The organism is Acidimicrobiia bacterium (assembly GCA_041676705.1).
Classification (GTDB): domain Bacteria; phylum Actinomycetota; class Acidimicrobiia; order Acidimicrobiales; family SKKL01; genus Actinomarinicola.
The window spans coordinates 576,353-633,383 of sequence record JBAYRL010000001.1 but is presented as its reverse complement, the minus strand read 5'-3'; the positions used below and the strand labels follow the sequence as shown (position 1 = coordinate 633,383).

Here is a 57,031-nt window from a genome sequence, read left to right as displayed (position 1 = left end):
TGCGCGACATTCGGATGCAAAAGCGTTGGTCGCTTCAAGATGTGGAAGCCCGCTCGAGCGACGAGTTCAAAGCCTCGGTGCTAGGTGCTTACGAGCGTGGTGAGCGCTCCATTTCGGTGAGTCGACTCTGCCGATTGGCCCAGCTTTACGACGTCCCCGTTTCACAGTTATTGCCTAATGAGGCAGCCAAGGGCGCTTCGGTTGAGAGCGATGTCATCGATCTTCGTGATCGTATAAGGCGTCCTGCATTTTCAATCGATTTAGCAAAAGTCGCCGCCGTCAGTCACAGCAGCAAAGACGCACTGAGCCGTTTCGTCGCGATGATTCAAGTGGAACGCCAAGATTTCAACGGACGCGTGCTCACTGTGCGGCGTGACGACCTGCGGGCAATTGCATGCATCCTGGGCCTGTCGCCCGAAGAGACCGAGGCCAAGCTGTCAACTAGCCCAACCTTAGGTACCTCTCGTTAATTCTGCGGCAGCATCAACGCCAACCCAGCATAGATAAGATCGGGATTTCCTGGGTCGGGTAAACGATCGAGGTTGTTTTCAATTAGGCGACGCCAATAGTTGTGGATCTGGTTGATCTGAGGTCGATGGCCGAATTCGAGTTTCAGATGTTGCTCGGCGATTGACCAGAGGGAATCACCGCGTTCGACGATGTATTCGCTCGGAACGTGATTGCTGATGTTTGGTGCCTCGCCATCAATTAGCTGAAACTCAGGCTCAGCGGCCTCGGCCGTCGCGGTGGCTAATTCCGGTTCTTCAAGCTCGATGGCCAAGGTTGGTTGCTCTACGTACGTCATTACCAAGGCTGGCGCTTCCAAGCTGGATGAGATGGCGGCTGGTGGGGTAGCCACCCAGGTCATGGTGAGGGCTGGCTCGTCAATGTTTTGTGCACCTGCGATGCCTACCAAGGGACCAAAAACACTAGGGACGGTAATCGCTCCGACCGCTACCGGGCGCAATACCAGGTTGCGCCAAAGCACCGGCGTGAGATTTCGCAACAATCTAGCGGCGCGGGACAGACCTGCGAGTGAGGCCAGTGTCTGTATCAGCGTGATGAGAAATAAGTAGCCCGCCATAATGCTCGCCATTGGTACCAGCACTCCGGCTAACGCCATCGCCGGGTCGGTGGTTGTCATAAACGACAGCCAACCCGCTGGATCTAGCGGAGGGGTGGGCACTCGGTGTCGTACCATCGCCATAGCGCCAATGCTGACGGCCAAAGCGGCGAGAGCCGCAACACGATGCTTAGAAATTTTGCGCATTCTTCACGCCCCTTCGGGTTTAGCAGGGTCACCGGGGTTTGGTGGGTTAGTAGTCGTTGCCAGATCACCTGGAAGACTAAGAGTGTGGCGAATTCCCCAATTATCTAGCGCAATAAGTTGGTTACATCCGCCGGGGCCAGGTTCGGCCAGTAGCTGGCGAAGGCCATCCACCTGGCCCACGACCAAGGCAGAAACTTCGGTGTTTGGGGTTGCCCACGAGTCGAATAAATATACATAGCCACTGCCGCGGTTGGCTACAGCCGGACGCACGTGGTTGTTGCAGGCGAAATCACCAATCGCGACGGCCAAGTCGTCTTCACCGAAGTCGAACGCCTCATCGTTAATGGCCAAGATCGTGCCGGTGAAACGTAGGTCGACGGCGCAATCGGTGCCATTTGGGCCAACCGCCGAACTGTCAGGGCTGACCGAGCACCCTTTAGCCAAATCTATAAGGAGGTTTGATGTGGCAGGTTCTTCCCCCGCTTCCTCGGCTTCGGCGGTGGAAGCGCTATCGGTGGGAACAGTGGGAACGGTGGGAACAGTGGCGGTTGACGAACCTGCGGGAGAATATTCTGGGATTGTTTGATTAGGCGCGGTCAGAGTGGCTTCGTCAGCTGGACTGAGTGCCCCGTTGTCGAGTGCTTGGTAGGCCAGTTCGGGGTCGGAGCCCGAATCCGAACGCAGGAACCACGCTCCGCCAGCGATAAAGAGGCAAAGTGCACCCGCCAATATTGCGACTATGGCCCCACCTGATGCCCCATCACCTACAAAACCTCGGGAGACCCTGGTGAGACCAGACCACGGTTGGGGTTCGGTTAAGTTATGTGCGGTGAGACCACCATGGCTGCTGCTCGAATCTCCCACTAAGGAAGCATCAGGCACCGTGTCTTGGATGAGGTCGCTAAATTGACGGGCGCTAGGCCGTCGTCGTGGATCGCTTTCCATGGCTTGTTCGGCCAAGTTCAACAGAGGTGCCCGCAAGGTGGCCCGTGATGATGCTTTGCGACTTGGCCGTTCGGGAAACTCAAAGGTGGCTTCATTGGTCGACACCAAGTCGTACAACAATCTACCTAGGGCCGCTACATCGCTGGCACCCTCTACCACGCTAGAAATGAAGTAAGCCTCACCGAACCCGCACAGCACTGGACGGCCATCAGCAGCCACGATCACATGATCTGCGCTCAAGCGTGAATGGGCAATTCCCAATTCATGTAGATCGGCAACGGTCGCAGCCACCGCTGCCACTAGGGCTGCGGCCCTCTTTGGTTCCACCCTGCCCAAACCGGCCAAGGTTCGAGAACCGACAAAGTACATTTGGAGTTGGCAGTCATCATCATTCTCACTGTCGACCAATGAGACCACTCCGGGGTGGCGGGCAGCACGAAGCATGGCGGCCTCGTGAACAAGTCGAGCACAATTGTCGCCCTGCGCACGCTTAGTGATGATGGGCCGAACACCTTCTTGATCGATCTCAAGGTTAAAGAGTTCATCATCCATCACTAGATGTTGTCAGGTATCCACAGACATATCAACAGTTGTTGAAAACTAATGAAATATCACTATAGCTATTATTGTGACGGGCAAGTTCAGCTGTGTGGTGGCACTAAAACAGCGATAGTGTGAGACCTCTCATGTCTCGCTCGTTGCGTCTGCGTCGATGGCAGAAAGAAGCTCTTGATCTACTGGAACTACATCCCGATCCTGATTTCTTAGCGGTTGCAACCCCGGGAGCAGGCAAAACGACCTTTGCCCTGACCGCTGTGCTGCGCCATCTCGCCCGAAACCCACGAAATCAAGTGGTGGTGGTCGCTCCGACTAGCCACCTAAAGACCCAGTGGTCCCACGCCGCTAGCCAGGTTGGTCTACAACTAGAGCCTAACTGGGTATCGAATCGCGGTATGCCAACCGACATGCACGGCGTGGCCGTGACCTATCAACAGGTAGCCGCCAATCCGGCGGCGCTCCGCCGAGTTAGTGCCCGCTGTGTGGTGGTTCTAGACGAGTTGCATCATGCCGGCGACGAACGAGCTTGGGGTCTTGCTATTAGGGAAGCCTTTGAAGGTTCGCCACGGCGAATCGCACTCTCAGGCACACCGTTTCGAAGTGATACCCACGCAATTCCCTTTGTGCAGTATGTGAACGATGAAGCGGAACCAAATTTTAACTATGGCTATGAGGCCGCGCTAGATGACCGCCGGGTGGTGCGTCCGGTTTACTTCCCTACGATCGATGGTTTCATGGAGTGGACCTCACCCGACGGAGCAGAATTAGCAGCTGGCTTTGATGACGCCTTGAACAGCACCCTTTCAGCACAGCGATTGCGAACGGCGTTGAGTTTAGAGAGTGAGTGGCTACCAGCGGTGCTTCATCAAGCCAACGATCGTCTTATGGCGCTTCGACAAGATCAAGGCAATGCGGCAGGATTAGTGGTAGCTACCGATCAAGATCACGCCCGGGGCATAGCCGACCTGCTGCGAATAAGATTTCGCGCCCCGGCAATCGCCGTAACCTCGGACGATCCACAAGCATCAGCACGAATCGCGGCTTTTGCCGATGGCGATGCCCCATGGCTAGTGGCGGTGCGAATGGTTTCCGAAGGTGTTGACATTCCTCGCCTTCGGCTGGGTGTGTTTGCGACCACCACTACGACCGAGCTGTTTTTCCGTCAGGTAGTAGGCAGGTTCGTGCGCCACACCGGTGGGAAAGCCCGTGAAGAAAAAGCCTGGCTTTTTATTCCCAATGACCCCAGGCTCCGTCGTTTCGCCAGCACGATAGCTGAATCTCGACGACACAGTTTGCGTCGTAATTGGGAAGATGGCGAGCGAGACGAAACTGAGAGCGACCCAGCAGCATTTGATGAACTACCAGTTGAAGGCGAGCAACAGTCGCTCTTCCAGGTGCTCTCAGCCCAAGTGATAGACACCGCTCCGACGGTCTCGACATTCGACGATGATCCTGATCTAGACCAAAACGACAGCTATCCCGATACTACGGTCGCCATTGACCTGCCAGTACCTCCTCCGCCGGGCAGAAGTCGCTCGCTGGTACCCTCCGATGGGCGTCCATTGGCTGAAGTTAAGAAAGAACTTCGTGACATCAACGCTGATTTGGTGCGGCAACTGGTGCGAATCACTGGCTTAGGCCACAAAGAAATCAACTCGAGGCTCAATCGGGGTGTTGGAATTCTACGGATCGCAGAAGCCGATGCTGAGCAGCTCAAGCAACGGGTTCTTGCGGCAGAAGAGTGGCTACGGAAACCGATCAGCCGTCATCTACAACCAAACGGGCGGTAGCTGAAACACGTACCAAGGTACCGTCTTTGTTGCCTGGGAGTGCTGGGGAAATAATGTATGAAGCCCAGCTGGCCAGATCGACTCGTACCTGATCAGGCGGCTCAAAGATAATTAGCGGTGGTTCCACAAGATTTGGCAACACTCCCCGTCGCGCCAAAGAATCGTGAATTTCAGCTTCCAGTTTGGCCGGGTTGACAATGACCCTACCCTCAGCTCGGGTGGCCTCAACATCGACGGCCAGGGCAATGGCATCGTTGGCAGCGGCACTGGCGGCGCTATTTAATTCACGTTGGTGCAAGAACACCATTGCTGAATCGATAGCCAAAGCTCCTAATACCAAAACGATTAGAAAAGCGGCCGGAAACAGCATTAGTACTGAAGCACGGTCAAGTTTGTCTGCTCTAGCCACAGCGAGCCTCGCCCACAAAACCGGACCGATATGGATCGATGATTTCACGATGTTGTGCGCCCACGGTGAAGCTCCGACCAAAGCCCCCGATAAAGGGCAAACCTATAGCGCGGATATCGGTTTGAACAGTGATCTCGACCGGCGCGCAACGCGCCCAACCGAAAGGAAGCTGGATGTCGCTGATGAGAGCCGCTTCGTCGTGGCCCTGACCGGTCATAGTGGCATTAAGCCGAGTTGACGCGGCCGCAGCGGCCGTTTCGGCATCGGGAGCTTCAGCATAGGCACGTGCTGCCTCACGGGCCGCGGCTGTGACTGCCATTTTGGTATCTACCACGGCCCATGCATTGGCCAGCAGCAACGCGCCAATGACCAACATAAGAAAGCCAAAGGGCAAGACTTCGATACCCGCTACCTGGCCTGAATCATCGAAACGATATTTCATTTTGGACGCTCGATGTGAACCTCAACACTTCGTTCCACCTGGTTCAGGCCAAATGCACCCATCACATTCTCGAAAGCGATTTTAGGATGTTCTACCCGGAGTGTTAGGCGTACCCGCTCCTCGTCGATATCCCAAGCGAAATCGGCTCGTTCGCCGTATTGGCCGAGCAGTGAACGACCTTGGGCTTCGGCAGTCGAAACTATGCTGTGGGTAACTTCAAACGAGTCACTCTCGGTAGGGCTCGTTGCCACCAAGGCGGCACTATCGTAAGCGACGCTGGTGACTACCGAGGTGGCGTAGAGATTGAAAAGTAGCTGTACAGAAAAGGTTAATAAGGTTAGGAAAACGGTTACGCCACCGATGGTTCCAATCAGCCCCGCCCCACGGTCGTCTTGGTGACCACACGAGCCGGGTACTGCTAAAACGGTCATGCTCAGCGGCCGATTTGGTCGACCTGATTGCCGATGTTGGCTTCGGTGCTTCCCCAGATGCTGTTGAATCCAACCCACATGGCGGCACCCAAGAAAGCCATAATTAGCACGGCTATAGCGGCCGAAATTACACCTTCACCGCGGTCGGAGTTTAATGCCTCAATTCGAGTGGCGGCGAAGCAGCTCAGATAGCTGCGAACGAATACGAATGTGGTGATCATGATGCTCCTTACCGTTTGGTACGTTGATTAGGGGTTCATGGCGAGGTAAAAAACCGCATTGCCTCGATGAAAGGAACCACTAGAAACAGGGTGCCTGGCACTAAGGCCGCCACTGTGACTGGGATCCACACCATCTGCGCTTTGCGCTCAATGGCCTCAATTGTTTGACGCTGTGAATCACGGCGGATGGACCGAGCTTCCTCGGAAATCATTTTGCCCAGATCACCTGCTTCACGGTTGAGCGACAAAACGCCCACCAAGCGTTCAAGTGCTGGTACCTGGGCCGTTTGACTCCAGTTGCGCAAGGCTTCGACATCGCTTTGTCCGTAACGAATCAGAGCCGTGACCCGGCGCAGATCTTGGCCCGAACAGCCTTGGCCGCGCTCCGCGAGGCGCCGCAATGCCGAACCCAACGAAAAACCAGCTGAGAGCAGCATTCCAAGTTGTTCGGCCACCACGGGCAGTTCCAAGAAGATTTGATTCTGCCAGCGTGCCCCAGCCGATGAGAGCTGTTGTTCGGGTATGAGAAAGGCGAGAACCGGCGAACCAAACACCATGATGAAGGCCAGTGGCGCTGGGGGAGTGAGCACCAGAATCAAGAGGCCGCTAACGCCTAGAGCAACGATGGCATAAGCCAATTGCCGCAATCGAAAGGTGGCCGGTTCGAGTGGTGAATGAATGCGCGATAGGCGCAGCGACAGATCTTCGTGAATTCCGAGTACCGCCGACACCGTTGATCCGACTGAATTGGCCAGCGGTGCTAACACCTCTCGAAATGAATTGAAGCTGAGCGGGCGTCTTGTGGAATTGGCGCCGCTTGGCGAATACGGAGCTAAACGTGTTGTAAGTCGAACTGGTCGAAACCATCGCAGTTCGCTCAGAACCAGCGCCGCTCCAAGCGCCGCTGTGGCCATTAGCAATACGGCCATCCGGCTGCTCACGGCAACACCCGCTCGGCTTCAGGCAACTTCATAATTGCCCCGGCCCAAATCCAACAGACGGCCACCATGCCTATTGCCACTAGCGCCACAACTTGACCCATTGGGGAGGCAAAGGCAGCTCGACCAGCCCCAATCTGCATGCCTGCCAGCGCCATCCCAAATGGGACCACCAACACAAAACGGCGAGCAAGACGTGCTCCGGCCTGTTTTGCTACAGCGTCTTTGCGGCCTTGCAGATCTTGAATGCGGTCTTCGGCTAAGGCGCTGAGTCGTTGGCTCAATTCAGCACCACCCAGCTCGTGTGCCACCAGCAGAGTTTCACAAACCACATCGGCCGCCGGATCGGCTAACCGAGCTTTGAGCACGGCCGTGGTTCGTTCAAAATCGGTGGTTAATAACCATTGGCGGTGAGCGTCGGCGAAAGCTGGCCTCATCGATTCTGGAGCTCGCTGACCGACTTCGAACAGCGCCTGAGGTATTGATCTCCCTAGTGAAGCGGTGCGAAGACGAATCTCCTCGATCATTCTTGGCCACGCTTCACGCGCCTCATCGATGCGATGTTCCCGCCGTAGCCGGTAGGAACCGATGGGAATAAGGCCACCGAAAAGGCCAATTGCCAACCCGGGGGCCACACCCCCAAAGAGAAGGAAACCCAAAGTGGCCGCCAAGACCGTGACAGCACTTACTACGCCTATAAATTCCATGGTGGCGACATCGGAAAGCCCGGCCTGATTCATCCATTGTCGTAGTCGGTCGCGCTCGATGGCTCGGCCAGTCAGCGCCGGGCTCAGATGAATTTCGCGCCAGCCAAAGACCAAGGCGGTATAGAGAAAATAGGTTCCGGCTGCTGCCACGGCACCAATTAATAGTCTCATCGGAATCGGACCTGATCGTTAGCGAAGAATTGTGCTAAGTCAATACCAATTTCGTCGAAGGCTTCCGCTAGGCGCACTGGCATTTCGCCCGTCCAGCGTAAGTGATCGTTGTCATTTCTACGGGAGAAAACTTCAGTGGTGGTGAACTGACCGCCCGTGGCAGCGCCAGTTAGCTCTTCCACCGCGATGATGGAGGTGACGACGGGACCATTGCTTCTCCGGGCGGAATGCACCACTATGTCGACGGCTTCGGTGACCAGGGTGGTTAGGCTGCCCACATTGAGATCGTGGCCTTCAGCTAACTGGGCGATGAAACGCAAACGAGACAGAGCCTGTCGGGCGGAACCGGCGTGGATAGTGGTGAATCCCTTCACGCCCGATGACAGCGTTAGCAGCAAAGGCAGAGCTTCACGATCACGTACCTCGCCCACAATGGCCACGTCGGGGGCCATGCGAAGAAAACCCGCTACTAAACGCCGTAGGTCAACCGCTGGACGTTCCGGCAATGCCGGTCGCGTTTGGAGAGCCGCAACATTATCGAGAGGAATATCGGCCTCGAACACCTCTTCGGCGATCACCACACGCAACGATGGGTCTAATTCTGCGGCGCAACATGAAAGCAAGGTGGTCTTGCCAGCACCAGGTGCTCCGGCAAAAACGATTGATTGACGAGCCTTAACGCATGCCGATAAGAATCTTGCGGCATGATCGGTGAGGGTATTGCGTTCTACCAGCTCATCGAGCTGGGTGAATGGTACACCGGTGAATTTACGGATATTTACCATCGTGTGCCCACCCCGAGCGATATCGCGATGCACAATGTGAAGCCGCGCGCCGTCATCTAGCTGGGCGTCTTGCAAGCCTTGGGTGGGGTCGAGCTTGCGGTGAGCACCACTTGAAGCATCTAGCAGTTTGGTGAGGGTGCGAATGACATGGTCGTCATCATGAAAAACTTCGTCGTGATACCCCGAAAAGCCCCGGTGCCGTTTCACAAAAATTGAACTCGGCGAGTTGACCATGATTTCCCAGACGTCATCGTCGGCCAGCAAAGGGCCCAGTGGTCCGAGGCCAGTGACGTTTCGTAGCGCTCGTTCGGCCACCCCCGCCGGGTCAGACAATGCGAACGGTCTCCGTCCGCGCGCGAAATCGTCGGCCCAGCGCTCAATTTCCTCGTTAATTAGGGCCGCTAGGGCCGCCTCGGCTCCAGACTGATCAAGATCAATGGCCAAATCCTTAGCTCGGCGAGAAACTCGCTCTTCAATTTCGCTCAGCGGAGAACTATTGGATGCTGTTTGTTGATAGCTCACACCACGTCACTTTCTTCGTCAAAGAACGTTCCTAACGAGCCCGGCACGATTCGTTCGGGTACCTCGGTCACCCTCCTTGGCGCCGGTTCAGCGAGTTTTTTGTTGACCTCTTTAGTGAGCGGGTTAACGACCGCCGATGGCCAAGGAGCGGCAGTACGTATGATTTCATCGAAGTTACGACGCTCGCTGATAAACACAAGGTCGAACTTTTGGGTCCGATCGCTGGCAGTTAGCGTCACCAAGGCAGCTTCTATTTCGTGGCGTCGTCGGGGTGAACGTGGAGCGAAGTTGATTGTCACCAAGATTCGGTTTCCCTCCACCCCAAAAGCGGTGATTTCACGCAATAGGCGTGCTAAAGCGTGAATGCCAACGGTGTCGCCCCGGCCTACAACGAGCACCAAATCAGCATTAGCCATAGTGGTACGAGCCAGAAGATTGCGGTCTTCGAGATCGAGAGAACCAGTTTCGGCCTCACCTTCGAGGTCAGCGTCAATGTCAGCCACCACAACGCGATATGCGGAGCGCAACCCGGCCAAGGCTGATTCCACCGACCGTGAACGCAGCGCCGTCCAATCACGATGGCGACGCAGCCCCAACAACAGATCGTAAGGACGCTCTTGTCCACCGTTGAAGGTGAGGGCCTGCACTTCTTGTGGCGAGGGTCGTCCCAAACGGTGAGCATCAATCAACTCAGGCAAACCAGGCATGATGTCGCCAGCGTCGTGAATCGCGGCCTGGTCTGCATGCAGCGCCAAATCGGCCAGTACCACCAAACCACCGTGGCGCACATCGCTCCCAGCACCATGTGCAACACAAGCTGCTATCACCGAAGAACCACTGCCTCCTGTACCGCATACTGCCACTAACCGGCCTTGCCAAGGTGGTGGAGTAGCGCCCGAGGCTTCTTGAAACTGCGGTTCTACTCGCGCAATTGGTGAAGCATGCTCAACTAAGGTCGCGATCAGGCTGAGCTGGTCGAATTCCAGTGGGAGTATGGCCTTAGCGCCAATTTCGAGCCAGTCGCGTGAAACTCTGGGGTCGGCCAAAACGATTGGCGTGGCCCCCACTTCTCGGGCTTCGGCCAAAAGATCACGATCAAGGCCATGCGCGGTGCCTTCCACAATGAACGCTGACCAACGGCGACCACTGGCTAGGCGGGCCCGAGCTTCCTCAACTGTTAAGCACTTCACGAATTCCACTGGGATGGCCGCGCTAGTGGCCCAACGAGAAATTTCGCTAAACCAAGCAGCTCTAGGGCGAGCTAAACCGAGTACCACGAAACGTTCATCGTTCATGGCGTAACCTCATGGCCAGATTGCGGCCGATATGGTTCTAAAACCTCGACATCTCGTTCCGCGGTGGTTGTGCGTACCACCGTTACATTGGCCACGTCGCTGGCGTGGGCCAATGCCACCGTATCGGCACGAGATTCTAAAGCTAGGGTGAGAACCACCGAGCGTGAAGCCCCTAGTGAACTGTCTAAGTTTCGTACCGCTAACACGGCGGCGTCGGTGAGAACCACTACCGTGTAGGCCCCCGAACCGGTGCCATAAGTCGCCAAAACATCGATACGGTCACCGTTTTCCAGGTTTCCATCGACCACCCGATCGGCATCAAGTCTTAACGACACTTCACGGGTAGGGGCGGCCAATCGTTGAGCTGCCGTTGCAGCAATAGTGCCACCACGTTGCAAAATGTCACCTGGCTCTAGGTGGGAGCGGGCTACGGTGCCTTTAAGTGAATCCACCTGGCCGAAGGTGTTGTGTACCAATTCTTCGGGCAGAACCATGTGGACTACTTCAAGTACCTCAGCATTAAGAGGGGTGCCCGCTTCGATGGTCTTGGCGGCTACGACCACCGAAATTGCCGCGTCCTCGCTAGATCCCGATAGAACAATGGCCCCAATGGTGGCCAAGGCCACTAGCAGACCGCCCACCAAGGCACGTCCACTTGGTAGGCGTGACCCTCGTCGAAGTTGAGGTCCGTCATTGTGGCGAGTTGCGTTGAGTTCAGCTCCAGAAGCGGTTTCCACATCCACCATCATTTGCTTAGCTTTGCATACATATCATGCTATGTCAGTTACAACTTAGGGAATTAGTGTCAATTCGGGTGGTTTGCGCCCTACAATGGTCGGCATGAGTAAAGAGATTAAGTGGCTCTCAACGGGCGAAGCGGCCAGACAACTCGGTGTCACCACGCGCACGCTTTACCGTTTCATCGATGAAGGCCAGTTGCCCGCTTACCGTTTTGGGCGAGTAATCAGGTTGCAAGAGGCCGAGGTGCAAAGTTTTATTGAATCGTGTCGTATTCCTGCTGGTTCGCTCGAACATCTCTATCCCGATCTTGTCGATAGCGGCAGTAGCACTTCCGAAACTGACTGAAGCCTTACGTAGCTTGATGCTCCAGTGTCGCGACGTAGCAGAACGACGTCGCGACCCACGGCGCGTAGCATTCCCTCAGCGGCTTGCCCTTGCCAGGAACGCAACACAATTTGTGGTCCCTCAGCGCTAACTTGACGCAAGACATCACCCAGATGCGTGTCGGTTAGGCTCATGCGATGACCCACTGGTAGGTCGGTGGTGTGACGGTCGCTCACCAAATTCACAGTGAAAATGCCTTCAAGGTTTATCACTACGTGGTGGGCGCTGGTTCGTACTGCTACCAGCTCACTACCAGCGCCGTCGATAAAACCTATGTACTCCGAACCGGCCAAAGTCTCGATGCTTAAAATGGACTTGCGTTCGGCGTAATCGAGTAGCACCCCGGCCAATGAGGCATCTTCAGAAGCCGCTCGGCGCAACCAGTGTTCTCGCCTGCGCGCAGCGGTGCTAGCGGCAAAACGAAGCTCGTCGCTCCAGCCCTCTAATTCAGCAGCTACTTGGGCGCTTGAGGCTTCTAAATCGTATGAATCGTCCCCATCCCGCATGCGGGGACTATAGGCGAGTTCTCCTGACCAAGACTTGCTTTTTCGAACTTGGGGCCGCTATGGCGCAATAATTTGTGTAGGGCGGCTACGCTTATGCATCCAATAATGAAGGTGCTATGTCAGATTCGCAGATTCAAATAAATGTCCCCGGAAACCACCTACTGGCTGGTTTATTTGGTGAGCATGATCAGCTGTTGCGTCTGATTGAAGAAAGCTTTTCGGGCACCAACATTCATGTGAGGGGTAACGAAATAACGCTGAGTGGCGAGGGTGCGGGCCAGGTCAGCAAGGTATTCGAAGAGCTGGTGTTACTGCTGCAACAAGGTCAACCTCTCGACGCCCCTAAAGTTAGCCAAGCCATTGCCATGGTCAAGGCCGATGAAATGCCCTCTAAGGTTTTTGGTACCGAAGTCTTACGCACTGCCAAGGGCAAAATTGTGCGACCCAAATCGAGTGGCCAAAAACGTTATGTCGACGCCATCGTGAATAATATTGTGACCTTTGGTGTGGGGCCCGCCGGTACCGGCAAGAGCTGGCTGGCCGTGGCCTGCGCTGTTCGAGCGTTGCAAGACAAAGAAGTTGAGCGCATTATTTTAACGCGGCCCGCGGTGGAAGCCGGGGAACGACTGGGCTTCCTGCCCGGTGACCTCATGGCAAAGATCGACCCGTACCTGCGGCCTCTCTACGATGCGCTCTACGACATGGTTGATGCAGAAGGTGCCCAAAAACTGCTGGATCGGAACACGGTTGAAGTCGCACCGCTCGCATTTATGCGGGGTCGTACCTTGAACAATAGTTTTGTGATTCTGGACGAGGCGCAAAACACGACACCTGAACAAATGAAGATGTTTTTAACCCGTATCGGTCATGGTTCTAAGGCCGTGGTGACCGGTGACCGTACTCAAATTGATGTTGCTGGTGGGCGTAGCGGACTTGACGGTCTGGAGCGCGTTCTCAGTGGCATCGATGGCTTAGCTTGGGTGAAACTTGGCAGTAGCGACGTGGTGCGCCACCGGATCGTGCAAGACATTGTCGATGCTTACGAACGCGCCGATAATCGTAGAAAACGTAAATCGTGATAGTTGTAGCCGCAAGGCGAAGTTGGCCAAGGAGCTAACGAAATGAGTAGTCCTTCACCGGACGACCCTTCGAGTACCAAGCGTTCCACAGCGATCGGTCCGCAGGTCTTCGTGGAAAATCTTCAAGAAGACATTGTGATCAATGAAATTCGTTGGGAACGCTTAGCACTACAAACATTGGCGGCCGCTGGGGTTAACCAGGGCGAGATGTCGATCTCGTTTGTTGACGTCGAAACGATTACTGAGCTGAATGAGGCGCATATGGGTGCCAGTGGCCCCACCGATGTGCTCGCATTTCCCATGGATGCGGCAGATTTCGTTCTCCTAGACACTAGTGATCGAACCGAAGAAGCGCCCCTGATGCTTGGGGATGTAATCATTGCGCCCGCCGTGGCCAAAGACAACGCTTCGCAACATGGCTCAGGCCGTGCGAGCAATCATCCAGGTTTCCCTAGCCACCGCGGCACCTTGGACGACGAATTGGCCCTCTTGGTGGTGCATGGAACGCTGCATCTATTGGGTCACGACCACTACGAAGCCAACGAAACCAAGCGTATGCACGATGCTGAGCGGGTGGTGCTCGAAGCATATGTGGCCAGTGCTGAACCTAACGGCACCGTAGATGGTGCCACCGATGGCCTTACAAACGAGTCCACGGGTGAGTCGTCATGAACATGGCTCTCGCACTCGCCATGAGCGAAGCTAAGATTTTGGCGTTGGTGGTGGCAGTACTATTAGTGCTGGCGGCTTCGGTGTTGGCCATGGCCGAAACCTCGCTGACACATCTAAGTCGCGCTCGAGCTCGTGCCATTGAAGAAGCCGGTGAAAAGGGCGCCCGGCCATTGTCCCAGCTGTTGGATCGGCGTGAAACGTATCTGAATCCGGTGCTTTTGGCGGTGCTAACTTTCCATTTGAGCGCCGCCACTATTGTGGCCGTGGTGGCCCATGCCGAATGGGGTATTAGGGGCGTCGCCATCGCCTTTGTGCTCGAGGTGGTGGTCATGTTCGTAGTTGCGGAAGCTGCGCCAAAAACGTGGGCCCTGCAATCACCGGCTAAGGCGGCCGTGTTAGCAGCGCCTCTAGTGCGTACCTTGGCCGGGTTTCCTCCGCTGCGTTGGGTAACGAATGCACTCGTGGTTTTGGCCCGGTGGTTTGTACCTGGCCAGGCCATGACGAAACGTCCCATTGTTTCTGAAGAAGAATTGTTGGCCTTCGCCGGTGTGGCTGCTGAGGCCGACGTGATCAACGAGGACGAACAAGAGCTAATCAAGTCAATCATCGAATTTGGCGACACGTTGGTGCGGGAAGTGATGGTACCGCGGCCCGATATCGTGTCGGTCTCAGCTGATTTCCGGGTGGCCGACGTGATGGAGATCTTCGCCATGAACGGCCTTAGCCGGATCCCGGCGTGTGGGCACAGTCTCGACGAAGTAGTGGGAGTGGCCTACGCCAAAGATCTAATGCGAGCCGACCTCGACCACCGCGGTGATGAGCCGGTGCGAGAGGTGTTGCGGGCAGCACATTTTGTGCCTGAATCTAAGTCGGTCTCTTCCCTGTTACGAGAAATGCAGGCTGAGCAGTACCACATCGCCATTGTGGTTGATGAGTTCGGTGTCACCGCCGGAATTGTGACCCTTGAAGATCTAATCGAAGAACTGGTGGGCGAAATTGTCGATGAGTTTGACGTTGAAGACCCCATGCTTGAACCTGCCGGTGCGGGCGTGGTTCGGGTCAACGCCAGGGTCAGCATCGACGAGGTCAATGAGTTGCTAGGTGTTGACTTGCCCGAGGGAGATTGGGATACCCTTGGTGGCCTGGTGCTCGACTATTTAGGCCACATCCCAACCGATGGTGAAACTGTGGAGGTGGCGGGGCTCACCTTACGAGCCGAAAAGGTTCAAGGGCGACGCATTGGTCGTGTGCGCATTGAGCTGTCGAGCCCAACCGATAATTCAATTTCATCGGTTGAAGGTTGAAGAAGAGCTCGGTTATGAAATCCGGATTTGTGGCCTTGGTAGGGCGTCCCAACGTTGGCAAGTCCACGCTACTGAACCAGATTTTGGGTCAGAAAGTGACCATTGTTTCCGATAAGCCTCAAACCACCCGGAACCAGATTCGGGGTGTGTTGAACCGCCCTGGTGCCCAGATCGTTTTTGTCGATACTCCTGGCATGCATAAGCCGCGCTCGTTGTTGGGAGAGAGGCTAAATGAGACGGCTACCGAGGGTTTGGAAGGGGTCGACGTCGTATGTTTGGTGGTCGATGCCACCGCGCCCATTGGCCCTGGTGATCGCTGGGTGGCACAGCGTTGTCCCAGTGACACCGTGGTCGTGGTAAACAAAACTGATATCGCCAAACCGGCCGAAGTAATCGCTCAGCTGGCGAAGGCCGCTGAGTTCAATTTCAGCGAATATTTTCCGGTTTCGGCACAATCCGGTGACGGGGTAGCTGCGCTAGTTGATCATCTCATAGCGAGACTGCCCGAAGGCCCCCAGTACTATCCCGACGATATGGTGACCGACGTTCCTGAAGCTTTTTGGGTTGCCGAGCTAGTTCGTGAGCAGCTACTAGCGGTGACTCGAGAAGAGCTACCGCATTCCATTGGGACCAGGGTCACCGAGTGGGAATGGCCACGGGTTCGAGTCGAAATCATTGTGGAGCGCGACTCACAAAAAGGAATTGTCATTGGGCATAGGGGAGCGGTGCTCAAAGAAGTTGGAACCAGGGTTCGCCACCAGCTGCCGCCTGGTGCATACGTAGAACTCTTTGTGAAGGTTGACAAAGCCTGGACCAAGCGTGCCAGCGCCATTGAGCGTTTAGGCTATTAAAACGCTTGGCCAATCAGAACATGGTATCGCCGATGGCGGCATCTTTTTCTGAAATTTGTGCTCGGTTTTCGCGATCGATAGGCACGGGCCATTCAATATTTATGCCAGGATCGAGAGGATTGGCAGCCTTTCCAGGCATGCCTGGTTGCCATTCGGTGTTGAAGGCATAGAGATATTGGGTGACACCGGGTGCGGTGGCTTGGAAACCATTGGCCACGCCGCTAGGAACAAGTACCTGAGTTCCAGGTACCAACTGCACTGTTTCCACCCGGCCATAAGTGGCCGAATCGGGGCGTAAATCAAGGTAGGCACCAAAGGCATCTCCGGTGGCCACCGCTACCAGCTTGTTCATGGCTTCGGCGTGGAGCCCGCGCACGGCACCGTAGTTGGTTTCGGTGACGTTAATCTGAACCACCGCACCAAATGACGGCAAACCGGCGGCCTGAAATGCCGATTCTCGGTAAAATTCGCGAACCGTCCCTCGGCCATCGGAAACTTGGCGCATTTGGATAATCCAAAGGCCTGCAATCTGGCCAGGAACGGCTTTGAAGTCGGTCTCCATTGGAATTCTTAGCGGCTTCGAAGTTGATTCAAAAATGCGGTCACGTCGCCACGGTCTTTGGTGCGGGACATAGGTGGTAAAGCGTTAATTAGTTGCCATCGGTAATTACGTGAGGTGGCCAAACGCCGATCAAGCACGGCGACCACGCCGCGATCTTGGCTGGTTCGTATTAGTCGACCAGCGCCTTGGGCTAAGAGGGTGGCGGCCCGTGGCAGATCGATCAGGCCAAAGGCCTTAGGTCCAAGACGTTCTCGACGTGCTTGTAATACCGGATCGTCGGGTCGGGGGAATGGCAGACGGTCGATGGTGACTAGCGAAAGTGATGGTCCGGGAATATCAATGCCTTGCCAAAAGCCCATAGTGGCAAATAAGCACGATTCTTCATCGTTGCTAAACGCCTCAACCAACGCAGTTTTGGGTAGGTCGCTTTGGGTGTAAAGCTTCCAAGGTAATCGGGGTCCCAAGTGTTTGGCGGCGTCGTTCATTGCTCGCCACGAAGTGAACAGCGCCAAGGTGCGCCCACCGGCGGCCACCATCAGCGCCTCTAATTCTTTATGTAAGGCGGCCTGATAATTTTCGTGGCGCGGATCGGGCATGTCGACCGCGCAATACAGCAATGCCTGGTTCGAGTAATCAAAGGGGCTGCCTACATCTAGCTGGTCAAAACTTTCTGACCCTAAGCCCAACGAAATCTCGAAATTGGTGGGAATGGTGGCGCTAGTGAGCAGCACTGTGTCGCGGCGCCATAAACCTTGGCGCAGGATACCAGTGACATCGATCGGCGTTATCAGCAACGAGACGAACGAGTCGTTGCCTTCCACCCACGCCACCTGGGAAGGGGGCAAATCTAAAGCTACGTCGAGGTCGTCTAGCAAGGCGGTGGCCGCAACTAGAGCTCGTTCCCTTCGAGCCGGCACGTCGCCGGCCACGTTGGTCGGAACTTTTCGCACCGCTGCTAATACCGAGTTGGTGCGCTCGCGTGCTTCAATCAATGCCTCACGCAGATCACCATCGATTTCGGCTAAACGCGCTCCAGCGAGTGGCATCATGCGTTCATTGAGTAATGAAGCTGTGCTGCCCAGCTGCTGTGGTATCGACACATCGGCGATAATCGCAGCGGCTGCTTGAGCCAAGGTCCAGAAGCGACTAGCCACAATTTCGGTGCTACTAGTAGCTGAAATTATTTCTTCCAACTGGTGTGCTTCGTCGATCACTACCACGTCGGCTTCTGGCAATACGGTTTGGTCTCGTGCGATGTCGATACCCAAGAGGTGGGTGTTCACAACTACCACATCGGCCTCATGGGCCGCGGCTCGAGCCGCTTCAGTAAAGCAGTGTTGACCAGAAGGGCATTTGGCGGCACCCGGACATTCCCGTGGACCAACGCTGACGGCTGCCCAGGCCTGCGCCGATGGTTCAAACGCTAACTCGGCACGATCGCCACTCGTGGTGGTTTCAGCCCACCGAACAAGCTCGGAAACTTCATCGGCGGGTGTGCGGTCACCTAGCCCAGCCAAATTTAACGTTTCCTGCCCGGTATCTAGTTCTACCAAGCGTTGTTTACAGATGTAGTTGTTCCGCCCTTTGAGTACCGCGAAGCTGAACGGATAACCCAAGTTTTCAGCTAGAAACGGCAGGTCCTTTTGGGCTAGTTGGTCTTGGAGACCTTTGGTGGCTGTCGCGACCAACACTTTTTGGTTGGAAAGAACCGCTGGCACGAGGTAGGCCAGGGTTTTGCCGGTGCCAGTACCTGCTTGGATTATGGCGTGGCGTTTGCTGGCGATTGCTTCTTCGAAGCCCTGCGCCATCTGCATCTGGCCGCTACGAGCTTCTCCACCTCTTGGCAGGCGCGCCACAACTTTATTGAGGGCCGCCGTTACGTCCATGTTTTGATCCTATCTCGGCGGTCTTGGCTGGTGGGTGTTTAGTATGGTTGGAATGATGATGCCCACGCTTTGGTTCGGATTGGGGGTAGCGTACGGCCGTGCTTCCTAATGGCCTCAACCTTTCTCGAATCCCTACCCATATTGCTGCTGTTATGGACGGTAATGGTCGCTGGGCACAACGGCGTGGTTTGCCTCGTACCGAAGGTCATGCTGCTGGTGAAGAAGCACTCTTTGACACGGTTGAGGGTGCCCTTGAGCTTGGAGTGGAATGGCTCACTGTTTACGCATTTTCCACTGAAAATTGGCGTCGTCCGGTGGATGAGGTTCGTTTCTTGATGGGATTCAACGAATCTATTTTGCTGCGTCGCCGTGACGAGCTGAATGAACGTGACGTGAGAATCCGTTTTATCGGTCGGCGAGATTGGCGGGTCCCGAAACGTTTGGCTCGCATCATGGACGAATCGATTGAAATGACCGCCAACAACCGTGGCATGACCTTTACCATGGCGTTCAACTACGGCGGTCGTGCAGAAATCGTTGATGCGGTGCGCCAAATTGTGGCCTCCGGCATTAAACCTGAAAAGGTCACCGAAAAAACTATCGCTAAGCATCTGTACGCACCGGATATGCCCGATCCGGAGTTGATGATTCGTACCAGTGGTGAATCCCGGACCTCAAACTATCTCCTGTGGCAGCTCGCCTACAGCGAATTGGTGTTCACCGATGTGTTGTGGCCCGATTTTCGGCGGGATCACCTTTTTGAAGCAGTGCTGGAGTTTCAAAAGCGCGAACGCCGCTTTGGTGGAGTGTTAACCAGCCCACCAGCAAAAGAGTAGCCGCGTAATGGCTGCTGGTACCGGGCTTTACCGTGATCATGGGGTGGTCTTGCGCACCTACAAGTTAGGTGAAGCTGACCGAATCGTAGTTTTTGCCACCCAGAATCATGGCAAAGTACGAGCGGTGGCCAAAGGCGTGCGAAAAACCCGTAGCAAGTTTGGTGCTCGGCTAGAACCGCTTAGCCATGTAGCTCTCCAGCTTTATCCGGGGCGAGACTTAGACATTGTGACTCAGGCTGAGACTGTCGATCATTTCCGTGCTATTCGGGAAGACTTCGATCGTTATAGCCGAGGTGTGGCCATGCTGGAAGCGATTGATCAGCTGTGCCTTGAGGGTGAGAGCAACCCTCGCTTCTATCAAATGCTAGTGGGGGCGTTGCGTGCTTTGGCCGAGCGTGACTCACCATTGATGGTCTCGGCTTTTTATTTCAAGCTTTTGGCACAAGAAGGTGTGCAACCCGAACTTGATGTATGTGTAGCCTGCGGCGATGCCGTAGACCTAGTGGCTTTCGATGTGCACGAAGGTGGGGCGTTGTGTCGCTCATGCCGTTCGGGGGTTTCGCTCAGCTCGCCAGCTTTACAGCTTCTTAGGTTGGTTCTAGGTGGTGGATTAGTAGAGGCTTTAGCGGTACCGCCCTCGCCAGCTACCGACGAAATTGATGCGTTGGCCACCATGGCCATGGAGCATCATCTGGAGCGGCGATTGAAATCCCTGCGGACGTTAGATAGGGCATAGGACCATCGCGAGTAGTCTTTAACATCATGTCTGATGTTTCTTCCGCTTCAACCCACCCCGAGGCTGACCCGGGGCTGTTCGACAAAATTGTGAACCTCTCTAAGCGCCGAGGTTTCATATTCCCTTCCGCCGAAATTTATGGTGGATTCCGCTCTACTTATGACTACGGGCCCATTGGAGTACTACTACTTCGCAACGTGAAGAACGCTTGGTGGCGTTCGATGGTGCAGCTGCGCACCGATGTGGTTGGCCTCGATGCCGCCATCTTGTCACCGCCCGCGGTTTGGGAGGCCTCGGGACATCTGGCGAATTTCACTGATCCCTTGGTGGATTGCCGTAAATGTGGTACTCGTCATCGCCAAGACAAGCTGGAAGACCCCAATGTGTGTCCGTCTTGTGGAGCGGTTGGCCAATTCACCGAGCCACGTCAATTCAACTTGATGTTCCAAACCCATGCAGGACCGGTTCAAAATGAGGGTGCGGTTGCTTATCTGCGCCCCGAAACCGCCCAGGGCATGTTTGTGAACTTCGCCAACGTTTTGAATGCCAGCCGTAAGAAGCCACCATTTGGGATTGCTCAGGTCGGCAAGTCATTCCGCAACGAAATCACTCCGCAGAACTTTGTGTTCCGTACCCGAGAGTTCGAACAGATGGAACTCGAGTTCTTTGTGCCACCGGAAGAAGCCGCTGATTGGTATGACTATTGGCGCAAAGAGCGTTTCCAGTGGTACATCGACCTGGGTATTCCCGCTGAAAAACTACGAATGCGTGACCACGACGCCGACGAGTTGAGTCATTATTCTAAAGGAACCGCCGACGTAGAATTCCTCTTCCCTTGGGGTTGGGACGAGCTTGAAGGTGTAGCTAACCGCGGCGATTACGACCTCACCCAACATTCCAAGCATTCTGGCGAAAAGCTTGATTATTTCGATCAGGCTACCGGCACTCGATACGTGCCCCATGTGATTGAGCCCGCTGCTGGTGCAACCCGCACCATGATGGCGTTCTTAATGGCGGCCTATGACGAGGAAGAAGTTAACGGCGAAACCCGAGTGGTGCTTAGGTTGCACCACCGTTTGGCGCCGTACCAAATTGCTGTACTTCCCCTGTCGAAGAAGGACACCTTAGTGCCCGCGGCCCAAGAAGTGTTGCGCCAATTGCAACCTCACTGGATGTGCGATTACGACGAGACCCAAGCCATTGGACGTCGGTACCGCCGTCAAGACGAGCTGGGCACGCCCTATTGCATAACCATCGACTTTGATTCTTTGGAAGATAAAGCGGTCACTATTCGCGAGCGTGACTCGATGGAGCAGGTTCGTATACCTATCACCGAACTAGTGGCCTGGTTCCGGGAACGACTTGATTAACAGCTGGGCAATTTAGCTAGGGCAATACCGCCAGAAGGCTAGGGCAATACCGCCAGGGCCAGCGTTAGCCCAGCTAAACCTACGCTTAGGGTGAGGGCGGTGTTGTTGGTCTTCCAAGCCACCAACGCCGCCACCACGCCCACGTATAGCCGAGGCTGCCAAAAGTCTAGGTGGCCTTCAGGCTGCAGCAGGGCCGGAAGCACCAAGGCCGCCAAGGCTGCCGGTGGAATTTGGCGCAGAATCCGCTCGGCCCACGCGGGAACGGTGGACATTCGTGAGGCAGCCACGATGAAGGCGGCGCGCATAGCGTAGGTACCAATTCCGGCCAGAATGATGGCCCACCAAATCCGGTTCATGCTGAGGTACCGGTTTCCCCAGCTTGCATACCTGGTCCCGCTTTGGTCTCCAAGTACCAATCGGCCCAGGTGCCAGCGGCGATGCCCAAGAGGGCGCCAATGATTACCGAGGAATGACTGGCACCAACCTCGGCCGCCACAACTGCGCCAATGCCACCTACCGTGGCCGCCATCAGTGCGGGTTTGGTAACTACAGCTGGAACCAAAAGCACCAAAAACACCAACGGTACCGCGAAATCTAGCGGTAGCCATTCGGGTACCGCGGTACCCAACAGCGCGCCGACAAGGGTGCAGATGATCCAGGCCGAACCCAATAGTACGCCGCCGCCTAAGGCGAATTCGGCTTTGGCTTTTGCGGGGCGATTTGACCAGTGGGCAACCGAGATGGCGTAGTTCTGGTCAAAGAGCAGATATGAAACAGCCAAACGCTTCGGCAATGACTCTTTTGCTAGGTACGGTGCCGCCGAAGCTGAGTACAACAACATTCGAAGGTTGATTGTCCAAGCGGCCAGCGCCGCGATCAGAGCCGAACCGCCACTCGCCAAGACGTCAACCAGCGCCAACTGTGACGCGCCTGCAAAAATGATGGTTGACATCCCCATGGCCGACCAGAAACCCAAACCTTTAGCCACCGGGGTGACGCCAGCGACTAGCCCAAAAGGTATGACCCCAATCAACATCGGCACGCAGGCGCGTGCACCGGATCGAATCTCTTTAAAATCCACTGGTGCATCATGCCTGCTTTGGCCGCGCTCTACCAGGGGAAGCCGGTAATTCTGCGGCTAGTGTCTGTAGTAGTGAAATAGCTGAGGAGACGTGGTGGCTTATATCTATAGCTTCGATCATGAACATTCGGTGGCCCCTCGTGAACTGACTGAGCTTCTAGGTGGTAAGGGTGCCAACCTGGCCGAAATGTCATCTGTGCTGAAGCTTCCTGTGCCGCCTGGTTTCACTATTACGACTGAGGCATGTCGCTACTATTTTGAACATCATCGCTGGCCTGACGGTTTGGAATCCGAGCTGAAATCGGCGGTGGCGGAGCTTGAAGAGACCATTGGCAAGCGCTTTGGAGACGCCACCAATCCGTTACTGTTGTCAGTTCGCTCGGGTGCCAAGTTTTCGATGCCAGGCATGATGGACACGGTTTTAGATCTCGGCTTGAACGATGCCACACTCGAGGGTCTTTTGGCTTCTTCCGACGGCGATTCGTTTGCTTGGGACTCATACCGGCGTTTCATCCAAATGTTCGGCACCGTGGTTATGGGAATCCCCGGTGAGGAATTCGACAATATCCTCGACCAAGATCTGGCACTGCCCGACACGGTGGCGGCTTTCAAAGACCAATTTGAAGCCCACACTGGCGTATCGTTCCCACAAGATCCCATGGAACAACTGCGTCGATCCATTGATGCCGTGTTCAGTTCCTGGGAGGCTCCGCGAGCGTACGCCTATCGGGAACGTGAAGGTATCGACCATTATTTAGGTACGGCGGTCAATGTTCAGGCCATGGTCTTTGGTAACCGTGATCAAAACTCTGGTACCGGGGTGGGTTTCACCCGTGACCCAGCCACGGGTGCTACTGGCGCTTACGGTGATTTCTTGGTCCAGGCCCAGGGTGAGGATGTGGTTGCTGGCACGCACAAGACACAGCCTTTGAGTGATCTAGCGGGCGTGTTTCCCGAAATATATGACCAGCTCATGCAGATCTTTCACGGCATGGAAAATCATTACCGTGACATGCTCGATACCGAGTTCACAATCGAGAGCGGCAAACTATGGATGCTCCAGGTACGCGTTGGCAAGCGCACCGGACGAGCCGCCGTACGCATGGCCGTTGAGATGGTCGATGACCCAAATATCCAGTTAAGTCGCGCTGAAGCCATCGAGCGGGTTAAGCCTGAACATCTCGATCAACTGTTGCACGCCCAGTTTGAGAAAATCTCGGCTAACGAGGTCGTGGCCGAAGGCTTAGGAGCTTCACCTGGAGCGGCCGTGGGGCAAGTTTATTTCAGCGCTGATACCGCGGTGGCAGCTCACAAGCGTGGCGAATCGGTGTTACTGGTACGAAACGAAACTTCACCCGATGATATTCACGGCATGCAGGTAGCCGAAGGTGTGCTAACAGTGCGGGGAGGCTTGGTGAGCCATGCTGCGGTGGTGGCACGAGGATGGGGAAAACCTGCCGTGGTGGGTGCCGAAGCGCTGGTAATTGGTGACGGTTTTTTCACCGTTGGCGACCAGCGGGTTCATGAGGGTGAGGTGGTATCCATTGATGGCACCACTGGCCAGGTAGCTTTGGGTGCTTTACCTATGGTGGCGGCTGAGGCCCCGGCAGAGCTGGAAACCTTGTTGAGTTGGGCCGATGATATTCGCAGCGACACAGTGGCGGTTCGTGCCAACGCCGACAACGGACCTGATGCCATCGTGGCACGGGATTTTGGCGCTCAAGGTATTGGATTGTGCCGAACTGAGCACATGTTTTTTGGTGAGCGGCTCCCAGTAGTGCGACGCTTGATTTTGGCTGAATCCGACGAAGTACGAGCAGTTGCACTTAACGAGTTAGTAAGGGTGCAAACCGCTGATTTCGAGCGAATTCTAGAGGCCATGGACGGATTACCGGTGACGGTTCGTTTGCTAGACCCTCCGCTGCATGAGTTCCTGCCTGATCATGATGATTTGCTTCGTGATGCGGTGGCCGGGAATCTTGATGACGACGGCCAAGCCATGTTCGCCGCCTCCGAGCGCTTGCGGGAAGATAACCCAATGCTTGGTACCCGTGGGGTGCGTCTGGGCATCATCATCGGCGGCCTGTATCGGGCCCAAACACGGGCTCTCATGCAAGCGGCCCAGAATCGGGTGGCCCAAGGCGGTAACCCACAAATTGAAATTATGGTGCCGCTGATAATTAGCTCGGGTGAACAAAAATTGGTGCGCCAGTGGATCGAAGAAGAAATTGCCGAGTCTGGTTTCGACCCGGGAGAAGCGCCAGTGGCTATTGGTTCCATGATCGAAACTCCGAGAGCTGCCCTTCGCGCCGGTGAGATTGCTAAATATGCCGATTTCTTTTCATTCGGCACCAACGACCTTACCCAGATGACCATGGGCTTGAGCAGAGATGATGTGGAAGCCCACTTGTTGCCTACTTATTTGAAGCTGGGAATCTTTACCTACAATCCGTTTGAGACGCTGGATCAAATCGGTGTGGGCGAGTTGGTTGAAATTGGTACGCAGCGCGGTAGGGCCGCTAATCCTCACTTGGAAATTGGGGTTTGTGGTGAGCACGGCGGTGACCCATCGTCGATTCAGTTCTTTGTAAGTGCCGGTTTGAACTACGTTTCGTGTTCGCCTTATCGCGTGCCGGTGGCACGTTTGGCTGCGGCGCAAGCCGTTCTAGCCCTGCAACACTCCTAAGCCGAAAAAGGCATTGGCAAGCATGGTTAGGGTCAAGTGGGAATAGTCAGTGAAGATATTCAAGCAGTACGGGAAGCGGCTGACATTGTTGCGGTTGTTTCTCAATACAGTCAGGTTCGACGAGTCGGTTCGCGCTTCGTAGCTATTTGCCCGTTTCACGACGAAACTGACGGCTCATTTTCAATCAACGCCGAACAAGGGCTCTACTACTGTTTCGGTTGCCAAGCAAAGGGTGACGTAATCACCTTTGTGCGTGAGATTGAACATCTTGATTTCGTGGGTGCTGTCGAATATTTGGCCGCCAAAATAGGCTTTACGCTGCGTTATTCTGATGAGGGCGAAGCAGCCTCCCAAAAGTATCGTAAGTCGTTAATTGCGGTGATGGACGAGGCGGTTAACTGGTATCACGACATGTTGATGCGAAGCCCGAGTGCTGGTGCTGCTCGGTCTTATTTGCGATCACGGGGCTTCACCAAGGAAACGGTGGAGGAGTTCCGTCTGGGATGGGCGCCTGATGACTGGGATCAACTAGCACGTCATTTGAAGGTGAGCGAGAAGGTTCTACGCGATACCGGCCTGGGTTTTGTGAATAGGGCCAAGCGTCAGCAAGACGCCTTCCGAGGTCGCGTCATGTTTCCCATATTCAGTGCCAACGGAGAGCCGATCGCCTTTGGTGGGCGTATCTTGCCCCAGGCCGAGGGCGCAAAATATATCAACTCAGCCGATTCTGTTATTTATTCGAAAAGCAACACGTTATACGGCTTGAACTGGGCAAAAGCCGATGCTGTGAACAGCAATCAGGTCATAATCTGCGAGGGTTATACCGATGTAATTGCCTTTCATGAAATCGGCTTGAAACAAGCCGTGGCCACCTGTGGTACCGCCCTTACCGAAACTCACGTTCAAGTACTGCAAAAATATGCTCGTCAGGTGGTATTGGCTTTTGATGCTGATGCCGCTGGTCAGGCTGCCGCCGAACGGTTCTACGGTTGGGAGCAAAAATTCAAGGTTGACGTAGCGGTGGCGGCGCTGCCAAAGGGTGTCGATCCCGCAGATTTAGCTCGTAATGATCCCGAACGTTTACGTGAGGCAGTTGATAATGCTCAACCGTTCTTGGGTTTTCGGGTGGAACGCTTGTTGGCGGCGTCTAACTTGCGCACTCCGGAAGGTCGAGCCCGGGCGGCCGAGTCGGCGGTTGGTATCATCGGTGAGCACCCAAATCGGCTGGTGCGTGATCAGTATCTAATGATTGTTGCTGATCGCTGCCGCATCGACGGTGACCAGATTCGCGCCATGGCGCAACGTTTGGCTAATGGTTCGAGTTCCCGGGCGCGATCGAGGTCTCACCCCGAAGCTAACCGAGCTCGTCCCGCCCGTGATACCAACAACCTGGTAGTGCGTGATACCCCCGAGCTTGAAGCGCTGCGGCTTTTGGTGCATCGACGTCACGAACTGTTACCGCTGCTTGATCCGTGTTTATTTGGCGACAGTGTTTTTGGTTCAGCGTTGGCTGCCGTTTGGGAAAATGACGATCTGCATGCCGCCATTACTAAGGCTGACCCCGACACAGCGGCCGTACTGCAGCGTGTAGCGGTGGAGGAATCAACCGCAGATGCCGACGATGTGCTTACCTTGTTGGTCAGTGCTGCCACCGAAGCTCAACTGCGTTTGCTGGAAGCTGAAATGCGTCAGGCCGCCGACCCTCTCCCGTATTCTGGTATCATTCGTTGGTTAAGGCTGAATTCAATGGAGCTTCGCGACGGGGGAACGAAAGACGAAGCCCGCCAAAGCCTGTTGGATTGGCTTAAGCGACGAGCGGCCGGAGAAGCATGAATGAGGGTAGTAGGCCATTAGTTTCGGTTGATTCGGTGCGCCAATATTTCGATGAAATCGGTCGGGTTGATTTGCTCTCCCGCGATGAAGAAGTAGCGCTAGCCAAGAAAATTGAAGCTGGTAGGCTCGCCCAAGCCGAACTGGAGGCCGCCGACGCTGCGAATGATTCTTCGACCGGTGCCACTGAGGGTGCTTCGACTCGGGCTGAACCAGCCGGAAATGGTGTCGCTCCCGTGGTTCTGACGGCTGCCCAGAGGAGGCGTCTTCAGAAGCAGGTTCGGGCCGGCAACGCGGCGCGGGAGGCTTTGACCCAGGCCAATCTACGTTTAGTGGTTAGCATTGCACGGCGTTATCGTGCCCCGAGTTTGGGTCCTTTAGATTTAATTCAAGAAGGCAATTTGGGTTTGATGCGAGCCGTGGACCGTTTCGACTACACCAAAGGTTTTAAGTTCTCAACCTATGCCACCTGGTGGATTCGACAAGCCATTACTCATGCCATCGCCGAACAGAGCCGCACTATTCGTATCCCGGTTCACATGGTTGACACGATCAATAAGGTGCATCGTGCCAAAACTCAAATGTTCCAAGTATTAAAACGTGAGCCAACCATTGATGAGATTGCTGATGAGGTTGGGTTAACTCCAACGCGAGTTAGTGAAATTTTATTGGCTGGTTTAGACACTATTTCGTTGGATTCGCCAGTGGGGAGCGAAGATGACGCCGGACTTGGTGACTTCATTGAAGATCCCGACGCCGTTGAACCTGGCTCACGCACCGTTGCGAATATGCGTAACCAGGCGATCGTTGAGGTGTTGGACGGCCTAAGTGAGCGCGAGCGCCGTATTATCGAGTTGCGATTTGGTTTTATTGACGGGCGCATACACACCTTAGAAGAAGTAGGCCAAGAGGTTGGCGTTACTAGGGAGCGAGTGCGCCAAATTGAAACGAAGGTTATTTCGAAAATACGCCAGCGTGAACACAGCACTAACTTGAAAGACTATCTCGATACTTAAGGCAATCGAGATACGAAGTAAAGTTGGCTGCTATTGATTTGGCTCTAACGACTGGCTCGGGTCCGGCGTAAAAGAGGGTCGGCTAGGGCTAGGGCTTTGTCGGCCACAGTCAATACCTTGCCCGCAGCGCCAGGCGTTTGGGAATCAATCAGGTTACCCATGACAGATAAGGTGATTTCGGCAGTGGTTTGCGTGCCGACGGCCACCCGAAGCCCCGAACGCAGCAGAAGGGGGTGGCCGATGAGAAAACTGAATCGGCGGCCAGTGCGCAAAAAGGCATCGAAGCGTTCGCCAACTAGTTGATTGTAACGATCTGGGGCGGTGGCCGGGTTCTCAAGAAACAACTCAGCGGCCAACATGCCCGATTCCAAGCCGTAGTCGATGCCTTCCCCATTCATTGGGTTAATAAAACCTGCAGCGTCGCCAATTGCGACCCATCCTGGCCCATGGCGGCGAAGACTACTCATGGGAAGACGCCAAGCTCTCGGCCGTTCTAGGGGCTCGCTTCCCAGTCCCCAAGGCTCTTTGACCATGGCGGTGTAGGAATTTAAGAGCGAGTTCAAGTTGAGCTTGTTGAAGCCCTTCATGGTGGAAAGAGCTCCGACGCCAATGTTTACCGTGCCGTCGCCAGCCGGAAACATCCAGCCGTAGCCAGGTACTGGCGTACCATGATCGTCTTTGAGCGTGAGGCATGCTTCTAGGTGACGGTCGCCGTGACGATCCGATTCAACGTAGGTGCGAATGGCCAGGCCATAAGGTTCATCGGGGTGACGGTCGCTGCCTAGGAGGCGAGCCACGGCACCCGGTGCGCCCGCCGCTACAACCACCAGGTCGGCTAGAACCTTGGTGCCATTGGCCTCAACGCCGATTACTCGGCCGCCTTCTGTGATCGGCGTGGCCGTGGCGTTGTACATAACCTCGGCACCGGCTTCGGCTGCGGCATCGCTTAGGTGGGCATCTAGATATCGGCGGGGGAGAACCGCCCCATGATTTGGGAAGCGATCGGTGGTTGGCCAGGCCAGCTGCCTGGTGGTTTTGCCAGCGATCATTCGAAGGCCATCGATACGATGCGCCGCCTCTGGTTCGACTTTCAGCTCGCGGAGCGCTCCCACTGCTCGGGGAGTGAGGCCATCGCCACAGACCTTGTCACGACCGTGCGAACCCTTTTCAAATAAAGTGACGGTGGCCCCAGCACGTGCGGCCACGATGGCCGCAGCACTGCCTGCGGGCCCAGCGCCAACAATGGCTATGTTTCGAAATTCCACTGCTTAGGCCTGCCGTAGTCTTGTCGCCTGGGGAATGGTGGGCCAGGCAGGGATCGAACCTGCGACCAAGCGATTATGAGTCGCCCGCTCTAACCACTGAGCTACTGGCCCCCAGGGGATCGCTAGCATTTTGGCTCCGGGGGCGGGGCTCGAACCCGCGACCCACTGATTAACAGTCAGTTGCTCTGCCAGCTGAGCTACCCCGGATCGTAAGACTTCTAGGATAGCAGTGTATGTTGTTACTGCGCGAAATCGAATGACGTTTACCCAGGTCATAGGTATTGTTCTTGTAATCAATGTCTAGCTATCGAGCCACACAGGCGCATGGTCTAAAAGGTATCGGCTTACGTCGAGTGCCCGGTCGAGTAAGTCACACAGACGGACCTGGGCGGTGAAGATTTGTAACAGCGAAACGTCTACTCGTCCAACCACATTTAGTGTGCGAACCGTGGCATCGGTCGGTGAGGCGGTGGTGTCAATGGCTGAAACTTGTAGCGGCAGGGTGGTGCCGCCCACTCCGGCTAGCTCGGTGGCTAGCAATAAGAGGTCGGGAGCTTTGACAAGTGGTGACAGTGTCCAGGTAAATGACAGCGGGAAGAACCAGGCGTCCGGTGGGTCAATTACCTCATCCAAGTCGTCCATGTCGTCGAGTGACATCATGGCGTCGTCAAATCCCAGCAGTGTTCGTGGGTTGAGTTCTAGTGAGAGATGCAGGTCTAGCGGGCCGCCGCAGGCTTCCTCGGGATGAAGGTCCACTTCCCACGCCTGATTCAGCGAATATGTTTCTACGAAGTGCCGCTCGTCGTGCACGTGAAAGCCATGATCAATGGCGTGGTCCTTTAAATCAGTTATGAAAACAGGTACGTCGATTACAGCCACACTACAAGAGTGCCAGGCTTCGAGGGTCTCGGCTACCGCGGCATTAAGGTGACGGGGTGCGCTCTTCAATCATCGATGACCTTAACCTGGCGGCTGACGAGATTTTAGCGGCGCTGGAGGCACAAGACGATTGGGGTTTTTCGGGCGTTAGGCCTGGTCAATATGTTAGTGACCTCGCTGCCGATCAGGCTGCAGTGGCGGTTTTGAGTGGTGCAGGTTATGGGGTGTTAAGCGAAGAGAGCGGTTTGCATCATCCCGAGCGTGAGATTGTGGTGGTCGTCGATCCACTAGATGGATCAACCAATGCACACCGTGGCATCCCTTGGTTCGGGGTCAGCTTGTGTGCGGTCGAGCGTACGCCGGGAGCTGGGCCGCGACCGGTGGCGGCGGTGGTGGTCGACTTGCCCGGCCACCGACGTTTTTCGGCCGAACGTGGGGCTGGTGCCTGGCTGGCAGGAGAGCGCCTGGGTGTGGCTCCTGCAGTGCCGTTGGAAGAGGCGATTGTAGGTATTTCTGGGCTGCCCCCCGCCCATTTAGGTTGGGCCCAGTTTCGTGCATTGGGCGCAGCAGCACTGGATTTGTGCGCCGTGGCCGCGGGCACACTTGATGCGTTTGTCGATTGCAGCGTAGACGCTCACGGGGCTTGGGATTACTTAGGTGGTCTTTTGGTTTGTACCGAGGCTGGTGGGGTGGTGGCTGATATGCACCAGCGGAATTTGGTGGTGTTGGACCACACCGCTCGACGTACGCCGGTTGCTGCCAGTTCCCCGACACTGTTGAACCAGCTAGTAACGGGTTTTATTGAGGCCTCTTAGAAGAGGCGGCTTTGTAAGTGTCTACGGCGGTGTGTTCTGCGGTGTGTTTCGCAGCGTCTGAGCAGGTGTCTTCGAGTCGCCTTGCGGGTGGCCATTTTGGTGGCGGTCAGCTTTCTAAGTAAGATCGAGCGGTCCCGGGCGCTTAGCTCAGTTGGCTAGAGCACCTCCCTTACAAGGAGGGGGTCGGGGGTTCGAGTCCCTCAGCGCCCACTTTTGCATATCGCACCTAAACTCCGTGAGCTCCGACATCATCTCAGCGAAATGCTGCGTAAGCTCCGTGAGCTGCTGCATCGGCCGCTTTCTCTTAGCCGGTACCCCGTTCGGTTTCGGTAGGTTGATTCCATGGCGGTGCAACAATGACCGCCAAAGAGTGACCAGCGAGGTGAGATGGTGACTGCCAAGCATGGGCCGATGAAGATTGGCATCGTTGGAGCTGGCGCCATCAGCAATCAGTACTTGCGCAACCTCACCCAGTTCCCCGACGTTAATGTTCTAGCCATTGGTAACCGGACCGAAAGTCGGTCTCTGGCTCAAGCAGCCAAATATGGTGTTCCAACTTTGGGTGGAATCGATGTGGTTATCAATCATCCTGAGATTGAACTCGTCGTGAATCTCACTACGCCATCAATGCACGCTCCAATTTCCAAGCAGGTGTTGTTGGCGGGGAAACACGTTTGGAGCGAGAAGCCCATTGGTCTGAACCGCTTCGAGGCCCAAGAGCTTCTGGTCTTGGCCAAATCTCATGGTCTGCGAGTCGGTGTTGCGCCCGACACCGTGCTCGGTCTTGGCTTCCAAACTGCGAAACGTGCTATTGCGCGGGGTGACATTGGTCAGCCGCTCTTCGCTCAAACCGTCTTTCAATGGCAAGGACCAGAGATCTTTCACCCCAATCCTGCGTTTTTGTATGAGGCCGGTGCAGGTAGGGGAGCGTGCTGGCCAGACCTTCCCGGTTGAGGTACCTACAACCCTGCAGGTTTTGATGCAGCTCGCAAGTGGTGTGCAAAGCCAAAGTCTTTACAGCACTGATTCGGCATTGCTGCGTCATGGCGTAATTTTGGTTTCCGGAACTCTCGGCACTATTTCGTTGCCCGACCCGAACGGTTTTATTGGTCCGGTTACCATCACTCGTCCTTTTGAGAGCTTGGACGACCTGCAAAACTTGTCGCAAGAGGTAATTGAAATAGCTGAAGAAGGCCCAAATAGTGGGCGGGGGTTAGGCGTGGTTGAGATGGCCCGTGCCATTAGAGAAGATCGTCCGCACCAAGCGTCGGCAGAGCTGGCTTATCACGTGCTTGACACACTGTTGGCAGTTGAGGAAGCAGCTGCCAAGAAGCAGTTCATTCAGGTTGAGAGCACCGTCGAACCCCTGGGCTCTATGCCAATTGAATTCAACCCTTACCAGCGCACACTGAGCTAATAATACCGAGACAGAGGGTTGCCGTCATATACCTATACCCCCTAGGGTATTCTGCGGTTACTGTCTCGTGAATAGGAAATCTATGACTGTCAACGTCGCGCAGCCTCTGAAAGATGAGGTCGAGCTCGAGCGTACTTATCAACCAGGTCCTCTTGGTCGTCTAGGAGTTGCTGTAACTGAACGACGGCGCTTAACGGCCATCATCTGGCTGGTGCTGATTCTGGGCCTTGGTGCCTTCGCTCCGCGGGTTGAAAGCGCTCTTTCGGGCGCGGGCTGGCAGGCCAATGGCTCCGACTCGGTAGCGGTTCGCGAGCTAGCTCTAGCTCATTTCGGTGGCAATGCCAGCTCGGCCATTCAGGTGGTCGTCCATTCCTCCGATTCGGCGGTTTCTGAGGGCACGGCTGCCACCGTCTTGGCCAATGTGGTTGAGCTCTTGGAGAGCGATGCCCGCATCTCGGCGGTCATGGCACCCCAACCCGGCGCAACGCTCAGTGAAGACGGTCGTACCGCCATTCTGATCGCCGGTGCCGGGGTTGACACCAACGAGATGGTTCGGGTTGCTGACGATTTGAAAGGTCCGTTGCAGGCGCTTTCGGTGGAAGGAGTGAGTGTGAACCCGACCGGGGCCTCGCTACTTTGGTCTGATTTCAATGAAGCAAACCTTAAGGCCATGTTGAAATCTGAGATGATTTCATGGCCGGTCACGTTAGGCATCTTGGTGCTTGCATTTGGTGCGCTGGTTGCCGCAGGTCTGCCTCTGATTCTCACCTTGGCAGGTCTGGTAGCCTCGGCTGGTTCCCTGGTGATCATCAATTCGCTAGTTCCCGTTTCTATTTGGGCCATGAACTTCGCCATGATGTTCGCTTTGGCGCTTGGTATCGATTACGCCTTGTTGTTGGTGGTGCGCTACCGCGGGGAACGGTTCGGCTCGAACGTATCGAAGTCTCAGGCGATAGCCGAAACCATGGACACGGCAGGTAAGGCAGTGCTGCTGTCCGGGGTGACCGTCTTGATCTCGTTGTCCGCAGTGATGTTGGTGCCGTCACCTTCATTCCGCTCGATGGCCGGTGGAATTATGTTGACGGTGGTGTTCGTCCTCGGAGCAACGTTGACGTTGCTGCCGCTTGTGTTGTTCAGCCTGGATGATCGAATCAACAAGTTTGCCCTGCCCTGGGTGCGTGCCAGCGAGCACCGTTCACCCCGATTTGCAGCGTGGGGGGAACGGCTCTGGTCTCGGCCCATAGCCTGGGGTCTGGTATCTCTATTGGTATTGGTCGGCCTGGCGGCACCAGTTTTTGGGTTGAAAACAGCTATGCCGTCCATCAAGGTTCTTCCCAGTGATGCGTCGGCTCGCGTTGGCTATGGCCTGGTGCAACGAAGCTTTGGTGAGGGTGCTCCGGGTTCTCTACAGATCGTTATGCCTGCAGAATTGGCAGAAGAAGTGCACGGAATTATCTCGTCTGATCCTGGTATCGCTGGTGCCATGCCCGCCATGGCGTCGCCGGACGGTAGCGGCTACGCCATGATCCAGGCGGTACCGACCGTCGACCCATCAGATCCGGAGTTGTCAGAAACCCTTGATCGATTGCGAGCAAGCCTGCCAAGCGGTGTTCTTGTCGGGGGTGCGGCGGTTGAGAATTTAGATTTGAAAGCGCAGCTCGATGATTCCACCCCATTGGTGGTCGCGATCGTGCTTGGTCTGGGGTTTTTGCTGCTATTGGTTGCGTTGCGAGCACCGGTGATTGCTTTGCTTGGCACGCTGGTCAGCCTGTTATCCACGGCGGCCGCTTTTGGTGTAGCGCGCCTAGTGTTCCAAGAAGGGTGGGCATCGGGTTTCTTTAGGTTCGAATCTCAAGGCTTCCTTGATGCCTGGGCACCGGTCTTCTTCTTCGCCATGATCTTCGCAATTGCGATGGATTACACCGTGTTCCTGTTGGCTTCGGCGAAGGAGCACTTTGAGCGCAGCAACGATCCTCGAGAAGCGATGGTTGGTGCGGTGGCGCACTCCGGTCGAGTGATTTTCGCGGCTGGTGCCGTGATGGTGGCCGTGTTCTTCACCTTTGCACTTTCAGGTCCGCTACCGCCCAAAGAAATGGGAATCATTCTGGGTGTTGCGGTCCTGCTCGACGCTTTCTTGGTCCGTCTCATCCTCTTGCCGGTGCTGTTGCGACTTACCGGGCGGGCGGCATGGTGGTTGCCCAACTGGCTGGATCGAGTGTTGCCTTCAATCACCTTTGCCCACGATTAGCTCAACTTCTCAGCCATGGTTGTGGATTTGCACGCTGTGTCTAGGCAATCCAGCGCCCTGGTTAGGCGGGTAGGTGCTGTTGCCGGAGCATGGTTTGTCATAGCTGTAATCGTCGGCCGCTATTCATCGGCCGCACTAGCGCAATAAGCCTTCGTTAAACGGCGTTAGCCCAATAAATCGCCGAATTTATGCAACAAAACGTCCACTTTGACGAATTTATGCAACAAAAATCCCCAATTTGAAAGGAAACATATGGCTACTGAATCTCCTCACGGACGTAAGGTGCTAAATGAGCTTCGGCCTCTGCACCGGGAATTACGACGAGAAATTCCTGATGTGTACAAGGGCTTTGGTGAGCTGCACAAAGCGGCTTTCACAGCCGGAGAGCTAGAGGTCAAGATTAAGGAACTAATCGCCTTGGCCATTGGGGTGGTGGAAGGTTGTGACGGCTGTATTGCATCGCATGCCCAAGCCGCCGTTCAAGCTGGTGCTACTCGCCGTGAGGCTGCCGAAGCAATAGGGGTGGCGTTCTTAATGAAGGGCGGGCCGGCCACGATCTACGGACCACGAGCCTACGATGCATTCTGCAGTTTTCATGGTGATGTCAACGACAGTGAAGCGCCTGCGTAGGGGCGGTGGCGGTTGAGATGCTGATCAAATAGCAGCTGATGGCTGGTCTTTCTTAAAGGCATTGGCGCTCCATAAAATTTCTTATAAACCTTGCTTATCGTACATCTGTTCACTATAATGACATTATGAACGAACGTCAACACCGGTTATCTCAGCTTTTGGAAGAGGTCAGCCACGAGCTTCTCTCCAACGGTGCCGCCGATGTTGACGCCATTAATCAAACGTTTTTCGCATTGGTTAGTGCTGCTAGCTCACTGATGCCGCATGTTGACTCCAATTCCCTCGAAGTGTCTTTGCAGGCGGATAAATTGATCGAGCTGCTACAAGCTCAAACTCAGCTAGCTGCCGTCGTCATTGAAATGGTTGGCAACGTTGATGCGTCAATGATCTGGTCTGTTGATGGTTCGCGTAGTTGTGCCGCTTGGATGGAGCGAAAGAGTGGACGCGACCGAAAAGAGTGCAACCGTATGGTGCGCACGGCGCGTGAATTACGCGCGGCGCCCGTGGTGGCAGGCCAGTTTTCGTTAGGCAAGCTTTCAGAGCGTCATGTCCAACTCCTTACTCAAACTGCCAAGAAAGCGCCAGAAGCATTTGTTGAGGCTGAGAAATGGCTGGTGGCTCAGGCCGATAACCTAACTGTTCGCGAGTTCGGTCAGCTGCTAGACCATTGGCATACGTTCGCGAATCCTGAGCGGGCCGAAGCTGACGCTGCAGCTCGTTACGATAAGCGTGCCGTTCACATGTCGGCCGGTTTTGATGGTGTGGGCTGGCTTGACGTGCAGTTTGAGCCAATTGGTTTCGAAGTCTTTAGTAATGCTTTAAGCCAAATCCAAAGCGAATTTTGGCATGCCGATTGGGCTTTAGCTCGTGAGCAGTTTGGTGAGGCGGCCACGGCGGCCGATTTGTGCCGTAGCGATGCTCAGCGTCGGTACGACGCCATGGTGGAAATGGCTTCCCGTTCGATGTCGCAGGCGTCATCACCTCGAATGCGTCTACCGGCGTTTGTCACGGTTCACGTCGATCACAAAACGCTTACTGGCCGTGTTTGCGAGTTGGGGTCTGGTGTTCAAGTAACGCCTGGTGAGGTAGCTCGTTTGCTGAGTGATGCCGATATTCGAATTGAGCGTGCAGTCTTCGACTCAACGGGCCAAGTCATTAATTACGGTCGTAGCCGGCGTCTATTCGTGGGTTATGGCCGTCGTGCCATTCAAATTCGTGATCGTTTCTGTGTGTATCCCGGTTGTACCGTGCCCGCCGAGCATTGCCAGGTTGATCACATTCAGCCTTGGTCAGAAGGTGGGCCAACCAATCTCAATAATGGTCAGCTGCTGTGTCCGAAACACCACCGCAACAAATCCAAACATCCACCAAAATCGCGTTTATCACCACCAGAACCTCAGCCACCACCAGAACCTCAGTCGCCGCTAGCAAACACCGGGTCAACGTCGGCTGACTTTGGTGTCAGGGAACAGACTGAATCGTGGGAATTGTTAGATCCGAAAAAGCCTGAGCCTCCCGCAGCAGGGAATGCTCACTTGCGCCGGACGGTTTCATCCGTTGATGCCTCAGCTAATACTCCAGCGAAACAGGTCTCATTACAGATTGATGCCAACAGATTAAATCCGCAGACCAAGCTGAAGCTCTCTTTCACTGTTGAGCCTTTAGATCTTGTAATCCAGGAATATCAAATCATCCTGCCATTTCACCGCAAACGAAGTATACGTGTGTAGGAACTGTATCCATTAGGAATCAGTTCTTATTTACCCTGCCAAGCTTCAAGTGTCATAGCACCCGCTGATAATGAAGCTGGGAATCAGTTCTTATTAACCCTGCTAAGCTTCTCACACCATTTTTGTGCATCGCTGACGGGCTGGGAATCAGTTCTTATTAACCCTGCTAAGCTTCCGAGCAGTTCGCCTATTTCGAGCGCTCTGCTGGGAATCAGTTCTTATTAACCCTGCTAAGCTTCCCCAATACAAGCTCACGATCGACTATATGCTGGGAATCAGTTCTTATTAACCCTGCTAAGCTTCCGTCAGTTGCCGCCAGTTCGAATAGTGAGCTGGGAATCAGTTCTTATTAACCCTGCTAAGCTTCAACCCTAGAAACGAGAAACCATGACTAAGCTGGGAATCAGTTCTTATTAACCCTGCTAAGCTTCTTCTTGCTCCTGGCCGTAACGATGGGATGCTGGGAATCAGTTCTTATTAACCCTGCTAAGCTTCCCTTCTGGGATGTCCCATTCGGAGTCGAGCTGGGAATCAGTTCTTATTAACCCTGCTAAGCTTCTTTTTCGCGTGGCGTGCGAGTGCGCCTAGCTGGGAATCAGTTCTTATTAACCCTGCTAAGCTTCTTACAAGGTTTGGGAGGTACAACCGGAAGCTGGGAATCAGTTCTTATTAACCCTGCTAAGCTTCTTCCCAAGCGCCACAATCGCCGAGACGAGCTGGGAATCAGTTCTTATTAACCCTGCTAAGCTTCAACTTCGGGCTCACGCTCAGGCAAGTTGGCTGGGAATCAGTTCTTATTAACCCTGCTAAGCTTCACCGGCGCGCATACGAAGCGACTTTCATGCTGGGAATCAGTTCTTATTAACCCTGCTAAGCTTCACGTTGCGTTGGCCCAACACCTCACGGCGCTGGGAATCAGTTCTTATTAACCCTGCTAAGCTTCTTCGACCTTGAAGCCGATTGGAAGCTTGGCTGGGAATCAGTTCTTATTAACCCTGCTAAGCTTCTATTTTGCCGTTAGGTGCTAGAACCCCAGCTGGGAATCAGTTCTTATTAACCCTGCTAAGCTTCCGACGACACCACCACCTTGGCGTGGACCGCTGGGAATCAGTTCTTATTAACCCTGCTAAGCTTCATTCAGAAACGCGCAAGGGCGCGCTTCGGCTGGGAATCAGTTCTTATTAACCCTGCTAAGCTTCTCCAGCAGGACGGGTGTCAGTTGCGTTTGCTGGGAATCAGTTCTTATTAACCCTGCTAAGCTTCATACCACTAAGTGATAAGCGGCCGTCAGGCTGGGAATCAGTTCTTATTAACCCTGCTAAGCTTCTGCCCCCACGTTTGTGCCCACGTTCTGAGCTGGGAATCAGTTCTTATTAACCCTGCTAAGCTTCAACTGACTCGTCCTCAACCACAAGCTGCGCTGGGAATCAGTTCTTATTAACCCTGCTAAGCTTCTGCACCAATCCACGCGCCCGGGACCCCGCTGGGAATCAGTTCTTATTAACCCTGCTAAGCTTCTGCCCCACCGAGGCTCGTGGTGGGGCATGCTGGGAATCAGTTCTTATTAACCCTGCTAAGCTTCACACGCCGCTAGCAGCGGTGGCGTTTTGGCTGGGAATCAGTTCTTATTAACCCTGCTAAGCTTCGGCAGCCGTTAGAGTCGACGTTGCCTGGGCTGGGAATCAGTTCTTATTAACCCTGCTAAGCTTCAGAGACTTGCGCCCCCAACTCGGTCGGTGCTGGGAATCAGTTCTTATTAACCCTGCTAAGCTTCTCTAGAGGTTCTTCGGCAGGCTCGGCACGCTGGGAATCAGTTCTTATTAACCCTGCTAAGCTTCCTGTGTTCGTGGAGTCCCAAGCAATGATGCTGGGAATCAGTTCTTATTAACCCTGCTAAGCTTCGCCAAATTTTGGAACGGCTGACCGAGATGCTGGGAATCAGTTCTTATTAACCCTGCTAAGCTTCTGGCGGACACCGAACAGGTGGGTGTTTAGCTGGGAATCAGTTCTTATTAACCCTGCTAAGCTTCTGCGCACCATTGTGCGAGCTGGCCAGGCGCTGGGAATCAGTTCTTATTAACCCTGCTAAGCTTCTAACCCAACCCACGAAGTCGGTTCCATGGCTGGGAATCAGTTCTTATTAACCCTGCTAAGCTTCCGGTCCATTGTTGGTGTGCCGGTAGGCCGCTGGGAATCAGTTCTTATTAACCCTGCTAAGCTTCCGGTGATCGGCCGCTCAAACGTCAGGTGGCTGGGAATCAGTTCTTATTAACCCTGCTAAGCTTCTTGCGGCGGGTACAGAGGCGAGAACTCGGCTGGGAATCAGTTCTTATTAACCCTGCTAAGCTTCGTGCTTGTGTTGGCACCATTACTTTGACGCTGGGAATCAGTTCTTATTAACCCTGCTAAGCTTCTAATAACTACAGGGCAATACTACGTCAATGCTGGGAATCAGTTCTTATTAACCCTGCTAAGCTTCGCCTGACTGAATGGCACACCTTGGAACGGCTGGGAATCAGTTCTTATTAACCCTGCTAAGCTTCCCAGCACACCCGCGCCGTCAAACACCAGGCTGGGAATCAGTTCTTATTAACCCTGCTAAGCTTCGTTGTGACCGCGGATTGTTCGGTTTTGTGCTGGGAATCAGTTCTTATTAACCCTGCTAAGCTTCCGAGCTGGCAAAATCACTGGGTTGACCTGGTCAAATAGGTCAACCGAACGATCAAAAAAGTGTGAATAAGGTAGGTGCATCTTCGGAATAGGTCTCTACGCGATTAGAAAAACGAAGTCCTTTTGACCACTGTTTATCAGTGATGGTCACTATTCGTACTTCCCCCTCGGGCGGTAACGCACTTTTAATCGCTCGCACCAAGTTTACAGTGGCATTCGAGGTTGGGAGGTAGTGGGCGTACACCGAATATTGTGCTCGCCAGAATCCAAGGTCTAGCAGATAGTTGCGAAATTCGGTTGCTTTGCGCCGCTGCGTCTTCGTGCCAACCGGCAGATCAAACATGGCAATGGTCCACACTTCGTCGTCATCCTTCGGCATCTGCTTCCCACCAATCCGGTATCGGATTCCAGCTCGGAACATCAAGCCTCGGCATATCGCCTTCAGCATATTTTCCGAATTGCTGTGCTAAGTCGTCCAGCATGCTTCCAACCCCCATTCCCGTTGGATCAAATGGTTTAGCAATTACTGAGACCAACGCCTGTTTCACACGACGATCTTCAAGCGAAGCGTCACACCCGAGATGATGAACGGCAGCGTCAACGACTGGACGAAACGGCTCGATCAGGTCTTCCACAAGATTGAATGGATTAGAACGATTGCGGTGAAACACTCCGATGGTGGGGGAGAGGCCAGCTCCCGCGACTGCTCTGATCCCGAAGCCACGCAGGATGGCGTAGCCGTAGTTCAGCATCGAATTGAGATTGTCTCGACCATCTTGATCACGGGAGAATCGCTGATTGGCGAATAGGTGTCGCCAATACCAGCGCGCCGCAATGGCTTCGGAATTGTTGGGATCACCGGAGCGTACGTCTGCCGCTATTTGGAACAGACGACGCGCAGCACGGCGATCGACTAACGCCAACGTTTGTGCCTGTCCTAAGACCTTGGCCTTCACGATCTGCATCCAGGCGTTCTTTTGTCGAGGTTTTGTTAAATCCACCTGGGCAAGATGTCGTGCTCCGACCCGAGTATGTTCGGACCAAGAATGGAAACCGGCATAGGGCACGCCCCGCCAGTCGCACATCAGTGCCGAAACATCATGCTGTGCCAAATAATGTACAACACCACCCGATAATGCGACTTTTTGACCAAGTAACACTAGAGCTAAATCAGCAACCGGTACGTAGCTCGACTCTTCACCCTCAGGCGTAATGGCAAGCTGGCCTCTTCTGGTGGACACGTTGCCCACCAGTGAGGTTATGTCGAGTACCCTCCAGCCCCTGGCCATAGCATTACACGCTGTTCTCGACTCGCCATGAGACTGGCAGTCCGGCGGCGGATGACCACCGTTCGCGGCCCAGCGCGTCACGACGAATGACGGTTAGTTCCTGAACGTTCCAGAGAGAGTTAATATAGGGTAGCCATCCAGGCCGATCGAGAATAGTTTTAGATGCTTTGGTCGGCTCTTCGCCTAATCCCTCGCTCGCTAGAATTACCGGGCGCAGTCGTAAGCGTGTAGGCGCCATTAAGCCGTCTATCTTCCAACGGGTGGTTCCAGGGTATTCTTTGAGGAAATCTCCAATATCACCGGTCGTGAAACTACTCATATCCAGCTCGAGTTCGTCTCCAACCACAATCCAACCCAGCTCGGTTGCCGTCCCCTCCGCTAATGCCTTGCGTAGCGTCTTATCGGCGGTGCGCATAGATATCGATTGCGGTAATAGGGGAGCACTAAACAGGTCGTCATTTCGATGGCGGATTAAATCAGTGGTGAAAACACGAAGCATTGCATACTTAGGCTTCTTGCCGGTGTCGATCCGATAAACCCGAGCATGATGGATAGTCGAACCAATTTCTGCATATCCATCCCGAACTGCGATTGCAGCAGTCAGTTTACGAAAGAACCCAATCTCATCGTAAGGACCTAAATGTTGGTCACGCACACGAATCTGGCGATTTGGATTAGCGGGTAAACCTTCCTTCTCATCAAAATCCGGGTCTAGAGTCAAAGCCATCCAAAGAGCCGGAGTGGAAGCGCGATCGATGAGCTCTAGAGACATAGCGTCACCGACTTGCATCCGAACCAACGGCAGAATGGTGTCCTTGTGAGCTGTTCCATTTGCTAATCTCAAACGAAGATCTTCCATTACTGGTATCTCATCGTCATTAAGTGCACTCGAAATTAGGTTTAGTAGAATTTGCATCCGTTCTACCCAGTTTTCGAATCTTGCCTGCGGGCGTTCTGAGCTGCCGGTATAGTCTTTCCAGGTTTCGGGAGCATGAAGATTACGTTCTGAGTCACGCAGGTTTACACGTTCCGCCAACGTGCGCGCGATCGACTCGTCTAACAACGTGACAACCGCAGCGTCAACAAAGTGATGGCGGCGGTCAAGTCGGGTTTTGCCTGCCTCACCAATAAACGGAATCTGCTTTTCGATTCCAGATGCTCGTCTCGCTTCAGCGGTAATCCGACCTTGATACACCGAAACTTTGGTGGAAGCAGCCGGGAAACGCTCACGGTAATGAGCTTCGATTCTTTGACGTAGCGAGTTAGCCATCCACGCCACCGATTCTAAGGAACGGCCATCAAATTCTTCGTCTTCGCTGGTCTTGCGTAGACGTGCTTGAACTTCCCGCACATAATCTCGATGGCGTTTAGCAGTTTCACCCGGTCCGCTATTCCAATGGTTGGTGCGTTCGATTGCATCGGGTACAGACACTCCAGGAAGCTGAGTGCGAGCTGCCCAAGCCGCAAATGGAGTATTCGATTTCGACTTATTGCATCGACTGCATACAGCTACCAAGTTCTCTCGTTTATTGGTGCTACCAATTCCGGCCCGAGGGACAATGTGGTCCATCTCAGCTGTCGTGTAATCAATCGCCGTACCGCAATAGAGACATTCACCGTTCTGTCTGACAATTGCTTGATAGCGAAATAAATCCGATCGACGGACCACGCCGCTAATTCCTTGCGACTCTGCTAGCTGGCGCATCTGTTGTTGATTCTGTTGAAAGCGACGTTCGGTTTCACGAATATGCTCTCGAGCGGCGGCTTCACTACCAAATGCCGAACGAACGTGTTCAATTACTACTTTTTCGGGTGCTCCCCATTCAGCCTCAACCGCACCCAACCAACGTGCAACAATTTTCAGCACTCGATCTACTGCTGGATTACCGAGGGGTGCGCCAATAGGCTCGGCCGGAGGGGCCCAACTGTCGTCGACCCCGAATTCAAGTTTCCGGGCCTCATGAAGGTCAACGCCGTCTTCGAGAATGCGCCGAGTTAAACGGTTAAGAGAATCACTGGAATAGGCGGCTCGACCAGGCGGTAACTTGATCGTGTCTAGGGCTACAAGTTCTTCATCCGTTAGGGATTCGATCAACTCACGGGCCTCTGCACCTGCTGCTGAGTCGTCATCGAAGAGCCCATCGCTTAACACTGCTACCACCGCGTCGCGCGCCTCTGGGCTGGCATCTGGCCACCAGCTCTTAAGGGTACGAACTTTGCAGGTGCCAATTTTTTCGTTGGTATTGTGAACTGGTGGCCGGGCGGCGGCACGTTCGCCATCAGCGGTTATGGTGGCGGTGCCACGTAGCTGAGAACGCTCCCAACCCATATGTTCAGCAACATCCAACCACTGTGGATTGGCACCGGCTTTCACGTTCATTAGGTAGTCGAACAGCTCATTTCGTTCCCGAACGTTTAGCGGGCGTTCGCTGCTGCCATCTTTGAGCCGCAGGTTGGCAATAAGAGAAGCTATTCGGTAACGCTGAAACGAGTCACTCGCTTTGGCAGCGCGATATTTTGAACCCTGACCGGGTAGCGGGTCTTTACCAATGCGACCTATATAAGAACCCCGCGGTGACTCAGCCGCAAAGACTAATCGAATGATCTCTTCCGTCTGTGCGATGCTTAACTGCTGAGTTTCTGCCATTCTTAGTATTTCGTTGGCATTGTCTGATTGTTCAAGTTTGCTGCCGATAAAACTAAATGTTTTCTCGGCCCGGAGGTTTGCGGTTTTGCCACCTCGCAATGGTATTGAAGAATCGTGTTTAAGGGCCGCAACTGCTAATTCAGCGGCAGTTACGTCATGGTCGAAATAGCGTCCAGTTTCCGTTTCAACCCGCTCTCGAAAACCGGTTAGAAACTTGCTTGGCTCTGATGGGTTAAAGAGCGATTCAATTCGTAGCCAAGGGTTTCGCCAGCCACGGTGGCGCGCAATATGGCGTAAAGCAACAGCTAAAAGTTGTTGACGCTCGGAAGCATCTTCGATTAGCTCGTCAACCAGGCGCGCTCGAACTCGCCAGGGAAAATATGGATCGTTAGAGGTGAGTTCGGACCACCAGCCCCATGCTTTTAGTTGTTTGTCCAAATTAATCAGCCGTTTACGGCGACGGCGGACTAGCCGGCGTGTGCGGCGTGCAACACCAGAAACTGCCAGCCTGGTTGTTGCGGTTTTAGCATGCTGAGGGTCGACTCCCGAATCGTGGACTTGTACTTTCCCATTGAGGATTCGGATAGGCATGCCGTCTGAGTCGACTTCTATTGCGGCGCAACCAACGGAGTTGGTCCCGACGTCGATACCCACCCAGAATCGAGAGTTTGTGACAGTCTCCATAAGGCGATAATGCCATACTATGGAAGTTAAGTCATTGAAATATATGATTCGCGACGAGAAAAGACAGAAGACCCAGCCAAGGCCGGGTCTTCTGAGGAGCCCAAGGGCTCGGAGCATTCCGATTCGCTAACGAGGCGAACCTTACTGGGAATCAGTTGACCAAGACCTTAGGAGCTTTCTTATAACTCCGCAAACATTTCAGCTCTAAAGACGCAAAGATTGAGACAAGGACCTCAGTTGATAGGACTGTCATCCTTGGAACCTCACAATGGGTTTTACCTATCTTTAGAATGCGATTAGCGTGCTTTGCAGATGACCGTCGGTGGGGGACAAGGTTTAGGAGCGAGTACCAGTAATATAGGCTGCTTGGCCGAGGTGAATGATGGCGTCGTCGATGATGCTGATCAAGCGAACGCCGCGTTTTACCGGTGGATCCCAACGTTCGTCCACGATATCATCTAACTGCGTTTCAGATAATGACGATATGTAGTTTGCCAGGGATTCCGCAGTGGCTTTCACATATTCAACCAGTAGATGCTCATCGTCGACCACGATGCTTCGAGCTTCTTCGGCCGAATGGCCATAACCGATTCCATCGCCAGCGCTGCCGAGGTTGAACCGACCTTTGAAGCCTAAAGCGTGCCAAACCTGCTCAGCATCGCCTAGCGAAGCCAGCTGAACATCGATTTCACGACCAGTGTGCCAAAGTAGCCAGGCCACCGAATTGTCATGGCCTCCAACGTGTTGATTCAGCATTGCTGGCGTCAATTTGTCCGCCAGCTCCTCCACAGCTGCAATAGGCCGGCCGGCAAGATCTAGTAATACTTCGATCGCGTCCATAGACTCAGCCTACGGTTTTGCATCTAGTATTAAATGCATCTATCACCGGGTAGTGGCGTTGGCACAGCGCACGGGTAAGGGATGACTCGCATGCCACAGGCCAAAAAAACTGATCGTATCGTTGTAGCTGGCTGGCTCACGGCCGCCATTTCTACCTTGGTCGTGATACTGATTTCATTGGTATTGTCACCCACCATCGTGCACTCAGCCACGCCTGACCTTCTCTTCGATTATGAGTTACACGACCCATTAGTGAGAGAATTTACAGCCGCTATTCCGAAACTTTTCGCTCCGGGCGAGCTTGATGAACCCACCATCGCCAACGTCGCCCAGCGGATGGTCCGAGATAATGGCGTCATAAATGATGTCTCGCGCAGTTTGGTGTTAGGTCATCGTGCTTGGGTCGAGGGAAACCAGCCGGTACTGGCACTACACCCGCAGGCCACCACGCCTGCGGTTCTAGCTGCATTGCGCGATTTGGGGCATCCGCTGGCCGACAATTTCCCCTCCTCAGTCAACCTGCAAACCAATCCGATACCCATTGCCATACAATTTCAGGCTCACAATCTATCCTTAGTTAGAAATGTTTTGATCGCGTTTGGACTCTTCGGAATTGCTGCCGCCGTGTTACGCAGCGCGATAAGCGCGCGTTGGCGCTACTTTTATATAGTAACTGGTAATACGGTAAGCATGGTTTCACTAGTATTAATTATTGTCACGCTATCGTTTCCTCTATTACCTTTACATTCATTTGGATGGCCCTGGTCTGGTTTAAGCGCATTAGTTAGTGCTGCTCAACTACCGCTTTTGTTGTTCGCGGTGGCTGGTTTAGGCGCTGGCATCTTTGCCCGTTTGTGGGCGCTTGAAGGAAGTCGTATGAACAGCCGTGAAGTGATCACCTGGGCTGAACGGCGTGCAAATATTACGAAAATGCGCCATTCTCGCAACGCAAAGCATCAGATGCGACGTGATGCAATCGACGCGTTTTTCGACGATCGAAATTTGCCCGCGGTTGATACTCCAGTCTCGCCCATATCTAACATTGAAGAGCTGGGCTATTTTCATGTGAATCGTAATATGTCGGATGAATCTGAGCTAGGTGGATCGACTCAGGCAAGATCGTTAACTGATTCGTCATCTCAATCATCTCAACCACCACAATCTCAATTATTGCAATCGCAGGCATCTTATGAACACCCACTAAATGCATCGCAACCTGCTGATGCATCTTCCAAGCAGTCGCTAGAACAGCGGCCCGTGCCGTTCGGGAAGCGTAAACCTAGGCCCTATCTTGTGGACGGCTTCGATGCGGTTATGGCAGCCATCGATCGCGATCCAACAGGCACCGGTAGCGGACAACTCGCATCGCCCAGTCAGAACGCCGGAGAATCAGAAGGTGCTGGTCTGGCCAACGACCTCGCACAAGATCGTAAAGAAGCTCTTGAGCGTATCGACGGCAAAGGAAGTAAACTTCGTACACATTTACCCCGATGAAAAGACGACACAGGATACGTGAGCACAACAGAACAACTTCTACTGCTACAAGAACACGATACTAAGTCCGACCAACTGCGCTATCGGAAAGAACATCTGGAAGAGCGAGGCAAGGTTGAGGAACTAAGTGCCGGTCACGCAAAATTGCTCGCCAATCACACTGCTTTGGCTGAACGGCGTGCCGAGCTCGAGCGGCATCAGCGCCGGATCGAAGATGAGCTAGCTAGTCTGCAAGACAAAAAGAGCCAGAGTGAGACCGCCCTTTACAGTGGTTCGGTAAAGAACCCCAGGGAACTTCAGGCCCTCCAAGAAGAGATTGACTCTCTGAAGAAGCGTGAATCCGCATTTGAAGATGAGTTATTAGACATTCTGGCGGCCATTGAACCACTTGATGAACAATTGAATGCCGCCGCCGACGAGGTCAGCGCTTCCCAAGACGCTCTAACCGAGGCTGAAAACCAGTTGTCCATTCAAGAGGCTGAGATAGATGTGGTGCTTGCAGACGTCATGGTCCTTCGCGACGAAACGGCAGCTCGGCTCAGCGAGTCTCAACTGCAAGAATATGAAAGCCGCCGACGCCAATTGGGTGGTATTGCCGTAGCCCGGTTGGTCGGAAATAGCTGTGGTGGTTGTCATCTCCAACTATCGGCAGTGCAACTAGATCGTATTCGCAAGATGCCCCACGATGAGCTTGCCGACTGTGACGAGTGCGGTCGCTTGCTAGTTCACTAGCGCAAACGGAAACTCGACGATGTTCTTTTGGTTTATCGGGATTGGGTTCCTAGCAGTCGTATTAGTTTTCAAAAGCCCTGCTCTTGATTATCGTTTAGTCATCGCCGGTTCGATATTGCCACTTATTGATGTAATTCCCGGTGTCCCTCCAGTGCTGCATACTTTGGTGGGTGCGGTCGTACTCTTAACGTTAATCATGCTGGCCACACAAAAGCGCCGTTTACTTCGGCGTCGACTCTTAGGACTTTCGATCGGTGTATTCGTCCACCAAGTCCTCGATGGAACCTGGACCAACACCAAGCTATTTTGGTGGCCCGCCTTCGGCTTCGACTTTCCCAGCAGCAAACTTCCGACCTTTGGCCGCGGATTCTTAGGCATTCTGCTTGAGATGGTTGGATTGGCTGCCATCATGTGGTCGTGGAAGCAGTTCCGCTTTGATGATCCTGAGCGCTGGGAGGCGTTTAAGAGACACGGTCGACTCGACAGAGAGCTGGTGCCTTGAATGATTTTAGCGGTGCGATACCTTCTCTCCGGCCGAGAGCTGGTGGCCTGAATGCTTATTGTGGTGCGACATGGTCGTACGCCAGCCAATGCCGCTGGGCTTCTGCTAGGACGCGCTGATCCGGCACTCGACGAGGTGGGGGAGGAACAAGCTCGCCTAGTCGCCCAGTGGATCGGTCCGGTAGACAAGGTGGTTTCTAGCCCGCTGCTTCGTGCTCGGCAGACGGCAGCTGCTTTCGGTAGCGAAGTTCATGTTGATGAACGGTTTATCGAGCTGGATTATGGTGTCTACGACGGCCTGCCAGTCGGTGCCATACCCGCTGAGGTGTGGAAAAAGTGGCGAAATGATCCAAGCTACGCCCCTGAGGGCGGGGAATCATACGACGGCTTAAACGAGAGAGTTGCTGCAGGAGCGACGGAGCTTGCCTTAGAAGCGCTGGAGCACAACATTGTGATCGTCACCCACGTGTCTCCCATAAAATCGATACTCTCTTGGAGCTTAGGTGGTGTTGACGATGTGGCCTTTAAGGCACGCGTAGGTCAACCTTCGGTGACCCGGATAACAATTACGGCCGCTGGGCCTGTATTGCACTCATTTAATGAGTCACCACCAGTGGTCCATTGACCGCCAACCATTCACCGCCAGCTAATGAATGCTGACACTCGGTGGTGATTATGGGATGGTGAGTGGGCCTATAGGCGGAGTTTTGTTCCCGGGCTCGTTACCGAGTTCCCGTTCGGTGATCATCCATCTATGCAGTCTACCTGTGGGTCGCCATATGAATATGGCTGGCGGGCCACCGAAACCCAGCATTTGACCTTGCTCCGGGTGGGGTTTACCTAGCTGCCTAAGTCACCTTAGGCACTGGTGCGCTCTTACCGCACCGTTTCACCCTTGCCTGCGCTTGGCAACCTTATTGAATTACAGCTGAATTAAATAAGGACCGAGCCATTGGCGGTTTGCTTTCTGTTGCACTTTCCTGCGGGTCGCCCCGACTAGCCGTTAACTAGCACCCTGCCCTTTGGAGCTCCGACCTTCCTCGACTTCATCTCGGTGAAGCCGCGATCACCCGGCCCACTAACCATCCCTACTAGTCTGCCACAGGTTCCTTGGAGTGCCACAGCGCCTGAGTGTGCCACACATTCGTAGATGGGTGTAAAAACCAAACGGGCTACCCGGAACTAGATTCCGGGTAGCCGCCGAAGTGAACTGGCCCCCCAACCTGATCTCTTCGGTTTGGTAGGTTCGGTCCCCACACAAGCCTATGTTTGTGTCTTCAGGTGGCGAAGGTCACCCTAAGGGTACATCTTAATGACAAAAGTCACTCAACCACAATTGTGCCGAACATCACACCTTCGTGGTTGGTGCACCAGTACTCGTAGGTGCCGGGTTCGTCGAAGGTGTAGGAGTAGCCTTTACCAGGGCGAATGACTCCGGAATCGAAGTCATCACCAGTGACGGTGTGGGGGGCAGAGCCTTCGTTGGCCCATACGACCGGGGTGCCAGCGGCCACAGTGAAAGTCTCATCCTCGTAGCCGAAGTTCACGATGTTGACATTGGCGGGGCCAAGCTCAGCCGCATCGGGGGCTTCCTGCTGGTTCAAGATTGATGCCCCTGCGGTGCCAGTGGTTTTGTTTCCACCACCGCAGCCAGCAAAAAGCAGACCGCTCAATGCCAACAATGCTGAGGCGGCGGCAGCCTTGCGAGCCTGTGTTTTCATGCGCTTCTCCCTAGTAAGAGCATGGTCCGGAAGTCGATGGCGAAACCCGGCCAATTGAAACAGTGACGACAGTCACAAGATATCGAACTTTTAAGGGCAAGCGAAGTTTAGTTTTGCATAAAAGTTGTTATGCCAGTTGAGCAGCGCCAAAGAATTATTCAATAACATTCATTATCATAAATAATGAATGTTATTGAATTCATAGGGCGTGTTACATCATCAAGTCTTACCCCATCAAAAGGCCAAGGCCGAAAGATCTTGATGCCATTGTCCCGAGCGAGATACCGCTACTTTCCATTGCTCGACATCCAGTCGATCTGTAGGTTCCACGACCATCTTGGGCTTCCACAACGCTTGCAATTCGGAGAGGCCGCTGTAGGTTCCAGCTCCTAACGCAGCTAGGTATGCGGCACCAACGGTGGTGCCCTCAGGTGCCGGCGAAACCTCAATCTGACGACCGGTGGCATTGGCTAGAGCCTGCACAAATGTCGGGTTTGAGCTCATACCACCGTCGATCCGCAAGGTGTCCAACGAAACGTGGGCATCGGTCTCGATTGCTTCGAGTAGCTCCCAACCGCGGTAGGCGATTCCTTCGAGCACGGCGCGGGTGATATGTGCAGCGGTGGTCCCACGGGTTAAGCCAAACATTGCCCCGCGTGCTCCGTAATCCCAGTGTGGCGTACCCAAACCCAACAAGGCCGGTACATACACCACGCCCTCGGTGCTTTCCACACTCGAAGCGAGTTGATGTGATTCGTCGGCGGTGGCGAGCACGCCCAGGTCATCACGAAGCCATTCCACGTTGCTGCCAGCTGCCAACATGATGGCCTCAAGTCCCCAGCGAGGGGCCTGATTTTCACCAAGGGTAATGATGGGGAAAGTGCCGCCCGGCCCTTGTGTTTCAAATGGTGGACGGTTTTCGCCCAAAACCACGTTCAGCATAGCGCCAGTGCCAAAAGTGGCTTTCGCTTGGCCCGGCTCGACGCAACCTTGTCCCACCATCGAAGCCTGTTGGTCGCCCGCAAAGCCGGTGATCGTCGGCGCTCCTACCAGCTTGTGCGCAACGCCAACTGCACCGTAGGAATCGACCATGGTCGGCATAATGGCCGCCGGAATACTAAGCCGGTTGAGTAGGGCTTCATCCCAATCGGTGCCATCAAGGCCGATCAGCCCACTGACCGAAGCATTCGAACGATCTGTAACGTGAACCTCGCCATTGGTCAGATAATAAATTAGCCAGCTATCGACGGTGCCAAAACAGAGGTCTTGACTACGGTCGGGATCTACCTGGTTCAAAATGGCCGCTAGTTTGGTGGCCGACTGATTAGGAGCGAAACGCAAACCCTCGGTTTGGAACACCAAACACTCGCCCACAGTTCGGAGGTCTTGCCAGCCAATGGCAGGCGCTACTGGAGTGCCGCTTCCTCGGTGCCAGACCACGGTGGAAGCGCGCTGATTGGCTATGCCCACAGCGCTTGGTGGTGTATTGCCCGAAGCCGCGACCGCGTCAGCACTTAGACGTACCACGAGTTCTCCCAAGGCCAAGGCGTCGAATTCCACCAGCCCAGGAAACGGACTATCAGGCAAGAACATCTCTTGACGCTGCGTCGTGATTTGGCCCAACTCATTGACGATCGCGGCCCGTACGCTGCTCGTACCCACGTCTATTACTAGGACGCTCATTAAATTCCAGTCTTTCGTTTAGCGTTTCGATTAAATCGCGACGTAATAATGGCTGCCAACATGCCTGCGGAAGCCGCTAAGAAAGCATTCGCCGTTATGGCAGCGAAATGTATCTCGCCTTCACGACCCACCGCGGCCGAGATGGCTAGAACAATGGCTTGCGCCAACGCAAAGGTGATTAAACCAGCCAACGCTCCGTGGGTGTAGGGCAGATCAATAGGGGCTTTAGCCACTTGTACGCCGGCGAAAGCAAACCCAGCCAGCACTGCTACCAATCCAACTAGAGCCCAAGCCGGAGACGTGTCGTCGCCTTGGTTGATGAACCAGACGCTAAGTGCCGTGACCGGTAAAACGATGGCCAATCCGTAAGCCACAGCTCGAGCGAGTGCCGCGAAATTTAGGCTATGGAAAGTGTCGGTTAAGGCCATGAAAGCGGTCCGAACGCACTTGGCAGACCTAGCTTGCCCGGATTCAAAATTCCATTAGGGTCAAGCGCCAAGGCTACAGACTGAAAGACTCGGTTTGCGCTGCCCAGGGCTTCATCAACAAAGCGAGAGCGGTTAAGCCCGACGCCGTGATGATGACTAAGCGTGCCTCCATTGCGCAATACCGTTTTGGTGCCAGCTTCCCAACAGGCATCGTAAAACGCTTCCCGGCCTGAATTCTCGGGTCGTCCCGCAAAGGTAAAGTAGAGACACGCTCCGTCGATGTAGGCATGTGACTGATGGACCGACGCTGCTCGTACGCCGGGTATTGCACGTAAGGCGGCCAACGTTTCTTCACAGATGGCGGGTAAAGCGCTCCATGGTCCTGAAATCTCCATGGTGTCGACCACGAAGTCATTCTGAATCAGACTTTCCAGCGCCGAAACCTCGTTGCGGTGCCCAAGCCACTGTTTAACTAGGGTTGAATCTAGGGTTTTGCTGTCCCGACATTCTGCTGCCGTGACCGCCATGTTCGCTTCCACGGTGGCTGGATCGCCTTCGTCTAGAACCAACAAGACTGCCAAGTTGCTAGTTCCATAGCTACGTGCAGATTCGATGCTGTCATATAAACGCAGGACGGCCGGGTTGGCGCCACGTTGCAAGATGCGTCGACATGCCTCCATGCCCGCTTGCCAACTTTCAAAGCCGTAAGCGGCATGGGCCTCGACCTGGGGCGCCTTGTGTAGGCGCAGCCATGCTCTGGTGATGACACCCAAGGTGCCTTCGGAACCCACGAATAGGCTGGTGAGATCAGGTCCGGTGGCTTGCCGCGGTGCTTGGTGGGTGCGTACAACTTCGCCATTGGCCAGCACGACTTCGAGTCCCACCACCATGTCTTCAATTTTGCCGTAGCGATTGGAAAGCTGTCCTGCAGATCGACAGGCCAGCCATCCACCCACTGTTGACAGCGAAATTGATTGGGGCCAGTGCCCCAGGGTGAGCTCGTATTCACCACGTAGCTCGGTTTCTAGGTGGTCACCGAATGTGCCAGGTAGAACTTCCACAATTTGTGATGCGGTATCGACGAAATTTATGCCTGTTAAAGCCGTTGTGTCGAGCACCACACCGCCATAAAGGGGCACGGCTGCACCACAAACTCCGCTGCGTCCGCCGCTGGTTGTTACCGGTACTTGAGCCTCATTGCATAACGCCAAGATGGCTTGAACCTCGGCCGTTGATTGCGGCTGAACAACCACCGCAGCCTGGGCAGGGACCTGATTCTCGGTTGCCCAGATCATGGCTAGCGGCCACCAATCCCGCGATGCTTCGTTCCGTGTGGCTAAATCGTCGCTCACTCGAGCACAAATTTGGCGTAGCTTGCCAACGAAATCCGCTGGCAAATTGACCGCCGGTGCCAATCCTCGTGGTCGGGATGTGCCACTCTCGACGAGCGGAATAGGCCGGGTTGGAGTGCCGGCCCCGGTGGCGGGCAACGGTGAAGGTGCGAGAAGTGGAATAGCCATACGCTCGGCATCGGTCATGATGTGAACCCCGCACTTTCTCGTTCCGAGTTTAATAGTTCTTTGAAGCTCGCGACCTCTTGGCGTTGCTCCGCCTCAGACCAGCCGAGTTCGGCCGCCATCAAGTCACTCACACGATCCGTGGAATACCAAGCGGCGTAGCTGTCGTGGAGCCGCAGTGGAACCCGTCGTGTCAGAATGGCTTCTATGGTGATGGCCATTTCATATCGCAGCGCGTACAGAACCTCGGCCTCGACAAATGGGTGAGATGGATGCAGACGGGTGGCGAGGCTTGGGTCGGCCTCAATCATGGCGACCAATACTCGGGCCCTGTCGCCGTACCGATTTGCCAGGTGAACGAGTAAGTCTTCGCGCTCGGCGGTGCTCGTGCCTACGCCGTGAGCCTCAAAAGCAGCGATAAAAGCCGGTATTTGACGCAAAAATTGGAAGTAACCACGTGCGCCTACCAACGGTAAAGATTTGGTGCGAGCACTGTTGTGCAGTCGGCTCTTAGTGGCGTCATCTGTTAAGGAAACCACCAGGTCAACGGTGTCTTCAGCCATTCTTCGGTAGGTGGTGAGCTTGCCACCGTTTATGGAAATCAATTGGTCAGAATCAACACTCAAATGGTGTTTTCGAGATAGGTCAGCCGTCCGACCCTCTTCATTTTCGCTTCCACGAACCAGCGGACGTAAACCGGCCCAGGTTCCTAGCACATCAGCTCGACTCAGCGGCTCGGTGAGAGAGGCGTTCATGGCATCGAGTAGATATTCAACGTCTTCCTCTTCACAGCGGGGATCATCGAGTGGCCCCTCGTAGTCGGTGTCAGTAGTACCGATGTAGGTTTGATCACCCCAGGGCACCACAAATATTGAGCGGCGATCGCTTCGAACTGGAATCACGGCCGCTACCTCGTTACGGACCTTGGTCCAGGGCACCGAAATATGGACCCCTTTGGCGGGTCGAATACTGTGGCCGACCTCGTGATCATTCAAACCACGTATGTAGTCAGCCCACACGCCAGCGGCATTCACAACAAACTTAGCGGGGATCTCAAAACGTTCACCGTCGATTTCTGTAATCACGCCGTTGATCTTGGCGCCGCTCTCAGCCTTACCGCTCTCAACCTTCCCGGTCGCATTGCTTGAGCTGGATGTGTGCTGATCGGGGCGGTGGCTGTCGATCGTCGTCGTAAATTGGGTTACTGGTGCAAAGTTAATGGCCGTGGCCTCGTACGCCTCAACTGCGGTTTGTATCACGGCCAAGGTGAGACGAGCGTCATCGGTGCTGGCGTCGTAATACAGATAAGAGCCAGCGAGTCGTTGGCGGGGCAGAGTCGGCATGTATGCCAAGGTTTCGTCGGTTGATAGCTTCTGGTGAAGCTTGCCGATTCGGGCACCTCCGGTTAGGTCATACATCCACATTGCTTTACCCAAAGCCCAAGCAATTTTTCGGTTAAACAAGCCGTCTTTGGTGAAAATAGGCAGCAAGAATGGAAGAAGTTTAACCAGGTGAGGGGCGTTCTTTCGTAAGCGCTGACGTTCGGCTAGCGCTTCATAAACAAGACCGATGTCGCCTTGTTGTAAATAACGAAGTCCGCCGTGAACTAGCTTCGAGGAACGCGACGAGGTGCCCGAAGCGAAGTCGTTTTGTTCTAAGAGCAGGGTTCGTAGACCGCGTGAGGCGGCGTCCAAGGTAACTCCGGCACCAGTTATTCCGCCCCCAATCACAATTAGATCGAAGGACTCGCCTCGTTCAAGCGATTCGGTGAGGTTGTGTATCGCCGCGCCTCGATTAAATGCGGATGGGCTCATTGAATACGACACTCCTCACAACCGGAAATGCAGGTCAATCGGTAATTGCAATAATTTCTAGTTAACAACTATTGCAAATTACTTCCTGTGCTTCTAGCCTAGTACGGGTGAAGTCACCCGAGGAGCTCTCCGAGTTATTCCGAGCAAAAGGATTAAAGGTCACCCCGCAACGCCAGGCGATCTTTCAAATCCTGCATAATTGGGCAGAACATCCAACCGCCGAAGCTGTCTATGCCAAGGCCCAAGAACAGATGCCAACTATGTCGTTGCGCACCGTTTACCAAACGTTGAATGATCTCGCCGAAATGGGCGAAATAACTCAGCTTGATTTAGGTACCGGTTCCGCCCGATTCGATACCAACCTCGATGCTCATCAGCACCTGGTTTGTAGCGGTTGCGGTGAAGTGCGCGATGTAGTGGTCGACTTCACAGAAATTGATTTCCCCGGGCATTTGCTCGACGGGTTTTCAATTTCATCCACCGATGTTGTGTTTCGAGGTTGGTGCGCTAGCTGCGCCAGCAACGATGCCGCATTACTGGTCACGTCAAACTACCAAGCTTAAGAGAAGGTAACGTATGTCAAGCGTTAAGGGCACCAAGACTCAAGAAAACTTGAAAGAAGCGTTTGCTGGCGAAAGCCAAGCCAACCGCCGCTATCTCTGGTTCGCCCAGAAGGCTGATGTTGAGGGTTACCCCGACATTGCCATGCTGTTCCGTTCAGTCGCGGAAGGCGAGACAGGTCACGCTTTTGGCCACATGGATTTCCTGGCTGATGCTGGCGACCCCGCTACCGATATTCCTGTTGGCCCCACCGCCGACAACCTTCGTTCCGCCATCGAAGGCGAGACTTATGAGTACACCGAAATGTACCCAGGTTTCGCTAAGACGGCTCGTGATGAAGGCTTCATCGAAATTGCCGAGTGGATGGAAGTTCTGGCACGGGCCGAAAAGAGCCACGCCGGTCGTTTCCAACAAGGACTCGACACCCTTTCGTAATCCTCACTCAGTTTGTGATGGCGCCAACTTTGGTTTTCCTAGGTTGGCGCTCGCCAATTGCTATTAGCAAACAAGAGCAAACAAGAGATTGCTGGCAGCAAATACTGAAGCAATCACTAAGGAGTCACCCATGGCCGCCACTACTAATCCTCGCAAATTGTCCCTCTCCGATATTGCCGATCTGCGGGAATACGAGCGCGATCGCCTTGAATATCGAGAGAAAATCATTGCTTTGAAGGCCCGGCGTCGGGTGAGTGTCGGTCCGATCGTGACTTTGGTCTTCGAGAATCGCGACACCATGAAGTTCCAGATTCAAGAGATGGCTCGGGTCGAACGCCTGATGACCGATGAGGCTATTCAGGGTGAGCTTGATGTTTACAATCCTTTGATTCCCGACCCCGGGCATTTGCAAGCCACTTTGATGCTTGAGCTCACCACCAAAGAAGAACTGATGGAGTGGCTGCCCAAGCTGGTTGGTATTGAGCGTGCCGTCAAGGTGCGAATCGGCGTCGAAGACGGCGATCAAACCGATGTGGCTTCCATTCCCGAGACGTCTCATGAAGCACAGCTGACTAGGGAAGAAACTACCGCTTCAGTTCATTATGTGGGCTTCGAATTCACCCCTGAGCAGGTTGAACGTTTTGGTAAGGAACCCGTCAGCTTGGTTATTGAACATGAGCACTACAACCACGCCACACCCCTAAGTGCAGACACAATTCAAGAAATGCTAAGCGATCTTAAAGACGATTAGCGGCGTGGGCTTGCGCCCACTTTAGGTCTGTTGGTGTTGTGACCTTCAGATTCGTTTGGCTGCCTACCACCACCAGGGCCGATGGCCCTCCAGCCCAACGCACAAGCTCGGCAGTGTCGAACCCACTACGGTTCGCCTGCCGAGCTTTGTTGTACGCCAATAACAGTGCCGAAGCGTTGAAGGCTTGCGGTGTTTGAACCCGAACCCAGCGTTTGGTGTCGACCAAAACCAGGTTCTCGCTGGTGATGTCAACTAC

Annotated in this window: 54 protein-coding genes, 3 tRNA genes, 1 other RNA gene and 1 CRISPR repeat array (2 of these 59 cut by a window edge); of the genes, 27 read left to right on the top strand and 31 right to left on the bottom strand. The window is 54.4% G+C overall.

All coding sequences use genetic code 11. The annotated features are described in order from the left end of the window. Nucleotides 1-470 carry the 3' portion of a transcriptional regulator gene (locus tag WC184_03135; protein ID MFA7476873.1) on the top strand. 73 nt of this gene lie to the left of the window's left edge, so the window shows 470 of its 543 coding nt (coding positions 74-543); its start codon lies off the left edge, out of view; its stop codon occupies nucleotides 468-470. Here WC184_03135 and WC184_03130 read toward each other — a convergent pair. Together WC184_03130 and WC184_03125 are read right to left on the bottom strand one after the other, a co-directional pair. Then, the gene (locus tag WC184_03130) at nucleotides 467-1,270 is read right to left on the bottom strand and encodes a LysM domain-containing protein (GenBank protein ID MFA7476872.1); all 804 of its coding nucleotides are present in this window, start codon (nucleotides 1,268-1,270) and stop codon (nucleotides 467-469) included. The genes WC184_03135 and WC184_03130 overlap by 4 nt on opposite strands. A 3-nt stretch (nucleotides 1,271-1,273) precedes the next feature. Then, nucleotides 1,274-2,767, bottom strand: a complete 1,494-nt coding sequence (locus tag WC184_03125; protein MFA7476871.1) for a hypothetical protein — start codon at nucleotides 2,765-2,767, stop codon at nucleotides 1,274-1,276. A gap of 134 nt (nucleotides 2,768-2,901) precedes the next feature. On the opposite strand from WC184_03125, the gene WC184_03120 reads away from it, so the two are divergent. Then, nucleotides 2,902-4,563, top strand: a complete 1,662-nt coding sequence (locus WC184_03120) for a DEAD/DEAH box helicase family protein (GenBank protein ID MFA7476870.1) — start codon at nucleotides 2,902-2,904, stop codon at nucleotides 4,561-4,563. Here WC184_03120 and WC184_03115 read toward each other — a convergent pair. From WC184_03115 to WC184_03075, 9 genes are read right to left on the bottom strand one after another with little or no spacing between them, the layout of a single operon-like run. Then, nucleotides 4,532-4,972 (bottom strand): hypothetical protein, encoded by a 441-nt coding sequence (locus WC184_03115; protein MFA7476869.1) that lies wholly within the window; start codon nucleotides 4,970-4,972, stop codon nucleotides 4,532-4,534. The two genes, WC184_03120 and WC184_03115, sit on opposite strands and share 32 nt — an antisense overlap. Further along, nucleotides 4,965-5,414, bottom strand: a complete 450-nt coding sequence (locus tag WC184_03110; protein ID MFA7476868.1) for a hypothetical protein — start codon at nucleotides 5,412-5,414, stop codon at nucleotides 4,965-4,967. Before WC184_03110 ends, WC184_03115 begins: the two co-directional genes overlap by 8 nt. Then, nucleotides 5,411-5,845, bottom strand: coding sequence for a hypothetical protein (locus WC184_03105; protein ID MFA7476867.1), 435 nt, complete (start codon nucleotides 5,843-5,845; stop codon nucleotides 5,411-5,413). The genes WC184_03110 and WC184_03105 overlap by 4 nt, the downstream gene beginning before the upstream one ends. A 2-nt stretch (nucleotides 5,846-5,847) precedes the next feature. Continuing rightward, nucleotides 5,848-6,066 (bottom strand): hypothetical protein, encoded by a 219-nt coding sequence (locus tag WC184_03100; protein ID MFA7476866.1) that lies wholly within the window; start codon nucleotides 6,064-6,066, stop codon nucleotides 5,848-5,850. Nucleotides 6,067-6,101: 35 nt separating this feature from the next. Then, nucleotides 6,102-7,007, bottom strand: a complete 906-nt coding sequence (locus WC184_03095) for a type II secretion system F family protein (GenBank protein ID MFA7476865.1) — start codon at nucleotides 7,005-7,007, stop codon at nucleotides 6,102-6,104. Then, complete coding sequence (locus WC184_03090) at nucleotides 7,004-7,882, bottom strand: hypothetical protein (GenBank protein ID MFA7476864.1); 879 nt, start codon at nucleotides 7,880-7,882, stop codon at nucleotides 7,004-7,006. The genes WC184_03095 and WC184_03090 overlap by 4 nt, the downstream gene beginning before the upstream one ends. Then, a complete protein-coding gene (locus WC184_03085; protein ID MFA7476863.1) occupies nucleotides 7,879-9,189 on the bottom strand; it encodes an ATPase, T2SS/T4P/T4SS family in 1,311 nt (436 codons plus the stop codon). Before WC184_03085 ends, WC184_03090 begins: the two co-directional genes overlap by 4 nt. Then, entirely contained in the window at nucleotides 9,186-10,484 is a 1,299-nt protein-coding gene (locus WC184_03080) for a hypothetical protein (GenBank protein ID MFA7476862.1), read from the bottom strand. The genes WC184_03085 and WC184_03080 overlap by 4 nt, the downstream gene beginning before the upstream one ends. Beyond that, nucleotides 10,481-11,233, bottom strand: coding sequence for an SAF domain-containing protein (locus WC184_03075; protein ID MFA7476861.1), 753 nt, complete (start codon nucleotides 11,231-11,233; stop codon nucleotides 10,481-10,483). The genes WC184_03080 and WC184_03075 overlap by 4 nt, the downstream gene beginning before the upstream one ends. 91 nt (nucleotides 11,234-11,324) lie before the next feature. Between WC184_03075 and WC184_03070 the strand changes: the two genes are divergently transcribed. Next, complete coding sequence (locus WC184_03070; GenBank protein ID MFA7476860.1) at nucleotides 11,325-11,570, top strand: helix-turn-helix domain-containing protein; 246 nt, start codon at nucleotides 11,325-11,327, stop codon at nucleotides 11,568-11,570. On the opposite strand, the gene WC184_03065 is transcribed toward WC184_03070, so the two are convergent. Further along, complete coding sequence (locus tag WC184_03065) at nucleotides 11,522-12,115, bottom strand: hypothetical protein (GenBank protein ID MFA7476859.1); 594 nt, start codon at nucleotides 12,113-12,115, stop codon at nucleotides 11,522-11,524. The genes WC184_03070 and WC184_03065 overlap by 49 nt on opposite strands. A gap of 116 nt (nucleotides 12,116-12,231) precedes the next feature. Here WC184_03065 and WC184_03060 point away from each other — a divergent pair, with 116 nt between their 5' ends. Genes WC184_03060 through era form a run of 4 tightly spaced genes read left to right on the top strand, consistent with a single transcriptional unit; the run spans nucleotide 12,232 to nucleotide 16,021 of the window. Next, nucleotides 12,232-13,194 carry a PhoH family protein gene (locus tag WC184_03060; GenBank protein ID MFA7476858.1) on the top strand — a complete coding sequence of 321 codons (963 nt, stop codon included), beginning with the start codon at nucleotides 12,232-12,234 and terminating at the stop codon, nucleotides 13,192-13,194. Between the two features lie 42 nt (nucleotides 13,195-13,236). Then, nucleotides 13,237-13,866, top strand: a complete 630-nt coding sequence (ybeY, locus tag WC184_03055; protein MFA7476857.1) for an rRNA maturation RNase YbeY — start codon at nucleotides 13,237-13,239, stop codon at nucleotides 13,864-13,866. Continuing rightward, entirely contained in the window at nucleotides 13,863-15,170 is a 1,308-nt protein-coding gene (locus tag WC184_03050; protein ID MFA7476856.1) for a hemolysin family protein, read from the top strand. Before ybeY ends, WC184_03050 begins: the two co-directional genes overlap by 4 nt. A 14-nt stretch (nucleotides 15,171-15,184) precedes the next feature. Next, entirely contained in the window at nucleotides 15,185-16,021 is an 837-nt protein-coding gene (gene era, locus WC184_03045) for a GTPase Era (GenBank protein ID MFA7476855.1), read from the top strand. A 13-nt stretch (nucleotides 16,022-16,034) separates the two neighbouring features. On the opposite strand, the gene rfbC is transcribed toward era, so the two are convergent. Next, complete coding sequence (gene rfbC / locus WC184_03040; GenBank protein ID MFA7476854.1) at nucleotides 16,035-16,583, bottom strand: dTDP-4-dehydrorhamnose 3,5-epimerase; 549 nt, start codon at nucleotides 16,581-16,583, stop codon at nucleotides 16,035-16,037. 8 nt (nucleotides 16,584-16,591) lie between these two features. Continuing rightward, the gene (locus tag WC184_03035) at nucleotides 16,592-18,469 is read right to left on the bottom strand and encodes an ATP-dependent DNA helicase (GenBank protein ID MFA7476853.1); all 1,878 of its coding nucleotides are present in this window, start codon (nucleotides 18,467-18,469) and stop codon (nucleotides 16,592-16,594) included. 98 nt (nucleotides 18,470-18,567) lie between these two features. On the opposite strand from WC184_03035, the gene uppS reads away from it, so the two are divergent. Genes uppS through WC184_03020 form a run of 3 tightly spaced genes read left to right on the top strand, consistent with a single transcriptional unit; the run spans nucleotide 18,568 to nucleotide 21,411 of the window. Beyond that, nucleotides 18,568-19,305 (top strand): polyprenyl diphosphate synthase, encoded by a 738-nt coding sequence (gene uppS, locus WC184_03030; GenBank protein ID MFA7476852.1) that lies wholly within the window; start codon nucleotides 18,568-18,570, stop codon nucleotides 19,303-19,305. A gap of 7 nt (nucleotides 19,306-19,312) precedes the next feature. Then, nucleotides 19,313-20,041 carry a DNA repair protein RecO gene (gene recO / locus WC184_03025; protein ID MFA7476851.1) on the top strand — a complete coding sequence of 243 codons (729 nt, stop codon included), beginning with the start codon at nucleotides 19,313-19,315 and terminating at the stop codon, nucleotides 20,039-20,041. 26 nt (nucleotides 20,042-20,067) lie between these two features. After that, a complete protein-coding gene (locus tag WC184_03020; GenBank protein MFA7476850.1) occupies nucleotides 20,068-21,411 on the top strand; it encodes a glycine--tRNA ligase in 1,344 nt (447 codons plus the stop codon). Nucleotides 21,412-21,449: 38 nt separating this feature from the next. Here WC184_03020 and WC184_03015 read toward each other — a convergent pair whose 3' ends face one another. After that, nucleotides 21,450-21,767 carry an AzlD domain-containing protein gene (locus WC184_03015; protein ID MFA7476849.1) on the bottom strand — a complete coding sequence of 106 codons (318 nt, stop codon included), beginning with the start codon at nucleotides 21,765-21,767 and terminating at the stop codon, nucleotides 21,450-21,452. Beyond that, nucleotides 21,764-22,492: an AzlC family ABC transporter permease gene (locus WC184_03010; GenBank protein MFA7476848.1), complete on the bottom strand. Its 729-nt coding sequence runs from the start codon at nucleotides 22,490-22,492 to the stop codon at nucleotides 21,764-21,766. The genes WC184_03015 and WC184_03010 overlap by 4 nt, the downstream gene beginning before the upstream one ends. Nucleotides 22,493-22,586: 94 nt before the next feature. On the opposite strand from WC184_03010, the gene ppdK reads away from it, so the two are divergent. From ppdK to WC184_02995, 3 genes are read left to right on the top strand one after another with little or no spacing between them, the layout of a single operon-like run. Beyond that, entirely contained in the window at nucleotides 22,587-25,178 is a 2,592-nt protein-coding gene (ppdK, locus tag WC184_03005) for a pyruvate, phosphate dikinase (GenBank protein MFA7476847.1), read from the top strand. 36 nt (nucleotides 25,179-25,214) lie between these two features. Next, complete coding sequence (gene dnaG, locus WC184_03000; GenBank protein MFA7476846.1) at nucleotides 25,215-27,011, top strand: DNA primase; 1,797 nt, start codon at nucleotides 25,215-25,217, stop codon at nucleotides 27,009-27,011. Beyond that, nucleotides 27,008-28,024, top strand: coding sequence for a sigma-70 family RNA polymerase sigma factor (locus WC184_02995; GenBank protein MFA7476845.1), 1,017 nt, complete (start codon nucleotides 27,008-27,010; stop codon nucleotides 28,022-28,024). Before dnaG ends, WC184_02995 begins: the two co-directional genes overlap by 4 nt. 44 nt (nucleotides 28,025-28,068) lie before the next feature. On the opposite strand, the gene WC184_02990 is transcribed toward WC184_02995, so the two are convergent. The 4 genes from WC184_02990 to WC184_02975 all read right to left on the bottom strand — a co-directional run bounded on the left by WC184_02990 (nucleotide 28,069) and on the right by WC184_02975 (nucleotide 30,237). Further along, entirely contained in the window at nucleotides 28,069-29,289 is a 1,221-nt protein-coding gene (locus tag WC184_02990) for an NAD(P)/FAD-dependent oxidoreductase (protein MFA7476844.1), read from the bottom strand. A 35-nt stretch (nucleotides 29,290-29,324) separates the two neighbouring features. After that, nucleotides 29,325-29,400, bottom strand: a tRNA-Ile gene (locus WC184_02985). A 20-nt stretch (nucleotides 29,401-29,420) separates the two neighbouring features. Beyond that, nucleotides 29,421-29,496, bottom strand: a tRNA-Asn gene (locus tag WC184_02980). A 93-nt stretch (nucleotides 29,497-29,589) separates the two neighbouring features. Then, entirely contained in the window at nucleotides 29,590-30,237 is a 648-nt protein-coding gene (locus WC184_02975) for a hypothetical protein (protein ID MFA7476843.1), read from the bottom strand. Here WC184_02975 and WC184_02970 point away from each other — a divergent pair. From WC184_02970 to WC184_02940, 7 genes are all read left to right on the top strand, one after another. Next, nucleotides 30,225-30,983, top strand: coding sequence for an inositol monophosphatase (locus WC184_02970; GenBank protein ID MFA7476842.1), 759 nt, complete (start codon nucleotides 30,225-30,227; stop codon nucleotides 30,981-30,983). The two genes, WC184_02975 and WC184_02970, sit on opposite strands and share 13 nt — an antisense overlap. 136 nt (nucleotides 30,984-31,119) lie before the next feature. After that, a tRNA-Val gene (locus WC184_02965) sits at nucleotides 31,120-31,193 on the top strand. A gap of 201 nt (nucleotides 31,194-31,394) precedes the next feature. After that, a complete protein-coding gene (locus tag WC184_02960) occupies nucleotides 31,395-31,937 on the top strand; it encodes a Gfo/Idh/MocA family oxidoreductase (GenBank protein ID MFA7476841.1) in 543 nt (180 codons plus the stop codon). Beyond that, nucleotides 31,888-32,400, top strand: a complete 513-nt coding sequence (locus WC184_02955) for a hypothetical protein (protein ID MFA7476840.1) — start codon at nucleotides 31,888-31,890, stop codon at nucleotides 32,398-32,400. The genes WC184_02960 and WC184_02955 overlap by 50 nt, the downstream gene beginning before the upstream one ends. A gap of 82 nt (nucleotides 32,401-32,482) precedes the next feature. After that, nucleotides 32,483-34,648 carry an MMPL family transporter gene (locus tag WC184_02950; protein MFA7476839.1) on the top strand — a complete coding sequence of 722 codons (2,166 nt, stop codon included), beginning with the start codon at nucleotides 32,483-32,485 and terminating at the stop codon, nucleotides 34,646-34,648. Nucleotides 34,649-34,900: 252 nt separating this feature from the next. Beyond that, nucleotides 34,901-35,278, top strand: coding sequence for a carboxymuconolactone decarboxylase family protein (locus WC184_02945; GenBank protein ID MFA7476838.1), 378 nt, complete (start codon nucleotides 34,901-34,903; stop codon nucleotides 35,276-35,278). A gap of 125 nt (nucleotides 35,279-35,403) precedes the next feature. After that, nucleotides 35,404-37,008, top strand: a complete 1,605-nt coding sequence (locus tag WC184_02940; protein ID MFA7476837.1) for a DUF222 domain-containing protein — start codon at nucleotides 35,404-35,406, stop codon at nucleotides 37,006-37,008. A gap of 11 nt (nucleotides 37,009-37,019) precedes the next feature. Further along, nucleotides 37,020-39,679: a CRISPR direct-repeat array (repeat unit 36 nt; unit sequence GCTGGGAATCAGTTCTTATTAACCCTGCTAAGCTTC). 51 nt (nucleotides 39,680-39,730) lie between these two features. On the opposite strand, the gene cas2 is transcribed toward WC184_02940, so the two are convergent. The 4 genes from cas2 to WC184_02920 all read right to left on the bottom strand — a co-directional run bounded on the left by cas2 (nucleotide 39,731) and on the right by WC184_02920 (nucleotide 45,138). Continuing rightward, nucleotides 39,731-40,057: a CRISPR-associated endonuclease Cas2 gene (gene cas2, locus WC184_02935; protein MFA7476836.1), complete on the bottom strand. Its 327-nt coding sequence runs from the start codon at nucleotides 40,055-40,057 to the stop codon at nucleotides 39,731-39,733. Continuing rightward, nucleotides 40,044-40,967, bottom strand: coding sequence for a type II CRISPR-associated endonuclease Cas1 (gene cas1, locus WC184_02930; GenBank protein MFA7476835.1), 924 nt, complete (start codon nucleotides 40,965-40,967; stop codon nucleotides 40,044-40,046). Before cas1 ends, cas2 begins: the two co-directional genes overlap by 14 nt. A 4-nt stretch (nucleotides 40,968-40,971) precedes the next feature. Then, the gene (gene cas9 / locus WC184_02925; protein MFA7476834.1) at nucleotides 40,972-44,298 is read right to left on the bottom strand and encodes a type II CRISPR RNA-guided endonuclease Cas9; all 3,327 of its coding nucleotides are present in this window, start codon (nucleotides 44,296-44,298) and stop codon (nucleotides 40,972-40,974) included. Nucleotides 44,299-44,634: 336 nt separating this feature from the next. Beyond that, nucleotides 44,635-45,138 (bottom strand): DinB family protein, encoded by a 504-nt coding sequence (locus tag WC184_02920; GenBank protein MFA7476833.1) that lies wholly within the window; start codon nucleotides 45,136-45,138, stop codon nucleotides 44,635-44,637. Nucleotides 45,139-45,228: 90 nt separating this feature from the next. Between WC184_02920 and WC184_02915 the strand changes: the two genes are divergently transcribed. The 4 genes from WC184_02915 to WC184_02900 are packed head-to-tail and all read left to right on the top strand — an operon-like array spanning nucleotide 45,229 to nucleotide 48,490. Further along, nucleotides 45,229-46,632 carry a hypothetical protein gene (locus tag WC184_02915; GenBank protein ID MFA7476832.1) on the top strand — a complete coding sequence of 468 codons (1,404 nt, stop codon included), beginning with the start codon at nucleotides 45,229-45,231 and terminating at the stop codon, nucleotides 46,630-46,632. Between the two features lie 18 nt (nucleotides 46,633-46,650). Further along, nucleotides 46,651-47,364: a C4-type zinc ribbon domain-containing protein gene (locus WC184_02910; protein ID MFA7476831.1), complete on the top strand. Its 714-nt coding sequence runs from the start codon at nucleotides 46,651-46,653 to the stop codon at nucleotides 47,362-47,364. A 19-nt stretch (nucleotides 47,365-47,383) separates the two neighbouring features. Continuing rightward, the gene (locus WC184_02905; GenBank protein ID MFA7476830.1) at nucleotides 47,384-47,866 is read left to right on the top strand and encodes a hypothetical protein; all 483 of its coding nucleotides are present in this window, start codon (nucleotides 47,384-47,386) and stop codon (nucleotides 47,864-47,866) included. A gap of 51 nt (nucleotides 47,867-47,917) precedes the next feature. Continuing rightward, nucleotides 47,918-48,490 carry a histidine phosphatase family protein gene (locus WC184_02900; protein MFA7476829.1) on the top strand — a complete coding sequence of 191 codons (573 nt, stop codon included), beginning with the start codon at nucleotides 47,918-47,920 and terminating at the stop codon, nucleotides 48,488-48,490. A gap of 55 nt (nucleotides 48,491-48,545) precedes the next feature. Here the strand turns inward: WC184_02900 and rnpB are convergent. The 6 genes from rnpB to WC184_02870 form a co-directional block, all read right to left on the bottom strand. Next, nucleotides 48,546-48,947, bottom strand: an RNA gene (rnpB, locus tag WC184_02895) — RNase P RNA component class A. A gap of 240 nt (nucleotides 48,948-49,187) precedes the next feature. Then, the gene (locus WC184_02890; GenBank protein ID MFA7476828.1) at nucleotides 49,188-49,586 is read right to left on the bottom strand and encodes a plastocyanin/azurin family copper-binding protein; all 399 of its coding nucleotides are present in this window, start codon (nucleotides 49,584-49,586) and stop codon (nucleotides 49,188-49,190) included. Between the two features lie 234 nt (nucleotides 49,587-49,820). Beyond that, entirely contained in the window at nucleotides 49,821-51,269 is a 1,449-nt protein-coding gene (locus tag WC184_02885; protein ID MFA7476827.1) for an FGGY-family carbohydrate kinase, read from the bottom strand. Then, nucleotides 51,269-51,697 carry a hypothetical protein gene (locus WC184_02880; protein ID MFA7476826.1) on the bottom strand — a complete coding sequence of 143 codons (429 nt, stop codon included), beginning with the start codon at nucleotides 51,695-51,697 and terminating at the stop codon, nucleotides 51,269-51,271. Before WC184_02880 ends, WC184_02885 begins: the two co-directional genes overlap by 1 nt. Then, nucleotides 51,688-53,235, bottom strand: coding sequence for an FAD-binding oxidoreductase (locus WC184_02875; GenBank protein ID MFA7476825.1), 1,548 nt, complete (start codon nucleotides 53,233-53,235; stop codon nucleotides 51,688-51,690). The genes WC184_02880 and WC184_02875 overlap by 10 nt, the downstream gene beginning before the upstream one ends. Next, nucleotides 53,232-55,028: a glycerol-3-phosphate dehydrogenase/oxidase gene (locus WC184_02870; protein ID MFA7476824.1), complete on the bottom strand. Its 1,797-nt coding sequence runs from the start codon at nucleotides 55,026-55,028 to the stop codon at nucleotides 53,232-53,234. The genes WC184_02875 and WC184_02870 overlap by 4 nt, the downstream gene beginning before the upstream one ends. A 107-nt stretch (nucleotides 55,029-55,135) precedes the next feature. Between WC184_02870 and WC184_02865 the strand changes: the two genes are divergently transcribed. From WC184_02865 to WC184_02855, 3 genes are all read left to right on the top strand, one after another. Further along, nucleotides 55,136-55,591 (top strand): Fur family transcriptional regulator, encoded by a 456-nt coding sequence (locus WC184_02865; GenBank protein ID MFA7476823.1) that lies wholly within the window; start codon nucleotides 55,136-55,138, stop codon nucleotides 55,589-55,591. 13 nt (nucleotides 55,592-55,604) lie between these two features. Next, nucleotides 55,605-56,024: a rubrerythrin family protein gene (locus tag WC184_02860; GenBank protein MFA7476822.1), complete on the top strand. Its 420-nt coding sequence runs from the start codon at nucleotides 55,605-55,607 to the stop codon at nucleotides 56,022-56,024. A 130-nt stretch (nucleotides 56,025-56,154) separates the two neighbouring features. Beyond that, entirely contained in the window at nucleotides 56,155-56,775 is a 621-nt protein-coding gene (locus tag WC184_02855) for a DUF3501 family protein (GenBank protein MFA7476821.1), read from the top strand. Here WC184_02855 and WC184_02850 read toward each other — a convergent pair. After that, nucleotides 56,762-57,031, bottom strand: partial view of an IspD/TarI family cytidylyltransferase gene (locus WC184_02850; GenBank protein MFA7476820.1) — the final stretch only. The gene runs 474 nt beyond the window's last position; only the last 270 of its 744 coding nucleotides appear in the window; its start codon lies beyond the right edge, outside the window — the gene reads right to left on this strand; the stop codon is at nucleotides 56,762-56,764. The genes WC184_02855 and WC184_02850 overlap by 14 nt on opposite strands.

Excerpts from the sequence above, each read along its gene's own strand:
- WC184_03130 (MFA7476872.1), bottom strand. The coding sequence starts at position 1,270 with ATGCGCAAAATTTCTAAGCATCGTGTTGCGGCTCTCGCCGCTTTGGCC.
- WC184_03125 (MFA7476871.1), bottom strand. The coding sequence starts at position 2,767 with ATGGATGATGAACTCTTTAACCTTGAGATCGATCAAGAAGGTGTTCGG.
- WC184_03120 (MFA7476870.1), top strand. The coding sequence starts at position 2,902 with ATGTCTCGCTCGTTGCGTCTGCGTCGATGGCAGAAAGAAGCTCTTGAT.
- WC184_03110 (MFA7476868.1), bottom strand. The coding sequence starts at position 5,414 with ATGAAATATCGTTTCGATGATTCAGGCCAGGTAGCGGGTATCGAAGTC.
- WC184_03105 (MFA7476867.1), bottom strand. The coding sequence starts at position 5,845 with ATGACCGTTTTAGCAGTACCCGGCTCGTGTGGTCACCAAGACGACCGT.
- WC184_03100 (MFA7476866.1), bottom strand. The coding sequence starts at position 6,066 with ATGATCACCACATTCGTATTCGTTCGCAGCTATCTGAGCTGCTTCGCC.
- WC184_03090 (MFA7476864.1), bottom strand. The coding sequence starts at position 7,882 with ATGAGACTATTAATTGGTGCCGTGGCAGCAGCCGGAACCTATTTTCTC.
- WC184_03080 (MFA7476862.1), bottom strand. The coding sequence starts at position 10,484 with ATGAACGATGAACGTTTCGTGGTACTCGGTTTAGCTCGCCCTAGAGCT.
- WC184_03075 (MFA7476861.1), bottom strand. The coding sequence starts at position 11,233 with ATGATGGTGGATGTGGAAACCGCTTCTGGAGCTGAACTCAACGCAACT.
- WC184_03070 (MFA7476860.1), top strand. The coding sequence starts at position 11,325 with ATGAGTAAAGAGATTAAGTGGCTCTCAACGGGCGAAGCGGCCAGACAA.
- WC184_03065 (MFA7476859.1), bottom strand. The coding sequence starts at position 12,115 with ATGCGGGATGGGGACGATTCATACGATTTAGAAGCCTCAAGCGCCCAA.
- WC184_03060 (MFA7476858.1), top strand. The coding sequence starts at position 12,232 with ATGTCAGATTCGCAGATTCAAATAAATGTCCCCGGAAACCACCTACTG.
- ybeY (MFA7476857.1), top strand. The coding sequence starts at position 13,237 with ATGAGTAGTCCTTCACCGGACGACCCTTCGAGTACCAAGCGTTCCACA.
- WC184_03050 (MFA7476856.1), top strand. The coding sequence starts at position 13,863 with ATGAACATGGCTCTCGCACTCGCCATGAGCGAAGCTAAGATTTTGGCG.
- era (MFA7476855.1), top strand. The coding sequence starts at position 15,185 with ATGAAATCCGGATTTGTGGCCTTGGTAGGGCGTCCCAACGTTGGCAAG.
- rfbC (MFA7476854.1), bottom strand. The coding sequence starts at position 16,583 with ATGGAGACCGACTTCAAAGCCGTTCCTGGCCAGATTGCAGGCCTTTGG.
- WC184_03035 (MFA7476853.1), bottom strand. The coding sequence starts at position 18,469 with ATGGACGTAACGGCGGCCCTCAATAAAGTTGTGGCGCGCCTGCCAAGA.
- recO (MFA7476851.1), top strand. The coding sequence starts at position 19,313 with ATGGCTGCTGGTACCGGGCTTTACCGTGATCATGGGGTGGTCTTGCGC.
- WC184_03020 (MFA7476850.1), top strand. The coding sequence starts at position 20,068 with ATGTCTGATGTTTCTTCCGCTTCAACCCACCCCGAGGCTGACCCGGGG.
- WC184_03015 (MFA7476849.1), bottom strand. The coding sequence starts at position 21,767 with ATGAACCGGATTTGGTGGGCCATCATTCTGGCCGGAATTGGTACCTAC.
- WC184_02995 (MFA7476845.1), top strand. The coding sequence starts at position 27,008 with ATGAATGAGGGTAGTAGGCCATTAGTTTCGGTTGATTCGGTGCGCCAA.
- WC184_02960 (MFA7476841.1), top strand. The coding sequence starts at position 31,395 with ATGAAGATTGGCATCGTTGGAGCTGGCGCCATCAGCAATCAGTACTTG.
- WC184_02955 (MFA7476840.1), top strand. The coding sequence starts at position 31,888 with ATGAGGCCGGTGCAGGTAGGGGAGCGTGCTGGCCAGACCTTCCCGGTT.
- WC184_02950 (MFA7476839.1), top strand. The coding sequence starts at position 32,483 with ATGACTGTCAACGTCGCGCAGCCTCTGAAAGATGAGGTCGAGCTCGAG.
- WC184_02945 (MFA7476838.1), top strand. The coding sequence starts at position 34,901 with ATGGCTACTGAATCTCCTCACGGACGTAAGGTGCTAAATGAGCTTCGG.
- WC184_02940 (MFA7476837.1), top strand. The coding sequence starts at position 35,404 with ATGAACGAACGTCAACACCGGTTATCTCAGCTTTTGGAAGAGGTCAGC.
- cas2 (MFA7476836.1), bottom strand. The coding sequence starts at position 40,057 with ATGCCGAAGGATGACGACGAAGTGTGGACCATTGCCATGTTTGATCTG.
- cas1 (MFA7476835.1), bottom strand. The coding sequence starts at position 40,967 with ATGGCCAGGGGCTGGAGGGTACTCGACATAACCTCACTGGTGGGCAAC.
- cas9 (MFA7476834.1), bottom strand. The coding sequence starts at position 44,298 with ATGGAGACTGTCACAAACTCTCGATTCTGGGTGGGTATCGACGTCGGG.
- WC184_02920 (MFA7476833.1), bottom strand. The coding sequence starts at position 45,138 with ATGGACGCGATCGAAGTATTACTAGATCTTGCCGGCCGGCCTATTGCA.
- WC184_02915 (MFA7476832.1), top strand. The coding sequence starts at position 45,229 with ATGCCACAGGCCAAAAAAACTGATCGTATCGTTGTAGCTGGCTGGCTC.
- WC184_02905 (MFA7476830.1), top strand. The coding sequence starts at position 47,384 with ATGTTCTTTTGGTTTATCGGGATTGGGTTCCTAGCAGTCGTATTAGTT.
- WC184_02900 (MFA7476829.1), top strand. The coding sequence starts at position 47,918 with ATGCTTATTGTGGTGCGACATGGTCGTACGCCAGCCAATGCCGCTGGG.
- WC184_02890 (MFA7476828.1), bottom strand. The coding sequence starts at position 49,586 with ATGAAAACACAGGCTCGCAAGGCTGCCGCCGCCTCAGCATTGTTGGCA.
- WC184_02885 (MFA7476827.1), bottom strand. The coding sequence starts at position 51,269 with ATGAGCGTCCTAGTAATAGACGTGGGTACGAGCAGCGTACGGGCCGCG.
- WC184_02880 (MFA7476826.1), bottom strand. The coding sequence starts at position 51,697 with ATGGCCTTAACCGACACTTTCCATAGCCTAAATTTCGCGGCACTCGCT.
- WC184_02875 (MFA7476825.1), bottom strand. The coding sequence starts at position 53,235 with ATGACCGATGCCGAGCGTATGGCTATTCCACTTCTCGCACCTTCACCG.
- WC184_02870 (MFA7476824.1), bottom strand. The coding sequence starts at position 55,028 with ATGAGCCCATCCGCATTTAATCGAGGCGCGGCGATACACAACCTCACC.
- WC184_02860 (MFA7476822.1), top strand. The coding sequence starts at position 55,605 with ATGTCAAGCGTTAAGGGCACCAAGACTCAAGAAAACTTGAAAGAAGCG.
- WC184_02855 (MFA7476821.1), top strand. The coding sequence starts at position 56,155 with ATGGCCGCCACTACTAATCCTCGCAAATTGTCCCTCTCCGATATTGCC.